General features: G+C 38.9%; 37 protein-coding genes, 6 tRNA genes and 1 pseudogene. 1 reads left to right on the forward strand and 43 read right to left on the reverse strand.

Annotated features, from left to right (window positions below; translation table 11 throughout):
* Nucleotides 1-239: 239 nt before the first annotated feature.
* Together PHC29_06970 and PHC29_06975 are read right to left on the reverse strand one after the other, a co-directional pair.
* Nucleotides 240-4,973, reverse strand: a complete 4,734-nt coding sequence (locus tag PHC29_06970; protein ID MDD5109227.1) for a DUF3320 domain-containing protein — start codon at nt 4,971-4,973, stop codon at nt 240-242.
* 32 nt (nt 4,974-5,005) lie between these two features.
* The gene (locus PHC29_06975) at nt 5,006-5,209 is read right to left on the reverse strand and encodes a helix-turn-helix transcriptional regulator (GenBank protein MDD5109228.1); all 204 of its coding nucleotides are present in this window, start codon (nt 5,207-5,209) and stop codon (nt 5,006-5,008) included.
* Nucleotides 5,210-5,343: 134 nt separating this feature from the next.
* Between PHC29_06975 and PHC29_06980 the strand changes: the two genes are divergently transcribed.
* Complete coding sequence (locus PHC29_06980) at nt 5,344-5,526, forward strand: hypothetical protein (protein MDD5109229.1); 183 nt, start codon at nt 5,344-5,346, stop codon at nt 5,524-5,526.
* A gap of 1,664 nt (nt 5,527-7,190) precedes the next feature.
* On the opposite strand, the gene PHC29_06985 is transcribed toward PHC29_06980, so the two are convergent.
* The 41 genes and pseudogenes from PHC29_06985 to hisG all read right to left on the reverse strand — a co-directional run bounded on the left by PHC29_06985 (nt 7,191) and on the right by hisG (nt 42,194).
* Nucleotides 7,191-7,278: transfer RNA gene (locus PHC29_06985), tRNA-Ser, on the reverse strand.
* 43 nt (nt 7,279-7,321) lie between these two features.
* A tRNA-Ser gene (locus PHC29_06990) sits at nt 7,322-7,406 on the reverse strand.
* Nucleotides 7,407-7,437: 31 nt separating this feature from the next.
* Nucleotides 7,438-8,463 carry an LAGLIDADG family homing endonuclease gene (locus tag PHC29_06995; protein ID MDD5109230.1) on the reverse strand — a complete coding sequence of 342 codons (1,026 nt, stop codon included), beginning with the start codon at nt 8,461-8,463 and terminating at the stop codon, nt 7,438-7,440.
* A gap of 25 nt (nt 8,464-8,488) precedes the next feature.
* Nucleotides 8,489-8,575, reverse strand: a tRNA-Ser gene (locus tag PHC29_07000).
* An 11-nt stretch (nt 8,576-8,586) separates the two neighbouring features.
* The gene (locus PHC29_07005; GenBank protein ID MDD5109231.1) at nt 8,587-9,306 is read right to left on the reverse strand and encodes a hypothetical protein; all 720 of its coding nucleotides are present in this window, start codon (nt 9,304-9,306) and stop codon (nt 8,587-8,589) included.
* A complete protein-coding gene (serS, locus tag PHC29_07010) occupies nt 9,284-10,552 on the reverse strand; it encodes a serine--tRNA ligase (GenBank protein ID MDD5109232.1) in 1,269 nt (422 codons plus the stop codon). Before serS ends, PHC29_07005 begins: the two co-directional genes overlap by 23 nt.
* 109 nt (nt 10,553-10,661) lie before the next feature.
* Nucleotides 10,662-11,048 carry a response regulator gene (locus PHC29_07015; protein ID MDD5109233.1) on the reverse strand — a complete coding sequence of 129 codons (387 nt, stop codon included), beginning with the start codon at nt 11,046-11,048 and terminating at the stop codon, nt 10,662-10,664.
* A gap of 49 nt (nt 11,049-11,097) precedes the next feature.
* Nucleotides 11,098-11,274, reverse strand: coding sequence for an ATP-binding protein (locus PHC29_07020; GenBank protein ID MDD5109234.1), 177 nt, complete (start codon nt 11,272-11,274; stop codon nt 11,098-11,100).
* A complete protein-coding gene (locus PHC29_07025) occupies nt 11,256-15,539 on the reverse strand; it encodes a chemotaxis protein CheB (GenBank protein ID MDD5109235.1) in 4,284 nt (1,427 codons plus the stop codon). The genes PHC29_07020 and PHC29_07025 overlap by 19 nt, the downstream gene beginning before the upstream one ends.
* A pseudogene (locus PHC29_07030) lies at nt 15,533-15,889 on the reverse strand (RtcB family protein). The gene PHC29_07025 and the pseudogene PHC29_07030 overlap by 7 nt, the downstream one beginning before the upstream one ends.
* A 24-nt stretch (nt 15,890-15,913) precedes the next feature.
* Complete coding sequence (locus PHC29_07035; protein MDD5109236.1) at nt 15,914-16,204, reverse strand: archease; 291 nt, start codon at nt 16,202-16,204, stop codon at nt 15,914-15,916.
* A gap of 22 nt (nt 16,205-16,226) precedes the next feature.
* A tRNA-Lys gene (locus PHC29_07040) sits at nt 16,227-16,299 on the reverse strand.
* 73 nt (nt 16,300-16,372) lie between these two features.
* On the reverse strand, nt 16,373-16,813 hold the full coding sequence (locus tag PHC29_07045) for a DegV family protein (GenBank protein MDD5109237.1): 441 nt from the start codon (nt 16,811-16,813) through the stop codon (nt 16,373-16,375).
* 237 nt (nt 16,814-17,050) lie between these two features.
* Entirely contained in the window at nt 17,051-18,079 is a 1,029-nt protein-coding gene (locus tag PHC29_07050; protein ID MDD5109238.1) for a DUF4340 domain-containing protein, read from the reverse strand.
* A 2-nt stretch (nt 18,080-18,081) separates the two neighbouring features.
* Nucleotides 18,082-20,574 carry a Gldg family protein gene (locus PHC29_07055; GenBank protein MDD5109239.1) on the reverse strand — a complete coding sequence of 831 codons (2,493 nt, stop codon included), beginning with the start codon at nt 20,572-20,574 and terminating at the stop codon, nt 18,082-18,084.
* Complete coding sequence (locus PHC29_07060; protein ID MDD5109240.1) at nt 20,574-21,509, reverse strand: ATP-binding cassette domain-containing protein; 936 nt, start codon at nt 21,507-21,509, stop codon at nt 20,574-20,576. The genes PHC29_07055 and PHC29_07060 overlap by 1 nt, the downstream gene beginning before the upstream one ends.
* Before the next feature lie 264 nt (nt 21,510-21,773).
* Nucleotides 21,774-21,846, reverse strand: a tRNA-Arg gene (locus tag PHC29_07065).
* A gap of 1 nt (nt 21,847) precedes the next feature.
* A complete protein-coding gene (locus PHC29_07070) occupies nt 21,848-22,567 on the reverse strand; it encodes a radical SAM protein (GenBank protein MDD5109241.1) in 720 nt (239 codons plus the stop codon).
* Between the two features lie 186 nt (nt 22,568-22,753).
* Entirely contained in the window at nt 22,754-23,029 is a 276-nt protein-coding gene (locus PHC29_07075) for a glycogen-binding domain-containing protein (GenBank protein ID MDD5109242.1), read from the reverse strand.
* A gap of 116 nt (nt 23,030-23,145) precedes the next feature.
* Entirely contained in the window at nt 23,146-23,949 is an 804-nt protein-coding gene (lpxI, locus tag PHC29_07080) for a UDP-2,3-diacylglucosamine diphosphatase LpxI (protein MDD5109243.1), read from the reverse strand.
* Nucleotides 23,950-24,000: 51 nt separating this feature from the next.
* Nucleotides 24,001-24,780, reverse strand: coding sequence for an acyl-ACP--UDP-N-acetylglucosamine O-acyltransferase (lpxA, locus tag PHC29_07085; GenBank protein ID MDD5109244.1), 780 nt, complete (start codon nt 24,778-24,780; stop codon nt 24,001-24,003).
* Nucleotides 24,781-24,782: 2 nt separating this feature from the next.
* Complete coding sequence (locus PHC29_07090; protein ID MDD5109245.1) at nt 24,783-26,075, reverse strand: bifunctional UDP-3-O-[3-hydroxymyristoyl] N-acetylglucosamine deacetylase/3-hydroxyacyl-ACP dehydratase; 1,293 nt, start codon at nt 26,073-26,075, stop codon at nt 24,783-24,785.
* Nucleotides 26,076-27,107: a UDP-3-O-(3-hydroxymyristoyl)glucosamine N-acyltransferase gene (gene lpxD / locus PHC29_07095; GenBank protein MDD5109246.1), complete on the reverse strand. Its 1,032-nt coding sequence runs from the start codon at nt 27,105-27,107 to the stop codon at nt 26,076-26,078.
* Between the two features lie 32 nt (nt 27,108-27,139).
* Nucleotides 27,140-27,643 carry an OmpH family outer membrane protein gene (locus PHC29_07100; GenBank protein ID MDD5109247.1) on the reverse strand — a complete coding sequence of 168 codons (504 nt, stop codon included), beginning with the start codon at nt 27,641-27,643 and terminating at the stop codon, nt 27,140-27,142.
* A gap of 74 nt (nt 27,644-27,717) precedes the next feature.
* Nucleotides 27,718-30,126, reverse strand: a complete 2,409-nt coding sequence (gene bamA, locus PHC29_07105; protein ID MDD5109248.1) for an outer membrane protein assembly factor BamA — start codon at nt 30,124-30,126, stop codon at nt 27,718-27,720.
* 126 nt (nt 30,127-30,252) lie between these two features.
* Nucleotides 30,253-31,593, reverse strand: a complete 1,341-nt coding sequence (gene dnaB, locus PHC29_07110) for a replicative DNA helicase (protein ID MDD5109249.1) — start codon at nt 31,591-31,593, stop codon at nt 30,253-30,255.
* An 80-nt stretch (nt 31,594-31,673) separates the two neighbouring features.
* Complete coding sequence (rplI, locus tag PHC29_07115; protein MDD5109250.1) at nt 31,674-32,117, reverse strand: 50S ribosomal protein L9; 444 nt, start codon at nt 32,115-32,117, stop codon at nt 31,674-31,676.
* 21 nt (nt 32,118-32,138) lie between these two features.
* The gene (rpsR, locus tag PHC29_07120) at nt 32,139-32,417 is read right to left on the reverse strand and encodes a 30S ribosomal protein S18 (GenBank protein ID MDD5109251.1); all 279 of its coding nucleotides are present in this window, start codon (nt 32,415-32,417) and stop codon (nt 32,139-32,141) included.
* Nucleotides 32,407-32,853 carry a single-stranded DNA-binding protein gene (gene ssb / locus PHC29_07125; GenBank protein MDD5109252.1) on the reverse strand — a complete coding sequence of 149 codons (447 nt, stop codon included), beginning with the start codon at nt 32,851-32,853 and terminating at the stop codon, nt 32,407-32,409. The genes rpsR and ssb overlap by 11 nt, the downstream gene beginning before the upstream one ends.
* Before the next feature lie 64 nt (nt 32,854-32,917).
* Complete coding sequence (rpsF, locus tag PHC29_07130) at nt 32,918-33,205, reverse strand: 30S ribosomal protein S6 (protein ID MDD5109253.1); 288 nt, start codon at nt 33,203-33,205, stop codon at nt 32,918-32,920.
* A gap of 44 nt (nt 33,206-33,249) precedes the next feature.
* The gene (gene pth / locus PHC29_07135; GenBank protein ID MDD5109254.1) at nt 33,250-33,828 is read right to left on the reverse strand and encodes an aminoacyl-tRNA hydrolase; all 579 of its coding nucleotides are present in this window, start codon (nt 33,826-33,828) and stop codon (nt 33,250-33,252) included.
* Nucleotides 33,825-34,520, reverse strand: coding sequence for a 50S ribosomal protein L25 (locus PHC29_07140; GenBank protein MDD5109255.1), 696 nt, complete (start codon nt 34,518-34,520; stop codon nt 33,825-33,827). The genes pth and PHC29_07140 overlap by 4 nt, the downstream gene beginning before the upstream one ends.
* A gap of 54 nt (nt 34,521-34,574) precedes the next feature.
* Complete coding sequence (locus tag PHC29_07145; GenBank protein MDD5109256.1) at nt 34,575-35,513, reverse strand: ribose-phosphate pyrophosphokinase; 939 nt, start codon at nt 35,511-35,513, stop codon at nt 34,575-34,577.
* Nucleotides 35,514-35,649: 136 nt separating this feature from the next.
* Nucleotides 35,650-36,894 (reverse strand): NTP transferase domain-containing protein, encoded by a 1,245-nt coding sequence (locus PHC29_07150; GenBank protein ID MDD5109257.1) that lies wholly within the window; start codon nt 36,892-36,894, stop codon nt 35,650-35,652.
* A 17-nt stretch (nt 36,895-36,911) separates the two neighbouring features.
* A tRNA-Gln gene (locus PHC29_07155) sits at nt 36,912-36,982 on the reverse strand.
* Nucleotides 36,983-36,995: 13 nt separating this feature from the next.
* The gene (locus PHC29_07160; GenBank protein MDD5109258.1) at nt 36,996-37,382 is read right to left on the reverse strand and encodes a septation protein SpoVG family protein; all 387 of its coding nucleotides are present in this window, start codon (nt 37,380-37,382) and stop codon (nt 36,996-36,998) included.
* Nucleotides 37,383-37,476: 94 nt separating this feature from the next.
* Complete coding sequence (ispE, locus tag PHC29_07165) at nt 37,477-38,364, reverse strand: 4-(cytidine 5'-diphospho)-2-C-methyl-D-erythritol kinase (protein ID MDD5109259.1); 888 nt, start codon at nt 38,362-38,364, stop codon at nt 37,477-37,479.
* 15 nt (nt 38,365-38,379) lie between these two features.
* Nucleotides 38,380-39,309, reverse strand: coding sequence for a transketolase family protein (locus PHC29_07170; GenBank protein MDD5109260.1), 930 nt, complete (start codon nt 39,307-39,309; stop codon nt 38,380-38,382).
* The gene (locus tag PHC29_07175; protein ID MDD5109261.1) at nt 39,309-40,130 is read right to left on the reverse strand and encodes a transketolase; all 822 of its coding nucleotides are present in this window, start codon (nt 40,128-40,130) and stop codon (nt 39,309-39,311) included. The genes PHC29_07170 and PHC29_07175 overlap by 1 nt, the downstream gene beginning before the upstream one ends.
* Nucleotides 40,120-41,094, reverse strand: a complete 975-nt coding sequence (locus tag PHC29_07180) for a tetratricopeptide repeat protein (protein MDD5109262.1) — start codon at nt 41,092-41,094, stop codon at nt 40,120-40,122. Before PHC29_07180 ends, PHC29_07175 begins: the two co-directional genes overlap by 11 nt.
* A 215-nt stretch (nt 41,095-41,309) precedes the next feature.
* Entirely contained in the window at nt 41,310-42,194 is an 885-nt protein-coding gene (gene hisG / locus PHC29_07185; GenBank protein ID MDD5109263.1) for an ATP phosphoribosyltransferase, read from the reverse strand.
* Nucleotides 42,195-42,401 lie beyond the last annotated feature (207 nt).

The raw sequence follows: 42,401 nt of genomic DNA on the forward strand, positions 1-42,401 counted from the left end.
TTGGAGTACTTGTGACCATATGATATCCAAGCGCAAATTCAGGGATTACTTTTCTTATCACTTCTACCAAAGGGATAAGCCTAAATCTATTCTGATCAAAACCCACATGATAGGCTTTAAGAGTACTCTCTGCTATTTGCTCCCGTAATACTAATTCTGATTTAAATGGACGTGTCATATTTATTTCTTAAGATTAAATTAGGAGACAGTTTCTATTCTCCAATAATTGGAAACAGTTGTTATTTAGCCAGAGCTAACCTATCATTTATCTCAATAATTTTATGATCTTTTTTGTATTGCTTGATAGCTTCCCCGACATATTTACTAATCTCTTCAGTCACTCTCTCGAAACCCAACAAATTAGCGGTCTGTTCAATTAGGCTATCTTTCGGCATACTATATTCTTTTCCTAAGGCAATTAAAGCTGTTTCTCCTATTTCCTCAGGAGCAATTAATTCTATGTTTTTATTAATATCTACTGAAATTCTTCTTCTCACTATGGGTTTGTCCATACCTATTGACCAATAAAAATCACCCCGCCTTTTTACCATTTTCTCTTTCACGCTAATCTGTTCTGCTTCTTTAAGAATCTCCCGTATTCTATTCCCCACTGCACGTATTCCCCAATGTTGCACTACTCTTCTTTCCACCTCGTCTTTATGTATAGGCCCTTCATGCTCAACCACTTTCTTAAATACAGAACAAATCTCTGGTATATCAGCGAAATAGAAACTCTTAGATGGTAAAGTTTTATAGATTGGCGTTAAAGAATAGCTCTTAACTTGTATACCACTTCCCCTTGAACTGTGATTTTTATATTGGATTTCATAGTTAAAGTTAGAATTTAGTTTTTTTTTAGAAAACTCTCCACCTTTTGATTTTTCAATTGTATTAATTAATTTCTCTAATTCTAAACGCGGATTTTTAAACCAATCTGTAGACCAAATCCGGTATATATTCCAGTTTAAATCTTCTAAAACTTGTTGCCTCAATCTATCCCTATCTCTTGCAGTAGAAGAAGAATGATAATAAGCTCCATCGCATTCTATTCCCAATAGATACTTTCCCGGATTAGATTCATCAACCACAGCCAAATCAATTCTAAACCCAGAACAACCTACTTGCTTACTTACTTTAAACCCTTTATTCACTAACAAGTCGAAAACTGACTCTTCAAATGGCGACTCAGCAAACCCTCCAACATCGGTTTCTCGTAACAAAGCAGATTTTCCTTTCTCTGCAAAATCTAAATAATTCTTAAGTAAATGAACTCCTTCGCTGTCAGTTTTGGACAAATCAAAATCATCTCCCTTAATAGAACTAAATATATCTAGTCGTTTTCTAGCTCGGGTTACTAATACATTCAATCTACGCGTCCCCCCGACTTGGTTGATAGGTCCAAAATTCATCGGCAATTTTCCTCTTTGATCTTTTCCATATCCAACGCTTAGAAATATTATATCTCTCTCGTCTCCCTGGATAGTCTCTAAGTTTTTTACAAAAAAGTGCTCTGGTTTATCTTTCGCAAAGAATACCTCAAGAGAACTATCTTCCCGTAGCATCTCTTCTAACACATCTTCAATCGCATATTTTTGCCTAATACTAAACGTGCCAACTCCGAGGCTTAGTTCAGGGTTATCTTTAAAATGCTTAAAAATGGCTTTTGCTACTTCTCTCGCTTCCTCAATATTTGTCCCACTACCACCTCTATCGTAAGCAGCATTCGGAAAATAATGAAATTTTATACCTAAGCTACTGCATCCTTCTTCCGCGCAAGGAAAAGTAAAAAGATTATTACTATAAAAATGTTTATTTGAAAAAGCAATTAATGATTCATGCTTACTACGATAATGCCACCGTAACATAGTTTTCGGAATCCCACTAACAGCACACTCATCAAGTATGCTATCCAAGTCCGGCGGCAATGTTTCTTCAGAAACACCATCTTCGTCTTCTGGAGTAACTACTTCTGATTGGAAAAAAGTAGTAGGCGGTAATTGTTTGCTATCTCCTGCTATAACTATTTGTTTTCCTCGTAGAATTGAACCAACGCTATCTTCGGGAGGTATCTGACTCGCCTCGTCAAAAATTACTAGATCAAATTTAATTAATTCTGGATTTAAAAACTGCGCAACTGTCAAAGGACTCATCATTAAACAAGGTTTTAAATTTACTATGACATTGGGCGCCTGTTCAAAAAGTTTTCTAATCGGCATATGAGCTCTTGTTTTTCTAGCTTCCCTCAATAGAATACCCAGCTCGGATCCTTTAGATGGCGTATAAGATGGGGTATAAGTTGTATCTAATTTGCCAGAAAGCATATGTTGAATTCTTACTTTTGCTAACTCTATTAGTTTTCTATCAAGCTCACAGAATTTTTGAATTAATTTTTCATGATCCACACCATTAAATTTCTTTAATGCGAACCTTTCCGAAAAAGCTGCATCTAGCCAACATCGTAAAAATTGGCATTTTAAGGTATCTAAGAAATTTTCAGGAGGAATTTTCAATGTCAGTAATTTATTCACAAAATCTTTTAACCCTTTGTCGTCAGATTCCTTAAGAACCTCTTGGTATCTTGTCCATTCTTCTACGCGGTCAATGTTATCTTCCATAAGCGAAATATTTTTAATTATTTCACTAAGCGGGGATTCCTCAAACTTAGCCCCGGGAACAAACTCTCCATTAAGTTTAGCGGAATTAATGAATGCGCTGATATCATTTTTTAGCTTTGTTAGTGAGGAGGATAGGCTATCTACAAGAGAAATCATCGCCTCCTTCTCTCCTATTTTCTGAGAAACACCTTCAAAAACTGCTTCAACGAAATATTTCTTAACAACATAGTAGCGGAAATTAACTATCCATTTTGAAAAGCTATCTAAACTCTCCCAATCCGAATCGATTCCCATCCAAAGGTCTCCAAATAATTCTTGGCCAAAATGCAGATTATTGGTTATCTTTTCGAATGCCTGTTTTCCTTCTCTTATTTTGCCTAAATCAGCAATAATGTCTGTTATAAGTGGCTTATATTTAACATCTACTATATAGTGTCTTAATAAATTACGATTTTTCCAAAACGAGCTAGTAAAAAACAAAAATGGATTTTTAGAATAACGGCAATAATTGTTAATAAGCGTAGCAACATCTAAGTTATCTGAAATAATATTCTCAATGTTATATCTAACTTGCATACCGGCCTTGAATTCCTTAAAAAACTTAACTGTCTTTATTAATTCTTCCACTTCAAACGAAACTGAATTCCAATGCTCATTTATTAATATAGATTTTGTAACACTAGGTGATTTTTGTAGAAGTTTATTTGCTTCAATCAGGACTTCAATATCCATAATAGATAATGGTTCCTTAAAGAATGTGAGCTCTTGCAGCTTTTTGACAAGATTGCTTATGGTAGAATTGTTACTAATAATCGCCCCCATTAACTCTGTTAGTTTCAATTTGTCTTGATAGTAAATACTAGTCAAAGAAGAGCCATGCCAGGGGTGCGCGAGCGGATCTCCAATTTTCAACAAGTTGTCTGCTAAGCTACCCATTAACTCATAGGATGTTTCGTATTTTCTTCTATTCCATTGCTTGACTTCATTAAATACAAAAGAAATATCCTTTATTACAGGACGACTATTTATAATCCCAAACGCCTGAAACGGTGTCATCTCTAAATCACCAAAAGTCGCGTGGATATCTCTAGCATAATTATTGAGCTCCGCTCTTATTTTCTCCAATTTGGCAATCTCTTCATCATGCGAATGATCTGGTTTTTTCTGCATTTCTAGAACTCTAACCAATTCTTTTATAATCTCATTCTTATTTGCTTTCCTGCTATGTAATTCTAGACAAAAATCACCAAGACCATTATTATCAAGTCGCTTTTTCACGACTTCTAGAGCAGCCATCTTTTGACTTACGAAAAGTACTTTCTTACCATTGGCTAGAAACTCTGATATTATATTGGCTATTGTTTGAGATTTTCCTGTACCTGGTGGACCCTCTATTACTAGATTTTTTCCTTCTTTTACCGCTTCAATGGCTTGTTGCTGGCTTGAATCAGCATCTAGTATCTGAAAAGTTTTATGCGGATCCAATACCTTATCTAGCTCTTTCTCTTCCAAATATAAGCCCAAAGAAACATTTTGCTCTAAAGGTTGGCCACAAATCATACGGATAATAGAATTATTTAATAACATTGATAGAAATTTAGAGATATCTTTGTACATAACGAACTTTGCAAAGGAAAATAAAGTAAGGTATATTTCATTTGTTACGCGCCAGCGACTTTCTTGCTTTATCGCTGCTTGAATCTGCGAGAATATCACCTGCGTATCTAGATTCTCTAATTCTTCATCAATCGGATCTATAGTAATATTGAAATCGTTCTGTAATTTTAAAATCAATGCCGGATTCAAGATTAAGGTTTCTTCTTCATGGAAGTTTAATTTAAACTTGCTTTTTACGGAAGTACGAGTTAATTCAACTGGCACCAGAATAATTGGTGCTTTCAACTTAACATCAGACTCATCTGATTCGTACCACTCTAAACAACCAAGTGATAAAAATAAAACATTATAACCTTGCTCCTCCATGACAGAATTGGCTTTAGAGTAAATACGAAATAAATTTTTGGGAAGTTTATCTTTAGTTAAGTTAGTTTGTAAATATTTATCTTTATGTCTTTCTTCAAGTTCTTCTTTTTTATACGCTTGGAATTCTACCGAAGATTCTACCTTCTCCTTTTCGCCATCTTCTTTAAATAACTCTCCTTCTTCTAAGGTCAGGGGAAGAAATTCCATCCCCTCATTTTGAACGGCAAGAGTATTTAAAACTTCAGAAGGTAATTCATTAATTATCTTTATGGTAGTTACTTTGGTGGGGCGAAAGCTTAATAATCTATTTCGCTTAGATAGGTCAACTAATTTATCTTTCCATTTCTTTATGCGCTCTTCAACAGGATTGGGCATTTTCTTACTCTCTCTTCTACTACCAGATTTGCTTATTCATCAAGAAAATATGCGGAAGACTTCTTAAGAACTTTGGCGATCTTTACCAAAGTATCCAGAGAAGGCAGCGAAACTCCATTTTCATACCTAGAAATACTCTTTTGTTTAGCTTTAATCCTTTTGGCAAGATCTGTTTGGGTAAAATCAAACTCTACACGTGCCAACTTAATCTTTTTGCCAAGTTTCTTAGCATCCATTGAATTCCTCCTATGATAAAATAAGACCTTGACAAATTATACCTCTTAAGGTATAATTTAGTCATAGAGTAAATTTTAGGATTTATACCATATAGGGCTATTATATCCCTTTTTGGGAATAGGGCAACAATTTTATGAATAAACTTACCATAGAAGAAAATAAGGCTGCATGTAGCCAAATGATAAGCTTGGGATGGAAAGATTCCTCTTCCATCAAACAACTTCTCGATGTTATTGCTAACATTATTGCTCAAGAATATATCAATGTTGCACAAACAAATCCTTATCTCTTTAATATTAAAGGAAAAAAGGTATGAAAGCTGCAATATATTCACGGTATTCTTCTGAAAATCAAAGCGAAAAGAGTATCGATGATCAAGTAAGGGTATGCAGAAACTACGCCAAAGACCATGGACTTGTGGTTGAAGATAGTCAAATTTATGTAGATGAGGCAAAATCCGGGTCTCTACTTAATCGACCTGGATTGCAAGCCTTAGAAAAAGCCGTTGAAAATAAAGAGATTGAAGCGGTTCTTGTTGATGATCTTTCAAGGCTATCTAGAAGCAATCATCAGATGCTAACCTTGGTGCTTAAGTTTAATTACTTTCAAGTGAAGATCGTTTCTGTGGCTGACGGTATTTCTACAGATGATGAGAACTCAAAGCTAGGAATTCAGATTCGCGGATTAATAAATGAGTTGTATTTGGACGATCTCAGAAAAAAGACATCCCGAGGTCTAGAGGGACAGAAATTGCGCGGTTTTAGTGCGGGAGAGAATGTTTATGGCTATTGTACAAAACCAGTTGGAGAATTAAAACTTAACAGGAAAGGCCAAGCTAAATACGAAGGCATGATACATAAAGTAAATCCCGAAGAAACTGAAATTGTGAAACGGATATTTAAAGAATTTGTTGAAGGCAAAAGCATACACAAGATAGCAACCGGGCTTAATGAAAATAAAATCCCTACCAAAAGGAATATGCGCGGAGGCTGGAATATATCAACTGTTTCAAGGATTTTAAAAAATGAAAAATATACCGGGATTTGGAACTGGAGGAAAAGTAAAAACGTCCGCGATCCTATGACAGGCAAAAAGAAATCGATCCCCCGCCCTGCGAAAGAACATATCCCGATATTTCGCGAAGATCTGATAATAATCGATAAAGAAACTTGGACTAAAGCTCAAAAACGTTGGCTTGAATTAAAAGGCACCTGGCCGGTCAGTAAGAAACGCAAAGCATACTACCAACAAAAAAGCTACGTTCATACAAGCCCTACCCATCTATTTTCCGGTCTTATGAAGTGCAAAGTGTGCGGCGGAGCTATTGTTCTCTTAAGCGGCAAAGGAACGGGTTATTATGGTTGCTATAATGGTAAAAGAAAAACCTGCACTAATACACTAACAGTCCCACGTAAGCGCATTGAGGAAACCATTATCACTGATTTAAAAAACCGGATTTTAACATCTGATAACCTTGAATACATTTATAAAAATGTGGAAAAATTTGCTGCGATAGGTCTAAACAGGATTCCGGAATTAGTGAAGAAACGTGAAGCGGAACTCGACAAAATTAAACAAGAACTCCGGAATTATCTTAATTTCGTTAAAATGGGTAATTTCTCTAAAGCTGTTTCTGATGCTATACAGGAGGCTGAAAAAAGAACTGATGAACTTCAGGCCGAAGTCAATGCTTTGCAATACCAAAAGGAAAGTACTTTTAAAGCACCCCCCAAAGAATGGATTACTTACCGGCTAGAGAAGCTTACGGAAACTTTAAACAAAAATACCGTCTCCTCTGCTCTTGCTCTTAAAGAACTTCTAGGCCCAATTACATTGGAAGCGGTATCAAGTAAAGAAAATGATTTTTATAAGCTATTCCAAGGCGAAGAGAAGGATTTTAAACCTTACTACGTCGCACATACAAAAATTCGAACCCTCGCTCTCCTAGATGAGGAGAGAAAAGGTTCGAATTGGTATCACTGGCGGAGAGGCAGGGATTCGAACCCTGGAACCCTTACGGGTTACGTGTTTTCCAAACACGCGCGCTCGACCACTACGCGACCCCTCCAAATTATTTCTAGCCCTATAAAAATTACTTTAAACGAAACCTACGGAAGGAGCAGGATTTGAACCTGCGAGACATTGCTGTCTAATCGCTTTCGAGGCGATCGCTTTCGACCACTCAGCCATCCTTCCATTTTTAATCTCAAAATATCTATTTTTCTGATCAAACCCCACAATCAACAAATTTCTGATATTTATGCAAATGTTTGCTATTATGCGTGCCTACTTTTTGAAAATATTTTTCGATTTCATTCTTCCCATATACATAAACACGTCTTTCAGTCATACAGGGATGATAACCATTTTTATCAAGAATAGTATAAACACTTCTGAGTAAAGGTCCAGAGGCATTCGTAAAACACAAGGCAAAATTATGATATCGCTTTTTATTAATACTATGCGCGTAGACATAACCAGAGCCATCAGTATCCATCAGCCCACGCAAACAAGATAATTGAAAATCATTGTTTTGTTTTATCCAAAAGGGAATATCTACCTCATTTTTAACTTTATTTCCCCTCTTTAATCCATTACTCTCTAAAAACTCTACCAAGTTTTTACTATAAACTACGATATCACTTCCTTTATCTAGCTTTTTTGAAATTATTTTTGGAGTTAATTTAAAGAGTTTCTTAATCAACTCTTTCATAAAATCCGCGTGTTCAGCGTCTGTATCTCGATTAAAAGTAATCTTCAGCTGATAATTTGTTAAACCTCCATCGCCCAATACTATACCCACAAATTCAGCTAATTGCAAGCCCCTTTTAGGGCATTTTATATTTTTAATAATTCTTAACCCTGATTTCTTAGCTAGCTCAGGACTACGCGTAAATTTCCTTATCGTAGCAAAACCACCCTTCTTTCTGCCTTCAGGTGTACCAAAATTCCCATAAAGCTTATTTCTCATTAATGCCCCAAGTCTAGCCGCTCTATTAACATACCAAAATTGAGGCAAGATATTAATTCCATCTGGAATTGGTATATTATAATTTGCATGCAAATCTAAAAGAGCTTTATAACTCATAGTAGATTTTTCTCTACACCAACCGCTTAAAGTCCGCCTATTAATATCAAAAATTTTAGCTAATTCATCCTGCCGCAAGTTTAATCTCTTATTAACACTCGCAATAAATAGCTTCTGCTTACCTTTAGGGAATTTTACCCTTTTATTTTTAATCTGCTCTGCCATATCACCTATATAGTTAAAAAATAAACGGAGAGGGCGAGATTCGAACTCGCGAGAGGACAAGTCCCCTTCCGGTTTTCAAGACCGGTACACTCAACCACTATGTGACCTCTCCAAGTATTACAATTATTTAAACAAAAAAAGCTGTTTAAAAACAGTGTAAAATATATCCCTGGCTATATTAAAGGAGATATTGCAGAAATTAACAAATGAAAACTTGGCAAAAATAAAGCTAAGGCCAAAAGCAAGCAACGTAATGTTTAAAATCAAAATAAAGGAAAAACCAAAAATATAATTAGATTTTAAAAAATCGCCTTTTTTAGAACGAATCGTCTTAGCTGCAAAAGTTAAATGCAGAATAGTGCTAAAGCCTACTAAAAATAGCGTATATTCAATCAACCAGCTCGATTTAATTCCAATCGATAACAAACCATAGATAATAAAAAACAGGATTGTATATATGGGCAAAAGAAATGGCGCGACATTGACCATTGGCTTAAAAAAACTAAACATAACCTCTAAAAGTTTATGCCCTTTATTATAAATCCACCCCGGCTCCCAAATAAACAGATAGATCGCCAGAAAAGTAATTACCCCGTTACAAAAAATCTGCTGCAGGCGCGTATCGATTTGCGTAAATTCATTCAGGAAAGATATAATAGATGAATAAACAAACGGCAGGATAAGCACCGCTAAAATAACCTTAACTACCCCGAAAAGCTTGCTGGATAAAGCGGATATCTTGCTGGAAAAATCCCCGGAAAGCCCACCGCCGCCAAAATCATGATGCGCAAAATCTTCTTTTCCTTTTAACGGAAACTTATCAGGAAATTCTTTTTTGGCCATTTAAATACGGCTGTAGGATTTTAGGGACTAAAACCGAGCCGTCCTCCTGTTGATAATTTTCTAATATCGCAATCACCGTGCGCGCCAAGGCAACGCCTGAGCCGTTTAAGGTGTGCACAAATTCCACTTTTCTGCTTTCTTTACGGCGGAATTTTATATTGGCCCGGCGCGCCTGAAAACTTTCGAAATTACTGCAGCTGGAAACCTCAAGCCATTTGTCCGCTCCGGCGGCGTGAGCCTCCAAATCGTAACATTTACTGGCGGAAAAACTTAAATCCTCTGTAGCCAGCATTGCCACTCGATAAGGTAATTCCAAAAGTTGCAAGACTTCTTCGGCATTGGCTACTAATTTTTCCAGCTCCGCATAAGAATCTTCAGGCTTAACAAATTTAACCATCTCAACTTTATCAAATTCATGCACGCGATTTAATCCTTTAGTATCTTTTCCATAAGAACCTGCCTCTCTTCTAAAACATGCCGTATAAGCAGTATAATAAATTGGCAGTTTCTCCTCATCCAATATCTCATCACGGAATATATTGGTTACAGGAACCTCCGCGGTAGGAATAAGAAAAAGATCATCATCATTTAATTTATACATATCCTCTTCTAATTTCGGCAATTGCCCAGTACCAAGCATGGAGGCGCGGTTAACTAAAAACGGAGGAAAAATCTCAGTATAGCTATGCTTATCAGTATGCAAATCAAGCATAAAATTAATCAATGCACGCTCGAGTTTTGCCCCCCAGCCCTTAAAAAGAATGAAATTTGATCCGGTAATTTTAGTCGCGCGGTTAAAATCCACAATATCCAGATTTTGGCAAAGCTCGATATGGCTAAGAGGCTTAAAGTTAAATTTTTTAGGTTCCCCCCAACTGCGTACAATCTTATTTTGTGAAGCATCTCCTATGGGTAAAGATGCATGTGGGACATTAGGAATATTTAAAAGTAGTTTATTTAATTCTATTTCTTTATCTTTTATCTGAACCTCTAGCTCACCGATACGCTTTGAAATCTCTTTCATCGATGAAATTTTACTCTTGGCGTCTTTTTTTTCTTTAAGCAGAATACCTATCTCATCATTAGCTTGATTACGCTTGGCAGCTAACTCCTCAAATTCAGCCAATGCCTTGCGGCGCACATCATCAATTTTGATAACCTCATCAATATCAATTTTTAAGGCGCGGTTATTAATTGCCTGTTTGACCGAATCCTGATTTTCTCTTATAAATCTTATATCTAGCATTTTATCCTTTAATATACCCGTAAAAACCAAAAGTATTCATATTATACCTTTAGATTCCAATTCTTTCAATAAGATATCTACGATATTAGGAGGGCTTAAACTTGCGGAACTATTTTATCAAAAGCTTAATCTTGGAAATAAGTTCTTGGCTTTCAAAAGGTTTCAATATGTAATCATCCGCACGGGTTGCTACTGATTTTATCTTAACATACTCTTCCTGCGGATATTGCGCGGTAAATATAATTACCGGTATTTTACAGGTAATTTGATCGGCTTTTAATTCTTTACAAACATCATAACCATCTTTACCTGGCATTACAATATCCAAGAGAATGATATTTGGTTTCTCGTTTTTTGCAATTTCTACTGCATTTTCCCCACTGTCTAGCGTTATAACCTTATATCCATTTGCTTCAAGCCTAGTCTTGGCTAGCTTTAAAATATCTCCCTCATCATCTATAATCAGTATTTTTCCTGTGGAATTAATACTATTCATTTTGTCCCTCCCCCGCTAGTCACCTACCGGTCTCTAAGATAAAAACATCCTAACCCCTGCGCTCCTTAATTGGTAAAGTAAAATGGAAGGCAGATCCTTTACCTACTTCTGACTCTGCCCATATTTTTCCATTATGCCCTAGAATAATCTCTTTTGAGATAGCTAAGCCCAAACCTGTTCCGCCCTTCTTCCTCTCTCCACCAACCCCTAATTGTTCAAAAGCCAAAAAAGCTTCTTCATATCTTCATCCTTAATTCCTAAGCCGGTATCCTGCACCATCACATGTACAACATTAGTTTCCTGTTTTATACTGACAACAATCTTACCTTTGTCAGTAGATGCTATAGCGTTATTTAACAAATTAGTAACTACCTGGACAATCCTATCTCTATCAAACCCTATTCTGGGTATATTATCATCGGCCTCTATTATTAAATCCAAATTCTTCTCTTTTACTAAAACACCCATGGCATTAATAGTTTCCAACACAACCTCTTTAATATCATTCTGGGAAATATCAAACTTTACTCTGCCCATTTCTATCTTCTGAAAATCCAGGACATTATTGATCAAGCGGCTTAATCTATCAACATTCCTTTTGGCAGTACCTAATAAATCCTTCTGCTCGCTATTAACATCCCCTACTAATCCTTCTAAAACAAGATTTATACCTTCTTTAATTACTCCCAGCGGGCTTCTGAGTTCATGAGAAACCATAGAGGTAAAATGTAACCTCATCTCTGTAAAAGTTTTTAAATCCTCAATACGCCTTAATTCATCCTCATTGCGCTTACGCTCAGTAATATCCCTTTGAAAGTGAAGCAATTGAACAACCTCTCCATCCTTATTTTTAATGGGAAAAACGGTAACTTCAATAAAAGACGGCTCTCCATTTTTATTGATGTGCGCATGAATTACGGTTTTAGAATTACCTTTCTTCAAAACATCCCTAATAGGACATTCATAATTAGCAGAGGATTGACAGCGCCTTTGCTGCCTATGAATAATATTATAGCAATGCTGGCCTTGAACTTCTTCCCTTGTTAAACCGAAATGCTCAAGACTAGCATTATTGGACCAAATAACCTTAAGATCTACAGCAAGAAGCAACACGCCATCTGTAATCCCATTAACAATACTTTCAAACATTTGTTGGGAGGTATGCAGCTTTTCCTCTGCGCGCTTACGCTCAGTAATATCCCAGTACAAACCGAATATTCCCACGATATTACCAGTTTTATCTTGCACAGGCACCTTAACCGTATTAACAACACTCTTTTGAGAATCTCCAAGAAAATCGTTTATAAACACAAACTCCTCTTCAATATTTTCTGTTTTTCCTGACTCCATTACTTTCTTATCGTCAGCCCTGTATTTTTCAGCCAAATATGTAGGGAAAAAATCAAAATCTGTTTTTCCGACAATCTCCTCAGGTTTAATCCTTAGGTCACGGGCATAATTACCATTACAAGATACGTAAACTGAATTCTTGTCTTTCAAAAATACTTTTTGTGGAAGGTTTTCAATAAGCGTTCTATACTCTCTCTCATTTGCCTGTGCTAATTCATTCTCAAGCCGCCTGCGCTCAGTAATATCATCAATAGTAATAATAATCCTATGTATATTGCTTAGTCGCCGGACATTTAAAAACATCGTTCTGGATCCAATTGTCTTAAAATTATGTTTCACTTCGAAATTTTCAATGCTACCTTTATTAGGAAGAATATTTTCTAAGAGATGCCGTAAGGCTGGGATATCCCACTGCCGGTTATCTAAATGATAAATAGGCTGGCCTTGAGCCTCTTTAGCGTTAATTTTGAAAACCTGATAGAAAGACTTATTGGCTGAGATTAATTTTAAATCATCCCCCAGCACTATCAAAGGCTCTACCATTGATTCTATAATATTTTCGGCATATATACGGGCTTCCTCAATAATTTGCTCTGCTTTTTTACGTTCGGTAATATTCACAAAGATCACCACCACTCCGTCAATCTTGTCATCTAAAGTGCGGTATGGCTTGATATATACTGAATACCAGTTCCCTCTTTTATCTGCTATTTCAAATTCCTTGGGATGCAGAGATTCTATTACCTCAACAAGTATTTTTTTAAACTCCGGTATATCAAAATTAAGTTTAATGCTGCTTATCGGCCTGCCGATATCAGCTGGAGTTATATTAAGCGCCTTCTCCGATTGAGGGGTTATCCTACGCACAACAAAATCTACCCCCATCATTATTACCGGCATATTGATACTATTGAGTAAATTGACTAAATCATTATTCAAAAGAGAAACTTCCTTATTGCGTCTTTGCAATTCCTCATTAGAAGTAATTAATTCTTCATTAGAAGATTGCAGCTCTTCTTTGGCAGTCTCTAACTCTTCATTAGTACTCTGCAATTCTTCATTACTTGATAATATCTCCTCATTGGCTGTTTTGACTTCTTCATTGGCGCTCTCTTGCTCCTCGATGATTGTCTGGAGATATTCTTTTGTTTCAGCAAGTTCTTTTTGGAGGCCGTTGATATATCTATCGCTTTTAATGGATTTTGACTTTAAAGATAAATCCTTGTTCACTTTTACCAAACTCTTTCCTCCAATTGGCCTACCAATCTCATCAAAGAGCACCAAAAATAACTTTTCTTTCAAGGCTTCCAATTTCACCGGAACAACAGTAATATTAACCCTTGCCTTACGGCTTCCCAACCTGACTTCCTGCGCCTCTCTTTTAACTGTATGTTTTGTTTTCTTAGCTTCCTGTATCGCCGAGTGCAGAGGAAAAAATAACCCCTCCCGTGCCAATTTGAATATATTAAGACTTGGTTTGCCTGCAGCTGACTCAAGATAACGTCCGGTGTGCCCACGAAATGATATAACTTCCATATCATTATCTATCAACGCTCCGCAAGGGACGTATTCCCTAAGCACAACTTGCTCTACAATATTTTCAATATCAATTTTCTTACTCTTCTTAATATCTGGTTTTAATTTAATTCCTAATTTATCTGACGGATGATAACTACGATCTAATTCAGGCTCAGGGCTTGCTAACAGGTATTTTTTTACAAAAATTCTCTGTTTCCTGTCCAATATTTTAAAGAGATTCGCATAACCGCCTGCGGATTCTGAATTTCCCAAAAAGAGAAACCCGCCCGGCCTTAAGCCGTAATGAAAATTATAAAACACCTTTTTCTGTAAAAACGGTTGAAAATATATAAGCAGGTTACGGCAACTTATCAAGTCTAAATTGGAAAAAGGCGGGTCACTAAACACATTCTGCTTGGAAAAAATGCACACCTCTCTTAACTGTTTTGAAACTTTATAAAAATTACCTGTTTTTATAAAAAACTTTTTTAACCGTTGGGGCGTAACATTATTTTCTATGCTCTTTCCGTAAATGCCACATCTAGCCTTATTAATACCGCTTTCGTTCACATCAGTAGCAAAAATCCGTATGGGAAACCTGTTAATTCTATCACCCATCGCCTCAATAAAGCACATAGCAATAGAATAAGCTTCTTCACCTGTGGAACATCCTGGAACCCATACCCTGATACTCTGATCTTTTGTCTTATTTTTAATAATTGCAGGTATCACCAATTTTTCCAATGTATGGAAAGCTTTCGGATCTCGGAAAAAACTGCTAACATTTATCAATAAGTCTTCATAAAGCTTTTCTACTTCATCTTTATGCTTACGCAAAAATTTTATATATTCTTTAAGTTTTTCTATTCTTACTAAAATCATCCGCCGCGATACACGCCTGCTAATGGTAGGAGCTTTATAATAAGTAAAATCCAAACCTTTGACTAAGTGTAATAGATTAAAAACACTATCCAAACCTTCGTCTTTTATTATAAGTGATTCTTCTGTTTTTACAGGCCAGGTATGCGACAGATAAGGATGCCTTGCCATGCGCTCCAGTTCAGCGGCAATTTTCTTAGGCGAAGAAATAAAATCCACACACTTGGCATTAATGGCGCTTCTGGGCATATCGAAGTACTTTGCAGATTTTTCATCCTGAGCAAGAACAATACCTTCTGCGGACTTTATAGCTTCAGATCCCAACGTACCGTCTGTTGCTGTTCCTGACAGAATAACTCCAATACTCTTATTCCCTTTGTCTTCAGCCAACGAACGGAAAAAATAATCTATAGGCATATGCTTAAAATCTCTATCCGCTCTTCTACTAAGCATCAGTTTTCCACCTGATATAGAAATATTGGCATTTGGAGGTATCACATAAAGATGGTTTATTTCAATGAACATGCCATTTTTTATTTCTTTTACCGGTATTTTTGTTAATCTGGCCAATAATTCTGTCAGCATGCTTTTATGTTCCGGTGCTAAATGCATTATAAATACAAATGCCATCTGCGGTTTAGCTGAAAGATTTTTGAGCAATTCCTGAAATGCTTCCAGCCCTCCAGCAGAAGCTCCAATACCGACAATAGGAAAAGATTTAGTTATTTTTATTCTCTTTACCATATTTCCTTAACCATAACGTTTAACCATCCCTTCACAACGCCAAGCGGCCGCATCCGGCAGACACGCTTTCCGATTCCCGCGTTATACACCACATCCACTACCTCATTCACATATTTATAAGCCGACGGCGCTTCTTCTATGACAGTTTTTCATCCGGAGGCCTTAATTATTATACCCTTGAACCTTAATTCTTTCAATAATATATCTGCACTAGTAGAACTAGCTGAGGCAGTGCGTGATTTTAGCCTCCCTGCGCCATGATAAGTACTGCCAAAAGTTCCCTCCATCGCTCTCTGCGTACCACCAACCAGCAAATATGAACTCCTCCTCATATCTTTCGAAATAATCACAGGTTGACCGATCTCCCTATACCTTTACCTTTGCGGTATAACCGGATCATGCAACCCGAAAGCGCAAGTGGCACCTTTACGATGTACACAAAGTTTTTTCTCAATACCATTAACCTTATGCTCTTCGATCTTGGCGATGTTATCTGCCTTTTGTGTGATTACGATTTTATGTTTTTCTGGGAGTAAAGTTTTTTGTTTCTCTATGGAAATATCAGTTATAGCAAGCCCTGCGCTTCTGAATAAATTATCCAGAGACGAAGCTTTAACCCTGATTCCGATATCCGCAGTATGTTCTAATACTTCGTAGTTCTTCATCGGGTTTTTAGGTAGGATAAAATGGGCCATGTAGGAGTCGAACCTACGACCTTGACATTAAGAGTGTCCTGCTCTGCCAATTGAGCTAATGGCCCTAAAATTTAGGTCTTTACCGCCCATTAACGAATCCGCCAACGCTTCAGTGGCGGAGAGCTAATGGCCCGGAATTTACTTATATGCCTGCATTGTTTCGATAACTCGCTGGCTGACGCCTTGTTTCTTTAGGTAATCTATGTCATCTACGGTTAAAGAATATTTAGGATTTACGGCTTTGATTTTAGCTATAATTTCATCGCTTGATATGCCTTGCTTAGTCCAGTCAACTATCTGCTGCATGGTAATTTGCGTAGAAGCTGTAGGATTTTGAGTGTTTGTAGTCGGTTTATTAATCTGCGCACCGACTATTGCCCCTGTTCCTGCGCCTACTGCGCCGCCTATGGCAGCACCTTGCAAGGGATGACCGCTCTGATAACCAAGAATCCCTCCTGCGATTGCTCCAACGGTGCCTCCGATACCGGCTCCCTCGGCTACTCTAGTTTTATTACTCTGACAGCCACAAATAACAAATATAGATATCAAAATAACAAATAAATAAAAATACCTTTTCATCGTAATACCTCCTATAAAAACATTAAAAGATACCTGGATTTTTATGGCTTGAGTTAATATTATACAACAAATTAAAATAAAACATATAAAATAAATGCGCCTGGCTGGATCGAACCAGTCGTCGTTACCACTCCTCCCCAAAGGGCTCTGCCCCTATGGCGCTCTCCGCCTACGGCGGATCGCTGTTACTCCAGCGGTATTTTTCTACGATCATACTAAAGAGTAGCCGATAAATATTTACTTCTTTTTGGCTTTATCTGCTTTTGCAGAGAAATATGATTTGTCGTGATTAAGCGAATTAACGAGGGAATCCGAAACAATAAATACCTGATTTTGGGGCATAATCTTAACATAATAACAATGCTTTTCTTTTAGGTAGTTACCAACTTCAAGCCTGATTTCTTCTGTCTTACCTCCTTTAATCAGCCTGAGCTTTAACACCGCGTAGGGTTTCTCAAAGCCATAGACGCTAAGCGCAGGATCCAGTATGTCCTGAGAGTAAAAGGCAGCTATACTTTGCAAATACTTCTCCACCTTAGCCGAATCAAGAAGCGATTTTGGATTAACCGGCACAGAATTCCAATAAGCAGAAGGATTTTTGTCAGTTGCTTCCGTTTTTGTTAAAACCAAGGAATGCTTTCTGGAATCCGTAAATTCAATCTTATTTACGGAATTTACGTCAAAATTAAATATTTTATAATTGGCAAAATTATTTTCGTCACATTTGGCTGCCTTACCAAAAAAGCCCATGCTGTTTAAAATATTCCGGTTAGTTAACAAAATCTTCTCCGAGTTAAACTCCCGTATAAAATTCTGGTTCCCATCTGGCTTTTTAAAACTTATAACCAGATGCGTCAGGGGCTTGCCATCGGCTCCCGCTAGAATTAAATGGGCTGACTCATTATCCTGAATCTGAAAATCGTTGAATACATCCTTTGATTCAGCTCGCACTTCTCCTTTTGTATTATTCAGGTTGCCTAAGAAATTATCCACCGCTTCTTTCCTGGCTCTTAGGCCAAACCGGCTCTCCAAAACCCATTGCCCCTCATTATTCTTGGAGATAATAACCTTATTCTTTTCGTCGCTGCCATTATAAATTATTATCTTAGAAACAGAAACATTCATATTACTATTCACTAAAGCAATTGACGGCTCTTCCCGGCTGGCCTTGACAGATTGAATTTTGTGGCAGAAACTTTTTATAATCACAAGTGCCAGCAAAAAAGAAAAAACGCCTATTATTATAAGTAGTTTTTTAAATTTCATCTTTATTGCGATCTCGCTGCCAGGTAAAACTGCTTCTCTTTCCTGCGTAAAAGCAGCCTTATATAAGCGTAAATCACCCAGATAATAGGAATAGCGGCTACAGCGATAAACCTGTAAAGAACCTTCTGAGAATCAGTAAGCTTCTTGATGCTACGGTCAAAGACAGATTTAGAACGTATCTGTATAAGATCATCACTTATTGAAAAGCTATCCACAATATTCGCAAAGAGTCCCAGGTTTCCGGAACCGCTACCGATAACCTGATCGCTAAACATCTTCGAGCAACCTATAATCACAAGTTTGCCGGGCTTCGGATTTACTAAAAGCTCGGCTTTTTGCACCACCCCCCCTGCTTGCGTAGAATCGGCAATTGTCGCACCATTAAAAGTATCGCTAAACTGCCCTTGTAATATTACACCTAAAGGAAATTTTCCCGGTGAACCGGTTTTAGGAAACTCAAAGGACTCGCCCTTAATCATTCCGTTTTCATAAGGAACCAACCAACTTCTGGGGCTGGAAGTAAACAGTAACGTTTTCTTAAGATTGGCGGATTTTATTGCTTCATCGGATATGTTAAGCGATGAACCCCAAAGATAAAATAAAGCGCTTAAACGGTTCATTACCGCGGCCTTATTATTGAATAACTGCTGACGCACAAGTATCTGGTTTGGTATTTTAATAGGCGTGGTTACGGTAAACGGCCCCATATTTTGATTACTAGAGATATTGATAATCTGGCAATCTTCATCCATAAGCATAAGGTCATTTATGCTTACGCCCCATTGCTGGATAAGCCTATTTATACTTAAATCCAGTTTCCTGGGAAAGATATCCAGGCCTTTCCCGGCGACCATCTGAAAAGAATAATCATAACCTTCCGCCGCGATCAAAACTGAACCTCCCTGATACAGGAATTTATTTATTTCATAAAGCTGCCTATCATTCAAGCTCTCCGGGTCAAGGATCAAAAGCGTACCCACCCCCTCCGGTATAGGGCTTTCCTTGCTTAGGCTTATACGCTCATACTCATAGCCGTTATTTTTTATTAAGGACTCTAAAGATTGGAATACATCTATATACTGAGATGAGGGAACCGGCTTACCCATTGAAACAAGGGCCTTGATTATTTCAGGGCTCAATTGAGCGCCCTGTATCGGAGAGAATAGTGCAATCTTTGGTTTCTTTTCCGTAGTCAACTTTACAATTCTTGAAAGAAGCAAATATTCCAAATCCGGAATATTCTGCGGAAGCACGCTCTGAATAACCTCTTCATTTTTATCCAGGTAGCTTATGGTAATGGCTGAGTAAACAAGCCGCACCCCGAGCGCATCCTTGTCTATGCTCTCAACCTGAAAAGGCACTATACCTTTTTCCTGGAGGGTTTGCTCAAGAGAATTTGACGGAGTTGCCCTGCCCTGGGCGTTTTGCTGCTGAGCCTCTAAAAGTTTAGCTGCCTCTATATAAAAAACCTTAAAATTAAGCTTATTTTTAGAGGCTATGCGCAATTCATCAAGTTTACCCACAATCTCCTGTTCCAGGGTTTTAATAGCTGTAGGCATCTTATCCGCAGGAGTGATATAAAAGTTTACCTGCACAGGCGCTTTAAGACCAGCCAAAATCTTTTTGGAAGCGCCGGAAACAGTGTAAATCTTATTTTCCGTAATATCAAACCTCCCCAAAGGCAAATCATGCACCAGCCAGTTAAACAAAATTAAGCCGGCCAGGCAAATTGCCACTACTGAACCAAAAACAATGTTCGCTTTCGGCCGCAGGCGGCCTTCAAAATAAAATCCATTAAGTAAAAGAAAAACAAAGGTAGCGGTGACAAAATATAAAAAGTCTTTAACGTCAATTACGCCCCGGCTAAAACTCGCCAGGTGCCCTATTGCGCCGACGTAATTCTTCATGAAACTCCCTAACCCAGGTAGCCATCCGTCAAAAAAAGAAGCTAAAAAATCCATTCCTAATAATAAAATAAGGAAACACGACAAAGATGTTATTACAAAAGCTATGACCTGCTCCTTAGTTAACCCGGAAATAAATATTCCCATAGACATAAACAGCGCCCCCAACATTAAAACGCCCAGGTAACCGGAGATAATCGTGCCGACATCGGGTGAACCAGAAATAAATAAAATCAGGGGAAGGCCAAAGGTGCTAACGAGTGATATAATATAAAAGGTAAGGCTGGCTAAGAATTTGCCTAAAACAAGTTCCACGGGTTTCATCGGAAAAGTCAACAAGAGCTCAAAAGTATTCTCCTTCCTGTCCTCAGCCCACAGGCGCATCGTAATAGCAGGAATAAATATTAGCAAGACATACGGCAAGAGAACGAAAAATGAATCCATATCCGCGCGGCCGACTAAAAAGAACTGGGTCATAAACAAAGCGTTGTTAATCGCAATAAAAGCGATTAAATAAACATAGGCTACGGCGGAATTAAAATACCCTCCGAGCTCACGCTTTAAAACCGTAATAATATTTTTTAAATTCATTACCCTGCCCTCTTAAAAAGCCCCAAGAAAACTTCTTCTAAAGAAGGCTCTTTGAATGATAATTCACGAAGTAACCAGCCCTTCTCTTTAATAAGCGCGTTAATCGCTATTAACGCTTTATCAATAGAATGAGTTAAACACAAAAATCTCGGGCTTAAATCTATATTACCTATATAATTAACTTCCTTTAACGCGTTAATCGCCCCAAGGGCTCTTTGCGCATCTTCCTTTGAAGCCTTAAACGAAACAAATAAAAAAGATACTCCTGTTTTTTCTTTCTTTAATTCCGCAATCAGGCTGTTGGCGATTATTTTACCGTGGTCTATAATTACCAAGCGCTCGGCGACACTTGAAACTTCCTGTAAAATGTGTGTGGAGAATATAATTGTTTTTTCGCTAGCTAAATCCTTAATAAGCTTACGCATGCTAACTATCTGCATCGGATCAAGCCCGCTAGTAGGCTCATCAAGTATAACTACTTTAGGGTCATGAATTAACGCCTGAGCAAGCCCCACCCTTTGCCTAAAACCTAAAGAGAGCTCACTAACCATATGTTTCCAGACATCCCCGATCTTGACTGCTTCCACAACCCAGCCAATTCTTTCTTTTAATTCTCTTCCAGATAATCCGCGGCTTAAACCCACAAAATTGATGAATTCATCCACGCGCATATCCATATAAAGAGGAGGAGTTTCAGGAAGATAACCGATAATCTTTCGCACACTAAGAGGATCTTCGGTAATATCAATTCCGTTAATTTTGGCGCTGCCAGAGGTGGGGTAAAAAAAGGTGGTGAGGACGCGCATCAAGGTAGTTTTTCCTGCGCCATTTGGCCCAAGCAAACCCACAATCTCGTGTTCTTTTACCTCAAAAGAAATATCCTGCAAAGCACGGATAGGGCCATAACTCATTGAAAGATTATTTACTTTGATCATCCTTTAACCCTTTTCAATAAGTATTATTAAATTTGATATTATATATATCTCTAGTACCTTGTCAAGCCCTTTATAGCTACAAGAAATTTATTACGCCTGGCTGGAATCGAACCAGTAGTCGTTACCGCTCCCCAAAAAAAAGGGGGGGGCTCTGCCCCTATGGCGCTCCCCCACCACAAAAAATTGACGGGTCGCTGTTACCCCGAATGCGCAGGGAATTTTTTCCGCACCCCTTCTGGTTCGACTGACAGTACTTAGCTAAAATGCGCCTAGGTGGGCTCGAACCACCAATAACCAGTTCCGAAGACTGGTGCCTTATCCATTAGGCAATAGGCGCGTTATACAATCTCCGCTTTATCCCCAAAAATTTCTTTTATCTTCTCAAGTTTATTTCTCTCGACGGCAAGCACATCTTTCTCAGCGGTTGAGCGCATCGGAGAGTTAAGCTGTATTTTATCCGGATTTATACGCTGGATTATCTTTTTTAATTCCTTAATATGGCCAAAATCATCGTTGACTCCTTTTACAAGCATTATCTCCAGCCAGACTTCCCCGCTAAATTCTTTTCTTAAAGCAACCAGGCCATCGATAATCTCATCTAATTTTACACCCTCATCAGGACGATCAATCTGCTTAAAAATTTGAGCGTCAACTGCATCTAAAGAAGGAACAATTAAATCCGCTTTTAAAAGCCCTTTACGCACTAAAGGATCACCTAAAAGCGTAGAATTGGTAATTACGGCAATACTAGCGCCGGTAATCGCCTTGGCCTGATCAATCAACTCTCCGATACATGTATTTAGCGTCGGTTCCCCCAGCCCGGAAAGGGTAACAAATTTTAAGTTTTTAAATTGGTCTGGATTATTCTTAATCCAGGATTTTAATTCAAGGATAATATCATCAGCCGAAGCATATTCCTTCCTCTCAAAAACTGTCTTGCCAACAGAGCCCCATTGGCAATAAATACAATCGAGATCGCATATCTTATTGGGACTCAAACTTAACCCCAGTGAGAGCCCCAACCTACGCGATTTTATTGGTCCATAGATATATTTCATTTTAAGAATAAATTTTTAAGGCGCTCTCTTAACAAGTGAGCGCCTTGAGTCATTCTGAGGAGTCCGCCATTGGTTTAAGTGTCGGACGAAGAATCTAGAAACGAGATCCTTCCCCTTCCCTTTCGCCTCGCTCAAGTTCAGGGTCAGGATGACATGATTTGGAAAAGTATAAAAGGAAATGCTAAATTATTTAACTTCAACTACGCAGTTATGCGACCCAAACGAGTTAGAAACACAAGAGTTACAACGAGGATCATTTGTCCATGTTTCATCAACGACAAATTTATATTCGTGCTTGCCGGGCTTAAGGGCTACTTTCGCTACCCAATTACCCTTGCTATCCTTCTTGGCAAGTAATTTCTTGGTATTCCATTTATTAAAACTACCGGCGAGCACAACCTTCTTAGCTACAGGTGCATATAACTTAAACTCCGTTGGTTTTGTTCCAGCTGTCCGTGCCATATTCCCTCCTTTTATTGCCTTTATTGGGGGCAGTCATTTTTATTTTCTATATGATCAAGAAAAATGACTGCCTTCAATTATATTTTCACACTATAAACAACCACTGTCAAGATTTTTTACACTGCGACAATAGAAATACCTTTTTTATCCGCAAGCCTGATACTTTCTTCTTTGTCGAGAAAAAGTGTTTTTCCTGCCTCAAAAGCAAGGCATTTGACTTTTGCCTTAATTAAATTCTTTACGGTATTTAACCCTATAACAGGAATATCAAAACGCATATCCTGCTTAGGTTTACTTACTTTAACGATTACAATTTTACCGCGTCCTATTTTACTTGAACGTCGGATTAAATTATCTGTTCCTTCAAAAGCCTCAACCGCAACTATTGCCTTACTTTTTACCGCAACCGTCTGGCCAATATCCAAACTAGCAATTGCCTTAGCCAAACTCAAACCAAAATAAATATCCTCCCAGGTATCAAGATCTGGATTAAGTTTAGTAAGAGTACCTTTTTTAGGAAGGTATTCTTCTATAAAAGTAGTAGAATCCAAAAGCGTAAGTCCGGCTGCTTCTAATTTTTGCGCCACAGCTCCAAACAACGTATCCGTCTTCTTGTCCTTAAGGCTAGCCAATATCTGCTTTAATTCCAGACTTCTATTAATTTCTTTACTAAATAATCTGCGTGGGCTGATTTGGCCGGCCATAACCACGCCTTCTACGGCTTCATTTTTAAGTATATCAAACATTTTCTGAAAGTCAGAGAGCCCAATCCAATATATCTTATCAACAAATTTTTTTAGTTTTGGCGAGGTATCGCCTTTAATCGCGATAGCGACAATTGAGCAGCCTTTTTTCTTGGCAGCCTCTGCAAAAAGTAGGGGGAATTTTCTATTTCCGGCGATTAAACCGATTTTTATCATATTTAATCTTAGGGACGGTTCTCTTTGATAACCGTCCCTAAGTTTTCCTATTTAACGGCAGGAACGGGCCAGGCCACGCTCAGAGCTTTTGGCAAAATTAATCAGATAAGATATCTCTTCACTTTTCTCTAACTCTTTTTCTACTTTTTCAATGGCATGTTTCACGGACAACCCGGAATTAAATATTACTCTGAATGCCTGATCAAGCTGTTTAATGGATTTATTAGAGATGCCTTTGCGCCTTAAGCCAACAAGATTTAGACCATACACACGCGCAGGATGTCCATCACAGGTAGAAAAAGGGGGAATATCCTGAACCACCTTGGAACAACCGCCAATAATTGAAAGCATGCCAATACGCACAAATTGATGTATTGCTACTATCCCGCCGATTACCGCCCTATCTTCAATGGTAACATGGCCAGCCAGAGTACTGTTATTGGCCAAAACACACCAATTACCAACATTACAATCATGGGCAACGTGAGAATAAGCCATGAGCAAATTATTATCTCCGATAACCGTCTTTGCGCCTTCTTTGGTTCCCGGATTGAGCGTGCAGTACTCGCGGATAATATTATTATTACCTATCTCTAAAAAAACTTTTTCACCTTTAAATTTGAGATCCTGAGGCCTGCTGCCCACTACCGCTCCAGTAAATATTTCACAAGATTTGCCAATAGTAGTATTACCTTCGATTACGCAATGCGGCCCAATCAAAGTATCCGCGCCAATAGTTACATTGTCGCTAATTATACTATAAGGGCCAACAGCTACTCCCGAATCTAATTTTGCTTTCGAAGAAATTATTGCCGAAGGATGTATTTTCATAATTAATTATCTACCAGCGCAAACATCAAATCTGCTTCTGCAACAACCTTGCCATCTACCAAAGCCTTGCCATGCACAGTACCGATCTTTGAACGCATCTTCCCGGCTTCTACCTCAAAAACTAACCTGTCACCGGGAATAACTGTTTTTCTAAATTTAGCATTATCTATCGCCATAAAAAACGCTAATTTCCCTCTATTCTCTTCGCTGGCTAGCATCATTACTCCACCGACCTGGGCCATCGCCTCTAAAATAAGTACTCCCGGCATAATCGGCCTCCCTGGAAAATGCCCTCTAAAAAAATCATCATTCATCGTTACATTTTTAAAACCAACTGCCCTCTTTCCTTTTTCCAAATGGGTAACCCGGTCAACAAATAGAAACGGCTGGCGATGCGGCAGGATTTTCATGATTTCATTAATATCTAAAGCCTCTTTCATATTACTAGCTCCTTGTGAAGTTGTTCTCTGTTGGTAAATCTTTTGGGCGATCTTTAAATTTAAAGAATGGCCACTTCTTAATGCAATCACATGGCCGCGGATTGGACAACCTGCCAGATAAAGATCTCCGATTAAATCCAGAATCTTATGCCTTACAAACTCATCCTTAAATCTGAGTTTATTTTTAATTACGCCTTCATCTCCTACAACCAGAGTATTTTCGTAGTTAGCGCCCATGCCTAAACCTTGACTCTGTAAATCTTTTGCCTCGCTTTCAAGGCAAAAAGTGCGCGCTGGGGCAATCTCGGTTTTAAAAGATTCTGCATTAATGAGTATCTCTAAAAATTGCGACGATAACATTGGATGGTCATAGTTTAAAGTATAAGAAACTTTAAACTCGCAAGACGGCATAATTGTAATGGAGCTTGCGCCCTCTTGGATAGTTATTGGCTGGCAAACTCTATAAATATATTTTTCTTTATCCTGTTCCTTTAGGCCACCATCGACAAGTGCCTCTACAAAACTAATCGAACTTCCGTCTAAACCGGGAAGTTCATTATTATCTATCTCAACATCAATATTATCTATTCCCAAACTAAATAACGCAGCCATAAGATGCTCAATGGTCTGCACCTCTGCCTGGTTATTTCCGATAGAAGAACGGCGGCTTGATTTTTGTATAAGCAGGGACTCAACATTGGCTTTTATCCTCGGGGAACCTGCAATATCCGTGCGGATAAAAGTTACCCCGCTATCTACTTGCGCCGGCTTAAGAATTACATTGACATTATGGCCGGTATGGATACCTTTACCTTTAAGGTGGATCTCTCTGTTAATTGTTTTCTGTTTTTCCATTTATTTAATTCGAGCCTCAAGCTCTTCAATCTTTTTCTTTAACTCTTTGACCAAATCAAATAGCTTAGGCAAATTCTGAAGGCTGGCATTTGCTCTCTGAGTAGTCATAAACGGACGGGCAGGATATCCCGAAACCATTGTATTGGCGGGTACAGATTTAGCCACTCCGGTTTGCGCAGTTACAATAGCATTATCGCCAACAGTAATATGGCCGACTAATCCGGCTTGGCCGCCTAAAATTACACTATTACCGATAATCGTGCTGCCTGATATTCCAACTTGAGCTACAATCAGAGAATTTTCACCAATAACTACATTATGAGCAATCTGCACTAAATTATCAATTTTAGTTCCGCGCCCGATGATCGTCCTGTCAAAACGTGCCCGGTCAATAGTAACATTAGCGCCAATCTCAACATCATCGCCGATTTCAACTGTCCCCACCTGAGGAATCTTGTGGTGTATCCCTTTAATCGTAGCGAATCCAAAACCATCGGAACCTATAACCGTTCCCGAATGAATAATTACTCCAGCTCCAATATCAACACGTTCACGTATTGAAACATGGGGGTAAATCAGGGTTTTAACCCCTATTTTTGTATGGTGGCCGATATAACAGGAAGCATAAATTATAGCATTATCCCCTATGGTTACATCATCTTCGATAACTGTATAAGGCCCAATAGCCACATTGGCCCCTAAAGTTACATTTTTCCCCATCATTACCGTAGGGTCTATGCGCTTGGGATGGCCTACCTCATCAGGCATAAACATAGAAATAATCTTTGCAAAGGCCAGGGAAGGATTATCAATTACAATTACCGGTTTACTGGTTTCTCGAGCATCGGCTGAAGTAACAATCGCGCTAGCTAATGTTTTATCCATAAGCGAGCTGTATTTAGGATTGGCTAAAAAGGTAATATCACCTTCAACTGCCTCTTTAATTCCCGAAGCCCCGGTAATCAGAATATCGCCATTGCCGATAACCTGGCCACCAATAAACTTAGCTATTTCACTAAGTGTCTTTTGCATTTAATAAACACCTAAGAAGTACATAAAAACTCTTATTTACTGGGACTATTTAGAATCGCGATAATTTGATTTGTAATATCCATACTTTTGGTTTGATAAACCAAAACCCGGTCATTAAAAACAAGGGTATATCCTTCTTTTTCGGCATATTTCTTAACTGCGACTTCGATATCCTTAAGAATCTCTTTCATTCTTTCTTCCTGCTCTTTACGTAAGTCAGCCTGTTTCTGACGGTCAGAATCCTGAAAAGATTTTACCTTTGCCTGAAGATCGGCATTCTTTGCTTCTCTTTGTTTGTCATTAAGTAAATTTAATTTATCTTGAGCGGCTTTGAGATCGGCGACTTTTTTATCACGTTCATCGGTATAAACTTTTTCTTTATCGGTTAAAGTTTTATCATAACCTTTGGTTTTATTATATTCGCTAAAAGCGCGGCTTAAATCAATGTAACCGAATTTATCCGCTGCCTGAGCGCTTCCAATCAATAAAACTAAGCTAAAAACTGCTCCTAACAAAACTACTGTTGCCTTTCTCATCTTTCCTCCTGTTTTTGAGAATCCAGGTGACGATTCTAGAAATCACAGAACCGTCCCCATGTTTTTTAATTTTATTAAAATCCGTGGCTGGCGCTGAAGTGAAACCGTCCGCCGCTCTTCTTAGAACTTTCTCCAGATTCTTTATCCATAGGAATACCATAATCCAGCATTATCGGGCCAATCGGGGTTTTAATACGTAAACCCAAACCGATACCAGATTTTAATCCTCCAGAATTAGCTACCCCATTGGCATTCTTATTAGAGAAAATATCACCTGCCTTCTCCCAAACATTACCTACATCGTAAAATGCGGCAACCTTTAAAAAACTAAACAAGGGATAAGTATATTCAATATTACCAACTGCCATCGATGCGCCACCCAATGGGTCTTTAGATAAAGGGTCAACAGGCCCAACTTTTCTTTCTTCATAACCTCTAATGGTATAAGCGCCGCCGGCAAAGAACCTTTCATATATAGGTATTTTTTCTGTGCTCCCATAAGGATCTGCCAAACCAAGCCTGCCCCTTATTTCAAGTACCGCCCCACGAGGCATAGGAAAATAATGTGATGCCCTGGTAAAGAATTTCGTATAGTTTTTATCCCCACTCAGCGCTCCACCGGCAAAATCAAAAGAAGCAGTAAGAAAGTTACCTTTTCTGGTATCAAAAACATTATCCCTTGAATCATAAGTTAAACTCGGAGAAATAACACTAATATTATTTTTTCCTACCTCAGCCAGTAGATCGTTTGAGGCGTCGCTTGAAGGATTTTTAATATTTATCTGATCCATGCGATACATAAGATCCCCTCTTAAATATTCTGATATCTCCTTGCCTAAACGTAAATCCCCGCCAGTAACCGTCTCATCATAACCATATCCTGTATCGGTATCCCGGTCATGCGTGCGCCGGTATAAATCAAAACCAAAAGAAACCGGATAGTCAAACATCCATGGCTCGGTAAAGCTTAATTCAAAACCATTGCTTAAATTACCGATAGATGCCCGCGCCTTTAAATTTTGGCCTGCACCGGTAAAATAAGGCCAGTTTCTCCAATCAAAATTCTTCTGCTCAACTTCTATAAAACCTATAAACTGGTCAACCGTGCTATAACCACCGCCAAAACTAAAACTTCCGGTCTTGGTTTCTTTTACATCTACCACCAGATTCTTCTTATCCAGATTTTGAGTCTCTTCAGTATCATAACTGACCTCGTCAAAAAATCCTAAATTGGTAAGCCTCTCTTTACTACGCCTAAGCTTTTCTCCATCGAATCTTTCCCCGGGATGAATTCTCATCTCTCTGCGGATAACCAAATCCTTGGTTTTAATATTGCCACGTATTTTAATTTTATCGACATAAACAATTTGGTTTTCGACAATTGTATAAGTTATATCCACTCGTCCGGTGTCTGTATTGACAATTGTGGATTCCTGAACCTGCGCAGAGATATATCCTCGGTCAAAATATATCCCCTGAATACTGGTAATATCTTTTTTCATTGCTTCCTGACTAAAAACTTTTCCAGAAACACAATCGGTTAAATGGCTTAAGATTTCTTTTTCGGTAATATCCTTATTGCCTTTTATTATAACCGACCCTACAAGATATTTTTTACCTTCATCAATCTTAATCATAATAAAAAGTAAATACGGTTTTTTAACATCGGGCTTTACTTCATAACTTACTGCCACATCAGTAAAGCCTTCGCGCTGATAAAAAGACTTAATGCGTGCAATGTCTTCTGTAAGTACCTCATCTTTTAAAACTCCGGCATTAAAAAACCATGCGCGTTTAGTTTTTAGCAGTTTTAGGATACGAGCGCTTGAAAAATTTTTATTCCCATCAATTATAATATCCTTGATGCGTACCTTCTTACCCTCAACTACAGTAAATAGTATCTTGGCTTTATTCTTCTGGGCATCCACATCAACTTTATAAGTTATATCTGCCTGGCTATAACCCATTTTTTCATACATCTTTTTTAATATACGCACATCCTCAGCTAAAGAAGGATAATCCAAATATTGTGTTTCCTTGCTCTTTAACTGCTGCTTTAATTTATCATCCTTCATGGTAATAAGATTAATTCCCGAAAAACTGATATTTTCAATAATCGGCCTTTCCACAACATTGATGATAACCTTTAGGCCATCCTTATAATCCTGCGTATCGATTTTAATATCGCTAAAAAAACCCAGCAGATAAAGCCTCTTTAAATCATCACTGACGATATTCTCCTGATAAGCACTCCCAATGCGCGTCTTCATTTTAGAAATAATAACATTGGTGCTGATAGCTTTATTACCAACAACTTCTATAGCGGTAACATTTTTTGTGGTTATAGCAGCAGAATCGGTAGCAACGACAGGCGCGGTTGTCTTTGTTTCCGTTTGATTCTGTGGATTTTCTTCGGCAAAAATTATTGAAAACGCAGCTAGAGTAAGGAAAACGATCAGGAGTACGGAAGTTAGTTTACGCATTTAATTATTATATAGAAATAGGCCTTTTAAATCAAATAGTTATTGTCTAACTTGTGGAATAATGGGACCGTTTCTATTTTCACCGGTTTTTTAAAATTGAAAAATAGAAACGGTCCCATTATTCTATTATTCAATTTTGGACAAATTGTCAAACCTGGTAAACTCTTTAATAAAGGCTAGCTTTAAAGACCCCACCGGGCCGTTACGCTGTTTAGCAATAATTGCCTCTGCTATACCTTGATTTTCAGGAGAAGGAGTATAATATTCCTCTCTTAAAATTAATACCACTACATCGGCATCCTGCTCGATGGCCCCAGACTCCCTTAAATCCGAAAGTTGCGGACGATGGTCGTTGCGAGATTCAACGGCGCGCGATAGCTGGCTGATAGCAATAACCGGAACACTTAATTCCCTGGCTAAAGCTTTCAAAGATCGTGAAATTTCAGAGATCTCCTGCTGACGGCTCTCCATATTCATACTTGAGCCGCGCATTAACTGCATATAATCCAAGATGATTAACTTTATGCCATGATGTGATTTTAACCGCCGGGCACGGGCACGCAGCTCCATTACAGAGATAGCCGGAGTATCATCGATATAAATAGGAGCCTCAGAAAGTTTTCCGGCAGCTGCAGTCAGACGAGGCCAATCACTAGTAGCAAGATAACCAGTCCTAACTTTATGCGCATCAACCCGCGCATGTGAACAAAGCATTCTCTGAACAAGCTGCTCCTTGGACATCTCTAAGCTAAAAACCGCAGTAGGTATCTTCTCGACTACGCCGGCATACTCGGCAATCCCTAAAGCAAAAGCACTTTTACCCATTGAAGGGCGTCCGGCAACAATAATTAAATCTGACGGCTGCAAGCCCGCGGTCTTTAGGTCAAAATCTATATAACCTGTAGGTATCCCGGTAACATGCGCTTTATTTTGATAAAGCTTATCAATTGTTTCAATACTATCCTTCACAATTTCTTTTAGATGTAGATAGGTCCCTTGATTTTTCCGGTCGCTGACCTCAAAAATCAACTTCTCAGCAGTATCCACAATCTCAGCAATATTGCCTTCGCTTTCATGGCAAACGGTAATAATCTTAGTTGAATTATTAATTAAGGTCCTTAAGATATATTTTTCGCGGACTATGCTGGTATAGTGATTAATGTTGGCGGCAGTTGGAACAGCATTGGCTAAAGATGTCAGGTAGCTTGCTCCGCCGATAGCATCAAGCGAATTATCTTTTTTTAAAGCATCCGTAAGAGTAATTAGGTCTACAGCCTTATTGGCATTGTAAAGATCGCTTATTGCCTGGAAAATCTTCCTATGGGTATCTTTATAAAAACAGGTGGCATCTAATTTTTCAGAGGCAATTGATACTGCTTCTTCATCTAAAAGCATAGAGCCTATAACAGCCATTTCAGCTTCCAGATTCTGCGGTGGGAGTTTATCTAAAATTATGTCTTGTGGCATATTAAATGGAATAAAGGGACCGTTTCTATTTTTCTAAGAGATAAAGGGGGAAAATAGAAACGGTCCCTTTATTTTTCATTTTACTTTTTCACTACCCATAGTTTGAGTTTAGCAATTACTTCGGGATGGAGTTTTACCCGAATTTCATAAATTCCTAAAGATTTTATCGGTTCAACCAAATCAATATTGCTTTTATCAATGGAAAAACCTTCATTTTTTAATGCCTCGGATATATCCTGCGCGCTGATACTGCCATATAGTTTTTCTTGGCCTTGAGTCAAAGCAGAAATGGTTAAAGAAAGGCTACTTAAACGTTTCTCTAATTCTATTGACTCCTCTTTAAGCTTGGCAAATTGTGCGGATTTAATTTGTTTCTGCTGCTCCAATATTTTAAGGCTACCTGAAGTGGCTTGTTTTGCTAAATTTTGTGGAAAAAGAAAATTTCGGGCAAAACCTTCTTTAACCTTGACTATTGAACCGGCCTTGCCGATATTAGCTACATCCTTATTTAAAATTACTTCCATTTTTAATTTTAACTGCTAATTTTACCTGGTATAAGGAAGTAAGGACAAAAATCTGGCCTTATTAATCAGTTCCCTGATCCTTCTCTGATGCCTGGCGCAATTACCGGAAAAACGGCTGGAATTAATTTTACCCTTTTCGGTAACAAAAACTTCCAATCTTTTTATGTCTTTATAATCGATACTGCCCAATTTATCCGCGCAGAACCGGCAAAATCTTTTTCTTACCGGGCCCAAAGCGTCCTTCTTTTTCTTCAATAACTTTTTCTTATCTTTATCAAAACCTCTTTGTTTAACCTTCATGTGTTTCATCCTCGCTTTCTGCTAACCATGTTGATTCACTAGTTGACTCCTGCCCTTGCGCCTCTGTATGCATTTGGCTGCCTTGCTCAGGCGCCTGAGGCTTGCCAGGAGCACCCATAAATTGAACACGCTCTGCTCTGACTTCGATGACTGACCGCTTGGCTCCGGCATTATCCTCCCAAGTGCGTGACTGCAGCCTGCCCTCGACAAAAACACTGCTTCCTTTATGCAGATACTGATTGCATGTTTCTGCCTGTTTATTCCAAACTACCGCGGTTATAAAACAAACCTCTTCTTTTAACTCCTGATCTTTGGTGCGGTATTTACGATTCACTGCTAGGCGCAGATTAGCTACAGCTGTGCCTTGCGGGGTATAACGCAATTCAGGATCCTTGGTAAGATTTCCCATCAATAATACTTTGTTATAGCTGGCCATAATAAATTCTCCTTCGGAATCTTGGGGACGGTTCTCTTTTTTAAGAGAACCGTCCCCAAGCTTTTTAATCCATTCGAGTAAACAAAACTCTCAGAATATTTTCATTAAGCTTATAAATATTGCGGATCTCTTTAATTGCTTTGGAAGGCGCCGTAAAAGCTGCTAAATAATAAATTCCTTCAAGGAATTTATTAATGGGGAAGTAAAATTTACGCTTCTCAGCCCAGACTCCCGATTGAGTGATCTGGCCGCCATTTTTAACTACTGCCTCATCAATCTGTTTAAATAACGTTTTTTTATCTTCATCAGATAAATCAGGCCTAACAATTACCATCGCTTCGTACTTATTCATCTTTTTTACTCCTTGTCTACCAAGACAACACCCGCGCAAATCTGCTAAGCGCGGGGTGCTCTTGTATTAAATATACTCATGGTTTCAACTATACCCTTATCTACCCAACTCATACAACAGCCAAGAGCCTGATCTTTAACTTCTTGGACTATTATCTTTTCATTGCGCAAAAAGCCCGTTAGCACATATTCTGCAGCATCTACAGAATTCTTTGGCCGGCCGATTCCAATACGCAGGCGGTTAAAATTCTGTGTTCCCAAGTGCTCGATAATCGAAGCTAATCCTCGATGGCCGCCACTTGAGCCAAGTTGACGGATTTTCATTCTACCTAAATCCAAATCCAAATCATCACAAACCACTAAGAGATCTTCAGGCTTAGCTTTGAATTTCTTAAGCAGGGATTTAACTGCAACGCCGCTTAGATTCATAAAAGTTTGCGGCATGGCCAATACCAGATCTTGCTTACCTATCTTTGACAGGCCGACTAAAGAAGAAACTGAATTATCTCTTTTAAATGCAACTTTTAAAGAACTAACTAGTGATTTCAAAACCGCAAAACCAATATTATGCCGGGAGCCTGCATAAGTCAAACCAGGATTACCCAGCCCTACAATTAACTTCACTTCTTCTCTTTCTCTTTAGCCTCAGCTGCTGGCGCGCCTTCACCAGGAACTTCTTTTTTCTCTTTGATTACCTCAGGCTCCGCTTTAACTTCACCTTCAACTGCTTCAGCCGGCGCCTCTTCTTTCATTGGAGCAATAATATGCAGAACAACCGCTGCCGGATCATGTAAAGACTTAACTCCCGAAGGAAAAGCCAAATCTTTAACATGTATGGCTTCACCCATTTTAAGAACAGCAATATCTACTTCTATATTTTTAGGGATACTCGTAGGCAAACATTCTACTTCAATCTCCCAAAGCAAATGTTCCAAAGATCCACCCTCTTGCTTAACCCCGACAGCTTCGCCGCGGGTTTCAATAGGAATATTGACCTTAATTGTTTCAGTCAGGGATATCTCATTAAAATCCACATGAATAATATCCTCTTTTACCGGGTCATATTGAATATCTTTAATCAAACAAGGGCGTCCTCCTGACTTCTTATCATTTCTAATCTTTAAATTAATAATACTTGTCTCTAAATGATATTGATGCACCAATTTTAAAAGCGCACTCCTGGAAATCTGTAAAGACAAAGCATCCTTCCCGTGGGAATAAACTATCGCAGGCAAATAACCGCTATCCCTTAAATCTTTTACCTTAGCCCTTCCTTTTTGCTCTCTTAGTTCTGCTTCCAAAAATATCTCTTCCATTTCTTTACCTTTCTTTGATCTTTAGTCATTCCCGCGAAAGCGGGAATCCATTCATTAGTCAAATAAACAGCTAACTGATTCTTCGTTGTGTATCCTTTTTATTGCTTCAGCCAGGAGTCCGGACACTGAAAGCACATGGATCTTGGCATTTCTCTTCTGGACAGCCAAAGGTATACTATCGGAAATAAGTAACTTCTCCAGCCCATCACATTGATCAATACGCTCAATTGCCGGGCCTGATAAAATACCATGAGCAATTGCAGCATAAATAGTTTTTGCATTAGCTTTTTTCAAAGCGCCAACAGCCTCAATCAAAGAGCTGCCTGTAGCAATCATATCATCAACTATAATTACATTCTTACCCTCTACTTCGCCCATAATATGCATTGCTTCAGCCTTCTCAGGTGAAACCCGGCGTTTATCAATTATGGCAAGCCCTGCAGAAACCCTCTTTGCATAGGCCCTGGCCATCTTAATACTCCCCACATCGGGAGAAACCGCAACCAAATTTTTAATATTCATCTTAGAAAAATAATCTACAAATACCCCCACTGAGAATAGATGGTCTACAGGAATATCAAAAAACCCCTGAATCTGGCCGGCGTGTAAATCCATAGTCAGGATTCGATTTGTTCCGGCGACAGTTAAAAGATTAGCCACTAATTTAGCAGTAATCGGCACGCGCGGCTGGTCCTTCCTATCCTGGCGGGCATAACCAAAATACGGAATCACCGCGGTAATCCTATTAGCGCTTGCCCTACGCATAGCATCAATCATAATCAATAATTCCATAAGATTATCATTTGACGGAGGGCAGGTTGGCTGAACGATAAAAACATCTTTACCACGCACATTTTCATTGATCTTTACGCGAATCTCCCCTTCACTAAATCTACCTACAAAAGCATCTTGTAATTTTACTTTTAGATTTTTACAGATATCATTGGCTAATTCAAGATTCGCGTTACCGCTGAAAATCGCAAGTTTATCCATGATTTACCCCTTGTCATTCCCGCCCTCGATTAAAACATTCGAGGGGAATAAAGGTGACTGTCACGCTTTTTGTGACTGTCACCTTTTATAACCTTTTGTAGATCCCCACTTCCGTGGGGATGACGCGCTTGGCGCGTCACTTTAAAATTCTAGCCGGAACTCCCGCCACAACGGTTCTTTTCGGAACATCCCTAGTAACTATCGAACCAGCTCCGGTAACCGCAAAGTTACCAATCTTTACCGGAGCAACTATCACAGTATCCGAACCAATCTTTACATTATCCTCAATAATCGTATAATTTTTCTTTAAGCCATCGAAATTAGCCGTAACCGTGCCTGCTCCGATATTTACATTTGAACCGACACAGCTATCTCCGATATAAGAGAAATGTTTAACGAGTGTTTTAGTACCGATTTTGGAACGCACCATTTCAATGAAGTTGCCAGCTATAACATCATCTTTAAGCTCGACACCATCACGCAGGTGCGCAAAAGGGCCTACCGAACAACGTTTTCCAATTTTAACACCACTTTCGATTACTGTAAAGGGATAAATCACCGTATCCATGCCGATTCTAGTGCCAAAATTAATAAAGGTGGATGCCGGATCAAGAATAGTTATACCATCTTGCATCAATTTATCGTTAATCGTTTTCTGCATAAAAGAATTAGCCTTAGCCAATTCAGCGCGGGTATTAATTCCTAATGCCTCATGAGCATCTTCGACTTTAAGACCTTCAACTAAATAATTCTTTTTTGCCAGAATTTCAATTATGTCGGTTAAATAATATTCTTTTTTGCGGTTATTTGCGCGAATACTCTTTAAATTATTATCCAACCTATCTTTCTTAAATACCATAATACCGGTATTGATCTCTTCAATATCTTTCTGCACCTCATCAGCGTCTTTCTCTTCGATTATGCCACAAATACTGGAATATCTATCACGCATAATCCTACCGTAACCAAAAGGCTTATTCAATCGTGCAGTCAACAGTGTAGCATCGGCATTACTTTCTAAATGATAATCAAGAAGCTTCTTAAGCGTATCCTTCTTTAGAAGAGGATTATCTCCATAAAGGATAAGCACTGTGCCTTTAAATCCCTTCAAAACTGACAATCCTGTTTTTACCGCATCAGCGGTTCCGATAAGTTTTTTCTGGATAACAATTTTTACGCCTCCAGGTATAATTTTACGCACGAGTTCCTGTTTATACCCTAAGACTGCAACTACCTGCTTGGGCTTTAATCCTGCTACCAAATCCAAAACATAACCTAGCATCGGCCTACCACAAAGCTTATGCAGCACCTTAGGCACCTCAGATCTCATCCGCGTGCTCTTACCCCCCGCCAAAATTATTACCGCAATATCTTTTTTCATTAATGACTTACATCCTGTTGCCCGGCAAGGATTCGGACCTTGACAGTCAGACCCAAATTCTGATGTGCTACCATTACACTACCGGGCAGAACTAAAATTATTTATGCAGTTTTACTCTTCTCTTGCGTATAAGCCTCCAAAACCTTTTTCTGCAAGCTTTCCCTAAATGACTGCGTTATAGGGTGAGCTATATCCTTATGCTCAGTCTGGCTAGCCGGAATATCCTCAGCGCGTTGCGCGCTAGCTTCAATTGGCAAAGGCGCAGCACACTGATTACAATATTTACTGCGCAATTCATTTTTATAAGCGCATCTTGGACAAGCTTGCTTTACTTTACGGGAAGGCATGGCGATAAATAAACCAGCGGTTCCTTCGATTACCTTAATATCCCTAACTACAAAAACATTATCAAAAGTCACCGTGGCATATGCTTTTAATTTTTTATCCGGAGAATCCTTCAATATCACCCTGACTTCAGTTATCTCCATATCCACCCTCTGCCTTCTGTTCCGTCATCCTGAGTCCGCCAACGTTTCAGTGGCGGGCGAAGGATCTAATATTTCACATTGTAAATTTTAATAACTAAACCGCCGAACTTACAAAAACGGCCCAAGATTTATGTTTTTTGGTCAATTTATCTTTGAAATCCTGAGCTTGTTTACGACCATTGCAAATCGCAAATACTGCTGACCCGCTTCCGGACATCATTATTTTTTCTAACCCCATACCGGAAAGCACGTTTTTAACTTGATTAACTACGGGATAAAGAGTGCTAGTAACAATTTCTAAATCATTAATAAGGCATTTAGGATTAACCCCTTTGCCGCATTTAAGCAACTCAGAAGGTAGTATTTTAACATCACACCGGAACCTTGTCAACCCAGAAAAACTATCAAATTTCTGATAAATCAAGGGTGTTGAAACCCTGATATTAGGATAAATCAGGACAAGCCAGAGCTTAAGTTTATCCAGAGAGATTAATGGTTTAATCTTGTCTCCCCTGCCGCTTCCTAAAGCAAACTTTGTATTATAAATAAAAAATGGAACATCACTGCCTAATTTAGCCCCTAAAGTCACTAGTTGTTTTTTAGATAAACCTAAGCACCAGTATTTGTTTAGCCCTAAAAAGACACTGGCAGCATTAGAAGAACCTCCGCCTAAACCTGCGCCAACTGGTATATGCTTCTGAATATCTATATCTAAGCCAAAACTTAAACCATACTTCTGCTTTAATAATTCAGCAGCACGCCAACAAAGATTCGTTCTGTCGCAAGGGACATGCCGATTAATACATTTGATCTTAATCAGGCCATCTTGACGATTTTTAAGTATAATCGTATCTGCTAAATCAACACGGCAAAATAAAGTATTTAGATTATGAAAATTATCCTTGCGTTTGTTCAGAATCTGTAGGTAAAGATTGACTTTGGCAAAGGATTTAACGGCTAAGGCAGAGGAAGATTGCTTCATGAAGATATTTTTGACTTAGGAGATATTGGATAAAACCGCTTTTTCAATATCTAAACTGCTGAGATTATACTCTTTTAAAAGTTCTTGCGGCTCTCCTGATTGGCCGAAACGATTACGCACGCCTACACGAATCACCTTCACCGGAGAATTCTCTGCAACTATTTCATCAATACTTGAGGCTAAGCCTCCAATAGTACTATGCTCTTCGCAGACAACAATAAGTTTAGTTTCGCCAGCAGCCTTAAGGATAATCGCGCTATCCAAGGGCCTAATAGAATGCATATTGATCAGGCGCGCTCTTATTCCCTTCTGCGCCAGATTTTTTATTGCCAAAAGCGCCTCAGTAACCATTATCCCACAGGCAACGATGGTAACATCATTTCCTTCAGTTATCAACTGAGCCTGGCCTAATTTAAATTCACCTTTATTCTCTAATGTTGAAACCTTTGACCTGCCTAAACGAATATAAAATGGCCCGGGGGTCGCCGCAGCTACTCTAACCGCATCTTCTGTTTGTGGTCCGTCGCATGGAACAATGATATTCATATTGGGAAGCACGCGCATCAGGGCAATATCCTCCAAAGCCTGGTGGCTAGCACCATCAGGGCCAACAGTAATACCTGCATGCGTAGCTACAATCTTAACATTAAAATTATTATAACTTATAGCCAGTCTTACCTGATCCCAGGCGCGGCCTGAAGCAAATACGGCGAAAGTTGAAACAAAAACCGTCTTGCCACAACTAGCAAGGCCTGCGGACACAGCCATCATATTCTGTTCGGCTACACCAATATTAAAAAATCTATCCGGGAACTGCTTGGCAAAAAGATTGGTACGCGTCGAGCTGGACAAATCCGCATCCAAAACAACAATATTTTTATCCGATAAACCCAGCTCTACCAAAGTTTGGCCGTAGACATCCCGTTGATAAAGTTGCTCTGCCATTAAACTAACTCCTTTAAAGCCCTCTGGGCCTCTTCCTGGGTAGGAGCCTTGCCATGAAAAGCAACCACACCTTCCATAAAAGATACACCTTTACCCTTAACAGTGCGAGCAATAATTATTGTCGGCTTGTCTTTAATTGTTTTAGCCTGTTCATAAGCATCTAGAATCTGGCGCATATCATGGCCATTAATCTCTATTGTGTGCCAGCCAAAAGCCTGCCATTTGGCAACCAAAGGTTCCAGGCCCATTATATCTTCACATCTTCCGTCAATCTGGCAACCATTGGAATCCAGAATAGCGCATATATTACTGCAGCCAAAATGAGCACTGGCCATAGCTGCTTCCCAAATATTACCTTCCTGCACCTCTCCATCTCCTAATAAAACATAAACCCGGGAATCTAATTTATCTATTCTTAACGCCAGGCTCATCCCTAAAGCAATAGAGAGCCCTTGGCCAAGTGAGCCAGATGCCGACTCAACACCTGGAGTTTTACGATCAGGATGCCCCTGAAGAATTGAACCTAATTGCCTTAAGGTAAATAATTTTTCTTCGGAGAAATAACCGGTTTTTGCCAACACCGCATACCATAGCGGGCAACAATGCCCTTTAGACATATGAAAACGATCGCGGTCAGGCCACTGAGGATTATCTGATTTAAAACGTAAAACATTAAAATAAAGGGCAGTAATTAAATCCGTAGCCGACAGGCTCCCCCCGGGATGCCCGGAACCGGCGCGAGCCAACATCTGAATAATCAGGCGGCGAATCTCTTTAGCTTTTACTTCCAATTCTTCGATGGTCAGTTGATTATTTGCCATTATTGGTTAGCTTAAATAATTTTGTTTTTATCTTTTCCTGTGTGGAATCTAACTTGAGGGATTTCTCCCAATTCAATTTTGCGCTTTCCTGGTTGCCCAGTTTTAGAAAAACATCACCTAGGTGATCATAAATTACCGGATCACTCATTAGTGATGCTGCTTTTTCTAACTCATTCAATGCTTCTTTAAATCTGCCTTTTTTAAAATAAAACCATCCTAAACTATCAATATAGGCGCCATTGTCCGGCTCAAGAACTAAGGCCTTTTTGATCATTTTCCCTGCAGCATCGATATTTTTATCCTGCTCCAGATAAAAATATCCCAGAAAATTCAAAGCCTCCTGATAATCAGGTTTTAATTTTAATGCGGTTTTTAATTCTTTTTCTACAGAAGAATAATCTTTTAAATCAAAATAAATACTGCCCAAATAAAGATGCGCCTGAGGATCGTCCGCAGATAAACCCGTAATTATTTTAAAAATACTTTCTGCTTCTTTTAATTTTCCCTGTTGCAGATAAATCGCCCCTAAACTTTTATAAATTTCAATATTTTTCGGTTCAAGTTTTGAGGCATTCTTAAGCGCAAGTGTATATTCCTGAGAAGCCAGCTCTACTTGCTTCTGTGCGGCATATACCAATGCTAATATTGCATGCGGTTCCACGGCTTCAGGAGCAATCCCGATAGCCTGTTTAAGCTGAGAAATTGCCTGTTTGGCATCATCCTTCTTAATAAAAATCGATGCCAGGTTTAGATGCAATAAAGCACTATCCGGGTCAGTTACCAGGGCTGCCTGATATTCCTGCATCGCCCTATCCAGATCTCCCAGATCTTCGCAATAAACTCCTACGATATAGTGGCTTAAACCTTGGGCGTCTTCTTTTGTATCCGAGGCCAACGCTAGAGAAACAACCAAGGCCAATGTAAGACAAAGACAGATTACACTGTTAAGGTATTTGAAATTCAATAGCACCCTTCTAAAAAGACTTAACCTTTACCGCCCCAAGCTCTCTTCTTCAAGTGACGAAGACGACGGCGTAATTTCTTACGCTTATGGGTTTTAATCTTCTGTCTTTTTCTTTTCTTTCCGCAAGGCATAACTACTCTCCTTTAGTCATTCCCGCGAAAGCGGGAATCCACAACAAGTGTCATTGCGAGTCCGCCGAAGGCGGACGAAGCAATCTAATAAATCACTTTATTCAACGGATACTCAATAATCCCGCAAGCGCCTGCTGCCTTTAACTCGGGAATGAGCACCCGCACAATTTTCTCATCAATAATTGTCTCGATGGCAAACCATCCGTCATCGCTTAAGCCGGAAATTGTGGGATTCTTTAATGCAGGAAGTTTGGCAATGACTTTTTTAAGATTTTCTTTTTTTACGTTCATCTTCAAGCCGACTTTATCTTCGGCGGCAATTGCCCCCCTTAAAAGAAGAGCAATCTGCTCCATTTTGGCTTTTTTCCAGCTGTCTTTGTATGCGTCTTTATTAGCGATGAACTGAGTAGTGGATTCGCAAAGAGTGGCAATCTCAACCAGCTTATTGGCCCGTAGTGAACTCCCGGTTTCTGTTAATTCAACAATAGCATCAACCAAGCCGCCGCTAACCTTAACCTCCGTTGCCCCCCAGGAAAACTCTACCTCCACCTTAACTTTATTTTTCTGAAAATAATCTTTTGTCACATTGACCAATTCGGTAGCTACCCGCTTACCGTTTAAGTCTTTAACATTTTTTAAGCCGGAATCCTGCGGCACAGCCAAAACCCATCTTACCTTACTCAGGCTTTGCTTGGCATAAGTCAAATCTGTAACCCTGACGATATCGGATTTATTCTCCAGGATCCAATCATTACCGGTAATCCCACAATCAAGCGCACCGTCCTGGACATAACGCGACATCTCCTGAGCCCGCAACAAGGTTGCCTGAATCTCGCTGTCATCCACCGACGGAAAATAAGAACGCGAACTGGACAGGTTCACATTAAATCCAGCCTTTTTTAACATCTTAAAGGTAGATTCTTGGAGGCTCCCCTTTGGTAATCCTAATTTTAAAACTTTATCTTTCATCGTAATTTTCCTCTTTAATTAAATAATAGCGGAATTTATTATAACGGGATTAATATATATTGTAAAGCAAAATAATAAAGGTGCATTAGCAAGATTAAAATGTCCTATTTCTAGCAACTTTAAAATGTCCTATTTTAAGGTTTTTAAAGAACGCCGGCCAATGCTTCTTCCGGGGCCTTCGTAGGATTCGACCCCACAAGCCTAAAA

Source organism: Candidatus Omnitrophota bacterium (assembly GCA_028712255.1).
Lineage (GTDB): Bacteria > Omnitrophota > Gorgyraeia > Gygaellales > Profunditerraquicolaceae > UBA6249.

Excerpts from the sequence above, each read along its gene's own strand:
- PHC29_06970 (MDD5109227.1), bottom strand. The coding sequence starts at position 4,973 with ATGCCCAATCCTGTTGAAGAGCGCATAAAGAAATGGAAAGATAAATTA.
- PHC29_06975 (MDD5109228.1), bottom strand. The coding sequence starts at position 5,209 with ATGGATGCTAAGAAACTTGGCAAAAAGATTAAGTTGGCACGTGTAGAG.
- PHC29_06980 (MDD5109229.1), top strand. The coding sequence starts at position 5,344 with ATGAATAAACTTACCATAGAAGAAAATAAGGCTGCATGTAGCCAAATG.
- PHC29_06995 (MDD5109230.1), bottom strand. The coding sequence starts at position 8,463 with ATGGCAGAGCAGATTAAAAATAAAAGGGTAAAATTCCCTAAAGGTAAG.
- PHC29_07005 (MDD5109231.1), bottom strand. The coding sequence starts at position 9,306 with ATGGCCAAAAAAGAATTTCCTGATAAGTTTCCGTTAAAAGGAAAAGAA.
- serS (MDD5109232.1), bottom strand. The coding sequence starts at position 10,552 with ATGCTAGATATAAGATTTATAAGAGAAAATCAGGATTCGGTCAAACAG.
- PHC29_07015 (MDD5109233.1), bottom strand. The coding sequence starts at position 11,048 with ATGAATAGTATTAATTCCACAGGAAAAATACTGATTATAGATGATGAG.
- PHC29_07025 (MDD5109235.1), bottom strand. The coding sequence starts at position 15,539 with ATGGTAAAGAGAATAAAAATAACTAAATCTTTTCCTATTGTCGGTATT.
- PHC29_07035 (MDD5109236.1), bottom strand. The coding sequence starts at position 16,204 with ATGAAGAACTACGAAGTATTAGAACATACTGCGGATATCGGAATCAGG.
- PHC29_07045 (MDD5109237.1), bottom strand. The coding sequence starts at position 16,813 with ATGAAAAGGTATTTTTATTTATTTGTTATTTTGATATCTATATTTGTT.
- PHC29_07050 (MDD5109238.1), bottom strand. The coding sequence starts at position 18,079 with ATGAAATTTAAAAAACTACTTATAATAATAGGCGTTTTTTCTTTTTTG.
- PHC29_07055 (MDD5109239.1), bottom strand. The coding sequence starts at position 20,574 with ATGAATTTAAAAAATATTATTACGGTTTTAAAGCGTGAGCTCGGAGGG.
- PHC29_07060 (MDD5109240.1), bottom strand. The coding sequence starts at position 21,509 with ATGATCAAAGTAAATAATCTTTCAATGAGTTATGGCCCTATCCGTGCT.
- PHC29_07070 (MDD5109241.1), bottom strand. The coding sequence starts at position 22,567 with ATGAAATATATCTATGGACCAATAAAATCGCGTAGGTTGGGGCTCTCA.
- PHC29_07075 (MDD5109242.1), bottom strand. The coding sequence starts at position 23,029 with ATGGCACGGACAGCTGGAACAAAACCAACGGAGTTTAAGTTATATGCA.
- lpxI (MDD5109243.1), bottom strand. The coding sequence starts at position 23,949 with ATGATAAAAATCGGTTTAATCGCCGGAAATAGAAAATTCCCCCTACTT.
- lpxA (MDD5109244.1), bottom strand. The coding sequence starts at position 24,780 with ATGAAAATACATCCTTCGGCAATAATTTCTTCGAAAGCAAAATTAGAT.
- PHC29_07090 (MDD5109245.1), bottom strand. The coding sequence starts at position 26,075 with ATGGAAAAACAGAAAACAATTAACAGAGAGATCCACCTTAAAGGTAAA.
- lpxD (MDD5109246.1), bottom strand. The coding sequence starts at position 27,107 with ATGCAAAAGACACTTAGTGAAATAGCTAAGTTTATTGGTGGCCAGGTT.
- PHC29_07100 (MDD5109247.1), bottom strand. The coding sequence starts at position 27,643 with ATGAGAAAGGCAACAGTAGTTTTGTTAGGAGCAGTTTTTAGCTTAGTT.
- bamA (MDD5109248.1), bottom strand. The coding sequence starts at position 30,126 with ATGCGTAAACTAACTTCCGTACTCCTGATCGTTTTCCTTACTCTAGCT.
- dnaB (MDD5109249.1), bottom strand. The coding sequence starts at position 31,593 with ATGCCACAAGACATAATTTTAGATAAACTCCCACCGCAGAATCTGGAA.
- rplI (MDD5109250.1), bottom strand. The coding sequence starts at position 32,117 with ATGGAAGTAATTTTAAATAAGGATGTAGCTAATATCGGCAAGGCCGGT.
- rpsR (MDD5109251.1), bottom strand. The coding sequence starts at position 32,417 with ATGAAGGTTAAACAAAGAGGTTTTGATAAAGATAAGAAAAAGTTATTG.
- ssb (MDD5109252.1), bottom strand. The coding sequence starts at position 32,853 with ATGGCCAGCTATAACAAAGTATTATTGATGGGAAATCTTACCAAGGAT.
- rpsF (MDD5109253.1), bottom strand. The coding sequence starts at position 33,205 with ATGAATAAGTACGAAGCGATGGTAATTGTTAGGCCTGATTTATCTGAT.
- PHC29_07140 (MDD5109255.1), bottom strand. The coding sequence starts at position 34,520 with ATGGAAGAGATATTTTTGGAAGCAGAACTAAGAGAGCAAAAAGGAAGG.
- PHC29_07145 (MDD5109256.1), bottom strand. The coding sequence starts at position 35,513 with ATGGATAAACTTGCGATTTTCAGCGGTAACGCGAATCTTGAATTAGCC.
- PHC29_07150 (MDD5109257.1), bottom strand. The coding sequence starts at position 36,894 with ATGAAAAAAGATATTGCGGTAATAATTTTGGCGGGGGGTAAGAGCACG.
- PHC29_07160 (MDD5109258.1), bottom strand. The coding sequence starts at position 37,382 with ATGGAGATAACTGAAGTCAGGGTGATATTGAAGGATTCTCCGGATAAA.
- ispE (MDD5109259.1), bottom strand. The coding sequence starts at position 38,364 with ATGAAGCAATCTTCCTCTGCCTTAGCCGTTAAATCCTTTGCCAAAGTC.
- PHC29_07170 (MDD5109260.1), bottom strand. The coding sequence starts at position 39,309 with ATGGCAGAGCAACTTTATCAACGGGATGTCTACGGCCAAACTTTGGTA.
- PHC29_07175 (MDD5109261.1), bottom strand. The coding sequence starts at position 40,130 with ATGGCAAATAATCAACTGACCATCGAAGAATTGGAAGTAAAAGCTAAA.
- hisG (MDD5109263.1), bottom strand. The coding sequence starts at position 42,194 with ATGAAAGATAAAGTTTTAAAATTAGGATTACCAAAGGGGAGCCTCCAA.